General features: G+C 42.2%; 44 protein-coding genes and 1 pseudogene (1 of these 45 running past the window's edge). 22 read left to right on the forward strand and 23 right to left on the reverse strand.

Features of this window, described 5'->3' with window-relative positions; translation table 11 throughout:
• The 6 genes from RYH73_RS16140 to RYH73_RS16165 form a co-directional block, all read left to right on the forward strand.
• On the forward strand, positions 1-803 hold the 3' portion of the coding sequence (locus RYH73_RS16140; RefSeq protein WP_335314472.1) for a cytochrome-c peroxidase. It extends 271 nt beyond the left edge of the window; the window shows 803 of its 1,074 coding nt (coding positions 272-1,074); the start codon falls outside the window, past its left edge; its stop codon occupies positions 801-803.
• Positions 804-809: 6 nt separating this feature from the next.
• A complete protein-coding gene (locus RYH73_RS16145) occupies positions 810-1,745 on the forward strand; it encodes a transporter (RefSeq protein WP_335314473.1) in 936 nt (311 codons plus the stop codon).
• A gap of 313 nt (positions 1,746-2,058) precedes the next feature.
• Entirely contained in the window at positions 2,059-3,081 is a 1,023-nt protein-coding gene (locus RYH73_RS16150) for an LLM class flavin-dependent oxidoreductase (protein WP_335314474.1), read from the forward strand.
• Between the two features lie 12 nt (positions 3,082-3,093).
• On the forward strand, positions 3,094-4,236 hold the full coding sequence (locus tag RYH73_RS16155; RefSeq protein ID WP_335314475.1) for an NAD(P)-binding domain-containing protein: 1,143 nt from the start codon (positions 3,094-3,096) through the stop codon (positions 4,234-4,236).
• Between the two features lie 104 nt (positions 4,237-4,340).
• The gene (locus tag RYH73_RS16160) at positions 4,341-5,186 is read left to right on the forward strand and encodes a hypothetical protein (protein ID WP_335314476.1); all 846 of its coding nucleotides are present in this window, start codon (positions 4,341-4,343) and stop codon (positions 5,184-5,186) included.
• Positions 5,187-5,272: 86 nt separating this feature from the next.
• Complete coding sequence (locus RYH73_RS16165; protein ID WP_335314477.1) at positions 5,273-6,298, forward strand: fatty acid desaturase; 1,026 nt, start codon at positions 5,273-5,275, stop codon at positions 6,296-6,298.
• A 63-nt stretch (positions 6,299-6,361) separates the two neighbouring features.
• Here RYH73_RS16165 and RYH73_RS16170 read toward each other — a convergent pair whose 3' ends face one another.
• Positions 6,362-6,553 (reverse strand): cold-shock protein, encoded by a 192-nt coding sequence (locus RYH73_RS16170; protein WP_335314478.1) that lies wholly within the window; start codon positions 6,551-6,553, stop codon positions 6,362-6,364.
• Positions 6,554-6,807: 254 nt separating this feature from the next.
• Here RYH73_RS16170 and RYH73_RS16175 point away from each other — a divergent pair, with 254 nt between their 5' ends.
• From RYH73_RS16175 to RYH73_RS16195, 5 genes are all read left to right on the forward strand, one after another.
• Positions 6,808-7,209 carry an HYC_CC_PP family protein gene (locus RYH73_RS16175; RefSeq protein ID WP_442946102.1) on the forward strand — a complete coding sequence of 134 codons (402 nt, stop codon included), beginning with the start codon at positions 6,808-6,810 and terminating at the stop codon, positions 7,207-7,209.
• 98 nt (positions 7,210-7,307) lie between these two features.
• On the forward strand, positions 7,308-7,703 hold the full coding sequence (locus tag RYH73_RS16180) for a heavy-metal-associated domain-containing protein (RefSeq protein ID WP_335314480.1): 396 nt from the start codon (positions 7,308-7,310) through the stop codon (positions 7,701-7,703).
• Between the two features lie 7 nt (positions 7,704-7,710).
• Positions 7,711-8,337, forward strand: a complete 627-nt coding sequence (locus tag RYH73_RS16185; protein WP_335314481.1) for a DUF3347 domain-containing protein — start codon at positions 7,711-7,713, stop codon at positions 8,335-8,337.
• A gap of 139 nt (positions 8,338-8,476) precedes the next feature.
• A complete protein-coding gene (locus RYH73_RS16190) occupies positions 8,477-8,950 on the forward strand; it encodes a heme-binding domain-containing protein (protein ID WP_335314482.1) in 474 nt (157 codons plus the stop codon).
• A 26-nt stretch (positions 8,951-8,976) separates the two neighbouring features.
• Positions 8,977-11,250 (forward strand): multicopper oxidase domain-containing protein, encoded by a 2,274-nt coding sequence (locus tag RYH73_RS16195; protein WP_335314483.1) that lies wholly within the window; start codon positions 8,977-8,979, stop codon positions 11,248-11,250.
• A gap of 76 nt (positions 11,251-11,326) precedes the next feature.
• Here RYH73_RS16195 and RYH73_RS16200 read toward each other — a convergent pair whose 3' ends face one another.
• A complete protein-coding gene (locus tag RYH73_RS16200; RefSeq protein WP_335314484.1) occupies positions 11,327-12,229 on the reverse strand; it encodes an EamA family transporter in 903 nt (300 codons plus the stop codon).
• 411 nt (positions 12,230-12,640) lie between these two features.
• Here RYH73_RS16200 and RYH73_RS16205 point away from each other — a divergent pair, with 411 nt between their 5' ends.
• A complete protein-coding gene (locus tag RYH73_RS16205) occupies positions 12,641-14,587 on the forward strand; it encodes a glycoside hydrolase family 97 protein (RefSeq protein WP_335314485.1) in 1,947 nt (648 codons plus the stop codon).
• Positions 14,588-14,780: 193 nt separating this feature from the next.
• Entirely contained in the window at positions 14,781-15,038 is a 258-nt protein-coding gene (locus tag RYH73_RS16210) for a hypothetical protein (RefSeq protein ID WP_335314486.1), read from the forward strand.
• 61 nt (positions 15,039-15,099) lie between these two features.
• Here RYH73_RS16210 and RYH73_RS16215 read toward each other — a convergent pair whose 3' ends face one another.
• The 6 genes from RYH73_RS16215 to RYH73_RS16240 form a co-directional block, all read right to left on the reverse strand.
• Positions 15,100-15,996: an aminoglycoside 6-adenylyltransferase gene (locus tag RYH73_RS16215; RefSeq protein WP_335314487.1), complete on the reverse strand. Its 897-nt coding sequence runs from the start codon at positions 15,994-15,996 to the stop codon at positions 15,100-15,102.
• Positions 15,997-16,099: 103 nt separating this feature from the next.
• On the reverse strand, positions 16,100-16,792 hold the full coding sequence (locus tag RYH73_RS16220) for an aspartate/glutamate racemase family protein (RefSeq protein WP_335314488.1): 693 nt from the start codon (positions 16,790-16,792) through the stop codon (positions 16,100-16,102).
• Positions 16,793-16,934: 142 nt separating this feature from the next.
• On the reverse strand, positions 16,935-17,375 hold the full coding sequence (locus tag RYH73_RS16225; protein ID WP_335314489.1) for a BT0820 family HAD-type phosphatase: 441 nt from the start codon (positions 17,373-17,375) through the stop codon (positions 16,935-16,937).
• Between the two features lie 93 nt (positions 17,376-17,468).
• On the reverse strand, positions 17,469-18,086 hold the full coding sequence (locus RYH73_RS16230) for a 2,3-bisphosphoglycerate-dependent phosphoglycerate mutase (protein WP_335314490.1): 618 nt from the start codon (positions 18,084-18,086) through the stop codon (positions 17,469-17,471).
• A gap of 111 nt (positions 18,087-18,197) precedes the next feature.
• Positions 18,198-18,371, reverse strand: a complete 174-nt coding sequence (locus tag RYH73_RS16235) for a hypothetical protein (protein ID WP_335314491.1) — start codon at positions 18,369-18,371, stop codon at positions 18,198-18,200.
• Between the two features lie 186 nt (positions 18,372-18,557).
• On the reverse strand, positions 18,558-19,751 hold the full coding sequence (locus tag RYH73_RS16240; RefSeq protein ID WP_335314492.1) for a winged helix-turn-helix domain-containing protein: 1,194 nt from the start codon (positions 19,749-19,751) through the stop codon (positions 18,558-18,560).
• A 318-nt stretch (positions 19,752-20,069) separates the two neighbouring features.
• Here RYH73_RS16240 and RYH73_RS16245 point away from each other — a divergent pair, with 318 nt between their 5' ends.
• Positions 20,070-20,462 carry a hypothetical protein gene (locus RYH73_RS16245; protein WP_335314493.1) on the forward strand — a complete coding sequence of 131 codons (393 nt, stop codon included), beginning with the start codon at positions 20,070-20,072 and terminating at the stop codon, positions 20,460-20,462.
• Positions 20,463-20,509: 47 nt separating this feature from the next.
• Here RYH73_RS16245 and RYH73_RS16250 read toward each other — a convergent pair whose 3' ends face one another.
• From RYH73_RS16250 to RYH73_RS16270, 5 genes are all read right to left on the reverse strand, one after another.
• Complete coding sequence (locus RYH73_RS16250; RefSeq protein ID WP_335314494.1) at positions 20,510-21,085, reverse strand: dihydrofolate reductase family protein; 576 nt, start codon at positions 21,083-21,085, stop codon at positions 20,510-20,512.
• A gap of 288 nt (positions 21,086-21,373) precedes the next feature.
• On the reverse strand, positions 21,374-21,832 hold the full coding sequence (locus RYH73_RS16255; RefSeq protein ID WP_335314495.1) for a GNAT family N-acetyltransferase: 459 nt from the start codon (positions 21,830-21,832) through the stop codon (positions 21,374-21,376).
• Positions 21,833-22,033: 201 nt separating this feature from the next.
• Positions 22,034-22,474: a pyridoxamine 5'-phosphate oxidase family protein gene (locus RYH73_RS16260; RefSeq protein WP_335314496.1), complete on the reverse strand. Its 441-nt coding sequence runs from the start codon at positions 22,472-22,474 to the stop codon at positions 22,034-22,036.
• Positions 22,475-22,841: 367 nt separating this feature from the next.
• Positions 22,842-22,994, reverse strand: a complete 153-nt coding sequence (locus RYH73_RS16265) for a lmo0937 family membrane protein (protein WP_335314497.1) — start codon at positions 22,992-22,994, stop codon at positions 22,842-22,844.
• Between the two features lie 114 nt (positions 22,995-23,108).
• Positions 23,109-23,297, reverse strand: coding sequence for a hypothetical protein (locus tag RYH73_RS16270; RefSeq protein WP_335314498.1), 189 nt, complete (start codon positions 23,295-23,297; stop codon positions 23,109-23,111).
• A gap of 607 nt (positions 23,298-23,904) precedes the next feature.
• Here RYH73_RS16270 and RYH73_RS16275 point away from each other — a divergent pair.
• The 4 genes from RYH73_RS16275 to RYH73_RS16290 all read left to right on the forward strand — a co-directional run bounded on the left by RYH73_RS16275 (position 23,905) and on the right by RYH73_RS16290 (position 27,814).
• The gene (locus RYH73_RS16275; protein ID WP_335314499.1) at positions 23,905-24,255 is read left to right on the forward strand and encodes a nuclear transport factor 2 family protein; all 351 of its coding nucleotides are present in this window, start codon (positions 23,905-23,907) and stop codon (positions 24,253-24,255) included.
• A gap of 139 nt (positions 24,256-24,394) precedes the next feature.
• A complete protein-coding gene (locus RYH73_RS16280; protein WP_335314500.1) occupies positions 24,395-24,853 on the forward strand; it encodes a hypothetical protein in 459 nt (152 codons plus the stop codon).
• A gap of 208 nt (positions 24,854-25,061) precedes the next feature.
• Positions 25,062-25,616, forward strand: a complete 555-nt coding sequence (locus RYH73_RS16285) for a YciE/YciF ferroxidase family protein (RefSeq protein WP_335314501.1) — start codon at positions 25,062-25,064, stop codon at positions 25,614-25,616.
• Positions 25,617-25,627: 11 nt separating this feature from the next.
• Positions 25,628-27,814 carry a catalase gene (locus tag RYH73_RS16290; RefSeq protein WP_335314502.1) on the forward strand — a complete coding sequence of 729 codons (2,187 nt, stop codon included), beginning with the start codon at positions 25,628-25,630 and terminating at the stop codon, positions 27,812-27,814.
• 76 nt (positions 27,815-27,890) lie between these two features.
• Here RYH73_RS16290 and RYH73_RS16295 read toward each other — a convergent pair whose 3' ends face one another.
• The 5 genes and pseudogenes from RYH73_RS16295 to RYH73_RS26700 all read right to left on the reverse strand — a co-directional run.
• A complete protein-coding gene (locus RYH73_RS16295; protein WP_335314503.1) occupies positions 27,891-28,376 on the reverse strand; it encodes an ankyrin repeat domain-containing protein in 486 nt (161 codons plus the stop codon).
• A 300-nt stretch (positions 28,377-28,676) separates the two neighbouring features.
• The gene (locus RYH73_RS16300; protein WP_335314504.1) at positions 28,677-29,750 is read right to left on the reverse strand and encodes an SDR family oxidoreductase; all 1,074 of its coding nucleotides are present in this window, start codon (positions 29,748-29,750) and stop codon (positions 28,677-28,679) included.
• 176 nt (positions 29,751-29,926) lie between these two features.
• Positions 29,927-30,496: a Crp/Fnr family transcriptional regulator gene (locus tag RYH73_RS16305; RefSeq protein ID WP_335314505.1), complete on the reverse strand. Its 570-nt coding sequence runs from the start codon at positions 30,494-30,496 to the stop codon at positions 29,927-29,929.
• Between the two features lie 118 nt (positions 30,497-30,614).
• A complete protein-coding gene (locus RYH73_RS16310) occupies positions 30,615-31,214 on the reverse strand; it encodes an NADP-dependent oxidoreductase (protein ID WP_335314506.1) in 600 nt (199 codons plus the stop codon).
• A gap of 48 nt (positions 31,215-31,262) precedes the next feature.
• Positions 31,263-31,652, reverse strand: a pseudogene (locus tag RYH73_RS26700) (quinone oxidoreductase family protein); the annotation flags it as partial.
• 123 nt (positions 31,653-31,775) lie between these two features.
• Here RYH73_RS26700 and RYH73_RS16315 point away from each other — a divergent pair.
• The 4 genes from RYH73_RS16315 (at position 31,776) to RYH73_RS16330 (ending at position 36,031) form a co-directional block, all read left to right on the forward strand.
• On the forward strand, positions 31,776-32,123 hold the full coding sequence (locus RYH73_RS16315) for a winged helix-turn-helix transcriptional regulator (RefSeq protein ID WP_335314507.1): 348 nt from the start codon (positions 31,776-31,778) through the stop codon (positions 32,121-32,123).
• A gap of 369 nt (positions 32,124-32,492) precedes the next feature.
• The gene (locus tag RYH73_RS16320; RefSeq protein ID WP_335314508.1) at positions 32,493-34,607 is read left to right on the forward strand and encodes an outer membrane protein assembly factor BamB family protein; all 2,115 of its coding nucleotides are present in this window, start codon (positions 32,493-32,495) and stop codon (positions 34,605-34,607) included.
• A 177-nt stretch (positions 34,608-34,784) separates the two neighbouring features.
• Positions 34,785-35,186, forward strand: a complete 402-nt coding sequence (locus RYH73_RS16325) for a hypothetical protein (RefSeq protein WP_335314509.1) — start codon at positions 34,785-34,787, stop codon at positions 35,184-35,186.
• Between the two features lie 275 nt (positions 35,187-35,461).
• Positions 35,462-36,031, forward strand: coding sequence for a TlpA family protein disulfide reductase (locus RYH73_RS16330; protein ID WP_335314510.1), 570 nt, complete (start codon positions 35,462-35,464; stop codon positions 36,029-36,031).
• 197 nt (positions 36,032-36,228) lie between these two features.
• Here RYH73_RS16330 and RYH73_RS16335 read toward each other — a convergent pair whose 3' ends face one another.
• From RYH73_RS16335 to RYH73_RS16355, 5 genes are all read right to left on the reverse strand, one after another.
• A complete protein-coding gene (locus RYH73_RS16335) occupies positions 36,229-36,765 on the reverse strand; it encodes a zinc-binding dehydrogenase (RefSeq protein ID WP_335314511.1) in 537 nt (178 codons plus the stop codon).
• Positions 36,765-37,289, reverse strand: coding sequence for an alcohol dehydrogenase catalytic domain-containing protein (locus RYH73_RS16340; RefSeq protein WP_335314512.1), 525 nt, complete (start codon positions 37,287-37,289; stop codon positions 36,765-36,767). Before RYH73_RS16340 ends, RYH73_RS16335 begins: the two co-directional genes overlap by 1 nt.
• 177 nt (positions 37,290-37,466) lie before the next feature.
• Positions 37,467-37,952 (reverse strand): GNAT family N-acetyltransferase, encoded by a 486-nt coding sequence (locus tag RYH73_RS16345; protein ID WP_335314513.1) that lies wholly within the window; start codon positions 37,950-37,952, stop codon positions 37,467-37,469.
• Between the two features lie 307 nt (positions 37,953-38,259).
• Positions 38,260-41,490: an error-prone DNA polymerase gene (locus RYH73_RS16350; protein ID WP_335314514.1), complete on the reverse strand. Its 3,231-nt coding sequence runs from the start codon at positions 41,488-41,490 to the stop codon at positions 38,260-38,262.
• A gap of 6 nt (positions 41,491-41,496) precedes the next feature.
• Positions 41,497-41,769 carry a hypothetical protein gene (locus RYH73_RS16355; RefSeq protein WP_335314515.1) on the reverse strand — a complete coding sequence of 91 codons (273 nt, stop codon included), beginning with the start codon at positions 41,767-41,769 and terminating at the stop codon, positions 41,497-41,499.
• Between the last annotated feature and the right edge of the window lie 166 nt (positions 41,770-41,935).

Here is a 41,935-nt window from a genome sequence, read left to right on the forward strand (position 1 = left end):
GCCACGATGTTAGTCATGGCATTGACGACCGTTTGGGAACAAGAAATCCTATGCCGATTATGAACCTTGCATGGAATAAGTTTTTTTTCTGGGATGGTGGCGTATTTAACCTGGATCTACTGGCAGTAGTACCCATAGAAAATCCAGTAGAGATGGATGAAAAAGTACCCAATGTGATTGCCAAATTACAGGCACACCCTGATTACCCTACACTTTTTGAAAAAGCCTTCGGAAGTAGCGAGATCACTTCCGCAAAGATGTCAAAGGCCCTTTCGCAATTTATGCTAATGGCTGTAAGCGACAACAGTAAGTACGATCAGGTTATGCGTAAGGAAAAAGATGTTTCCTTCACCGAATCGGAGCAACGTGGCTACATTTTCTTTAAGAATAACTGTGCTCGCTGCCATACCGAACCCCTATTTACAGATGCCGATTTTCATGATAATGGATTAGGACCCAATCCTGCAGGAGATCAGGGGCGATACAATGTTACTCTGAACAATGCAGATAAATACAAATTCAAGGTACCCAGTTTGCGAAATCTCCGATGGTCGGCACCTTACATGCACGATGGAAGTATTTACACCCTGAGTGGCGTGCTTGACCATTATCGGAAATTCATGCAAAATACTCAAAACCTGGACAACGGTTTTCGGCGCAAAGATGAGGCCCCGGGAGTATCAATGACGGATATGGAAAAGGAAGATCTGCTCGATTTCCTAAACACATTGAACGACGAAATTTTTATAAAGGAACAATTGCTATCCGAACCTGAATTGGGGGATGGCTTTGTGGTTAATTAGAGACAAATGAGAAAGACATTGTTGTTAGTCGCTTTTATTATTTTCGGTTACGGATCTGCAATTGCTTGTGATATTTGTGGTTGCGGGGTCGGTAATTATTATTTAGGCATATTGCCGGATTTTAACAAGCGATTTATCGGTTTGCGCTATCAATACAATACTTTGCAAACCCACCTTGGCCCCGGAGGACTACGTACACCGCTTACTGCGGATGAAACCTATCAGATTGCTGAAATTTGGGGTGCTTATAATTTTGGGAAGAAGCTCAGAATCATGGCCTTTGTTCCTTTTAATTTCAACCAACGGCAAGTGCGTGCGATGGATGAATATGGAGAGAAGAATGGATTGGGTGATATTGCGGTGATGGCTTATTATCGCATTTTTGAAGGCGTTGTAACAACTACAAATTCAAAACTTTTCAATCATTCTTTATGGGCAGGTGTCGGGATAAAGGCACCAACCGGCAAATATGATAATTCAGAAAGAGAAAATGTCTCTTCAGATGCTCCGAATAATTTCCAGCTCGGTACAGGAAGTACGGATTTTACCTTCAACCTTAGCTACGACGCTCGGTTAATGGATCTTGGGTTCAACCTGAATTTACTGTATAAGTTGAATACCACAAATCGTTATGACTATCGATATGGAAATAAATTTACCGGTAATGCATTGGTTTATTACAAATTCCTAATTCATCAAAAGGTAAGGATTGCACCGAATGTTGGTATACGTTATGAAAAAGCAGCACAAGACGTGTCTTACAATCGCTTTTACGTCAGTCAATCAGGAGGAAACCTGACATCGGCCATTGTCGGTGCGGAAATGAATATTGGTCGATTGTCACTTGGTGCCAATCTTCAGATACCGATGACACAAATGTTAGCGGATAAACGGGTTCATGCCGGTAATCGGTTGATGACACATATATCCTATGCATTCTGAACCGCGCGTTGACATGAAGGAAGGCATTGCGTTAGCGAATCATTGAACACTTTTTGGGTTTCAAAAGATGATCGTAATGAGGACCGTCTCTCTTAAGAGGCGGTTCTTCTTAAAAATCGCCAACACTTATTTTTATCAATTAACTTGGTGTAGTAACGGAACTACTTGTTTCAATACGGTTTTCTTGAGTAAAAGATGTTGAGACAAATCTATTCTTGATATTTGAGTATATTTGGCAGTAATACCCTGCTAATTTTAGTATAACCCCTGCCTGCAATAGGCCGGGATTCATTGCTTACAACAATATATTCGAATGAAAAAAATAGGATTTTTATCCTTTGGACACTGGGCCGATCATCCCGCCTACAGTACCCGGACTGCAAGCGATACGTTACTCCAGTCTATTGATTTGGCTGTTGCTGCCGAAGAAATCGGTTTAGATGGCGCCTATTTCCGAGTCCATCATTTTGCCGCTCAGCTGGCATCGCCATTCCCCTTACTTTCAGCCATTGGCGCCAAAACAAACAAAATAGAGATTGGCACAGGTGTCATCGATATGCGCTATGAAAACCCACTGTATATGGTGGAAGATGCGGGTGCTGCCGATTTAATTTCAGGTGGTCGGTTGCAATTGGGAATCAGTCGAGGCTCACCCGAACAAGTGATTGATGGCTGGCGCTACTTTGGTTATGAACTGGGTGAAGGGGAGACCGATGCCGATATGGGGCGTCGTAAAGCTTTGGAGTTTTTAAATAGATTACAAGGCGTTGGATTTGCGCAGCCTAATCCCTATCCGATGTTTCCGAATCCACCCGGACTGTTACGTCTGGAACCCCATGCAGCAGGTCTAAGGGAGCGGATTTGGTGGGGGGCCGCTTCCAATGCGACCGCCGTTTGGGCAGCTGAAAATGGCATGTATTTGCAAAGCTCTACCTTGAAATACGACGAAGGTGGTAAGCCTTTTCATGTGCAGCAAGCGGAGCAGATCAGATTGTACAAAGAGGCGTGGAAAAAAGCCGGACACCAGCGAGAACCAAGGGTTTCAGTGAGCCGATCTATTTTTGCCCTGGTAAACGATGAAGATTGGTATTACTTTGGACAAGAAGCGGATCGGGCGGATAAGCTCGGTACAATCGAAAAGGACAAACGTGCTATTTTCGGGCGAAGTTATGCGGCCGAGCCAGATAAGCTTATCCAAGAATTGGCTAAAGATGAGGCCCTTCAGGAAGCGGATACAATCCTTTTAACGATACCCAATACATTGGGTGTCAATTACAATGTACATGTATTGTCCGCCATATTGGAACAGGTGGCACCTGGATTGGGATGGCGTTAAAGCTACTTTGCTATGGAAAAAAACTTGCGGTATAAAACGAAGATAGCGGTGATTGGGGCTGGTCAGGCAGGGCTTTCTACTGCCTACCATTTAAAAAAGTCAGGAATGAAAATTGGTCGCGATTTTATCATTCTGGACGAAGCACCTCAGCCAGGTGGTGCTTGGCAATTTCGTTGGCCGTCGTTAACACTGAGTACGGTCAACAAAATTCACGATTTGCCGGGGATGTCTTTTGAAGAAACATTAGCGATCGATGAAACGCTTGTGCGTGCAAACGAAGCTGTTCCGCATTATTTTGATTTATTTGAAAAGAAATTCGGCCTTCAAGTATATCGACCGCTAAAGGTCGAAAAAGTCTTCCTGCATGGAAACCGGTTTTACATTGACACCACGGGTACCTTATTTTCCGCTTTGGGTATCATCAACGCAACAGGTACCTGGGGCAATCCCTATATTCCAGAATATCCAGGGATGCAACTTTTTCAGGGTGAACAACTGCATACGAAAGATTTTAAGTCCGCCGCTTATTTTCAGGACAAGCATGTCATTGTGGTGGGGGGCGGTATTTCAGCTATTCAATTGCTGGATCAAATTTCGAAAGTAACTACGACCACCTGGGTTACACGTCGTCCCCCTGATTTTAGGGCAGGGCCTTTTGACGATGTTGCCGGACACGACGCAGTTGCCTTGGTAGAAGAGCGTGTGAGACAAGGGTTGCCACCGCTGTCGGTTGTTTCAGTAACGGGGCTGCCCGTGACACCGGCCGTGGAAGATATGAAAAAGCGCGGTGTGTTGAAGCGATTTCCTATGTTCAGCGAAATTACCGGCAATGGTGTAAAATGGGACGACGGACGGGAAGAAAAAGCAGATGTCATTCTATGGAACACAGGCTTCAGAAGCGCACTGGCACATTTAGAACCTATACTACCTCGGGAAGAAAATGGTGGAATCCGCATGACAGGGCGGTTAGCCACTATGGTTGCCAAAGAACCGAGAATCCATTTGGTAGGTTATGGTCCTTCTGCCTCCACTATCGGTGCCAATCGTGCCGGAGGAGCAGCCGCAAGAGAATTGATGAAAACGCTCGCCAATGGGACTATCTCGTTGGGAGAGGAAGGGCAATTGATTGATAAAGAGCGACTGAATAAGGAATAACCCGAAAGTGTATCCGTTGATATGCGTATTGGCTTATTCCGATGAAGCCAACCTAGAGAAGAGGGAAATAAAATCAGGAAAGCTTTCTTGCCGTTACTATTATTATGAAAGATCAGCTTAATTACAGCGCTTATTTAAATGAAAAGGATAAACACCTGATCGAAAGATTTAGTGCCCATCTTTTAAATAAGGAACAAAAGGACTGGTTTTTACATGAGAACCGTAAAGTTATTTATGCAGGGCAACTCAGCAATGTTCGATACCTAGAGCAGGATGCTTTCGAGTATATCATCGAAGGACGTTCCATAAAAGTCCTGTTCCCCTTAGACCAAACAGTACACTTTTCGAAAGAGCGTCTGGAGTTTCTTACAGGCGTTTCTGTAAAGTTGGAAGGGTTGCCGTTAAAAGAAGAAGACAGCATATTGCTCCTTCGAGTCTTATATCCAGCGCTTATTCACGAAGATAAGCTAGAAAAAGGCCATGTAATGGAAATGCCTGAGCCCACTAAAAATGGTATCATGTTGTTTAAAGAAGGTTTAAAATTCTGCTTTTTTATAGTTGCCATTCTTTTTTTGGGTCAACTTTTTGATGAAAATGATCCGCAGCGATATCGAATGGCAACCTATATTGCAGGCCTTTGCTTACTTGCTTTTATAGCAGGTTATTATTATATCAAAACAAAAAAAGACTCCTGGCTTCGACCCGTGCCGATTATGAATTTCAGCGGAAAGATCTGTCAGGTGTTGTATATTGTGGATAATACGGGGGATTCCTCAAGTGAGGAAGTGATCTACATCACCGGGAGCAGAACGTTCAAAACTTGGGAACGAGATGAAGATATTCATCCTGGTCAAGAGGTATCCATTGTCTTCAAACCATTTACAAAGATTGGATTTCAAAGAATCGATAAACCAAATGTGTTGGAAGTTAAAAAAGCTGATCACGAATAACCTTCTGCGTACGTCGAAATGTTAAGTTATGTTAAGTTCTATTGTTAGCGGAAAAAATAGAGTACCTTCCCGGAAATTAAAACATAATGTTATTAGACAAGGTATTAGATCCGCCATCGTATGGATGGTCCGATCAGCGGGGGAGATTAAGTCAACCTACTTCCAAACAGATTTTTCGGGAATTTTTTAAGCGCTTGAACATCTTTCAGTCGAAAAAGAACTGGTTACCTCTTTTCAGCTGGCTAAGGGTAATCATACTATTGCCTTTATTGTTTCTTTTCCTATTTAAATATTTTACAATCTGGTTGCTGATAATCGCTTTTATATATAGTATGGTCATTATGGGGACACATGGAACGATATGGCATCACCGCTACTGTACGCACAAGGCTTATCGTTTCAAGAATGGTTTTTGGAGGATACTCACACAAAATCTTACCATCAGTATGGTTCCTGAAGAGATATATGCCATATCACATCACGTTCATCATGCCAAATCGGATCAACCGGGAGATCCTTATAATGCAAAGGGAGGTTTTCTATATTGCTTTTTAGCAGACGTAAATCACCAGCCTATTGCCAAAGACTTAACACCCGAAGAATATAAACGGACGATACAGCTTATAGCTCATACCGGTATCGTTGCAAATAGCTACACGGCTTATCAGAAATGGGGTTCCATTATACATCCCGCACGGGCTTTATGGTTATGTTTATTGAATTGGACAGCTTGGTATACCATTGCCTATCTGATCGGTGGTCATGCACTGGCCTGTACTTTATTCGGTGCCGCCGCTTTTTGGGCTATCGGTGTACGGACATTTAACTATGAGGGGCATGGAAAGGGGGAGGATAAACGGAAACAGGGTTATGATCTCAATGAAAATGATATGTCCATTAATCAGGTATGGCCGGGTATAGTGGCTGGAGAATGGCATAATAATCATCATTTATATCCCAATAGCGCCCGGTCCGGTTTTTTAAAACACCAAATTGATTTTGCTTGGTACTATATTAAACTGCTCCATTTGATAGGCGGTATCACCTCTTACCATGATGCAAAACCCGCTTTCTTAAAGCGGTACCGGTATAGTAAAGATAATATATCATAGGTTTCAATAAAAAAGCCGTCTCTCTTCAGAGACGGCTGGCTACCACAATATATGGAAAATGATTTAGATCAACTTAACATTTACTGCATTGAGACCTTTTTGTCCCTGTTGTACCTCAAAAGATACATTATCATTTTCCCGAATACGGTCTTTCAGACCTGATGAGTGAACGAAAATCTCACGTCCACCATCTGTTGGGGTGATGAAGCCGAAACCTTTAGTTTCGTTGAAAAATTTTACTACGCCTTCTTGCATGGCATTTAAATTAAATAAAAAAATAAACTGTCGCTATAAAGGTATACATAAATATTTGTTATGCAAGTTTTTATGCGATAATAAAATAGAAGGGAGCGCAGATCAGAAAGTTGCTTTTGCCTATGTAATTGATCTTCCACAGCTTGATAAGAACTGTTCATTTGCCTTTTATTGAACGAATCCTGAAGATTCTATAAAATAATACTGGAATTATGTAATTTTTTGCACGAACTTTTTATTTAGTTTGTGCTGCAGTGAAAAAGATATTACTTATCATATTAACCTTTTTCTATCTCGGTACATCTACCGGTTTTACTATGCATTTACATTATTGCATGGAAAGGCTAGTAGAAACATCCCTATGGCACGGGCAAAATGATGTCTGTGAAATATGTGGTATGAGCGGAAAGACGAAAAAGAAAGATGATTGCTGTAAGGATAAACATAAACAGGTAAAACTGGATAAAGTTCATAAGAATTCTGAGAATACTTTTTTGGCATTTCAAAAAATTAGTTTTCTGTTACCGAAGACCCCGAACGATCTCTCGTATCGGCTGTTTATCCCAATGGTAGTAGAAGAGCATCCTGCAAATAATTCGCCTCCACTGGCAATCAGGACACGCTTATACCTTACCAACCAAATTTTCCGAATTTAATATAATTTCTCTTCATTCGTTGATCTCATCTGAGACTCGAACAGTATGACCTTACTATAGGTCCTCGGTTACGATTTTTAACATTTAATCTTCTTATTATGAAATCTTTCAGGTTAATGCCATTAGCTATTATGGCTATCATGGGGACCGCTGTGTACGGTCAAGAAAAAAGCACATCTTTTAAAGTTTACGGTAATTGCGAAATGTGCAAAAAACGTATTGAAAAAGCCGCTAATGTTGAAGGTGTAAAAAGTGCAAGTTGGAATGTGGAAACAAAAATGATGACGCTGGCATTCAATGCCGATAAAGTCTCTGCGGCGGATGTGCAGAAGCAAATTGCGAGGGCAGGGCACGATACACGGGATGTCGCTGCGCCGGATAAGATATATAACGAATTGCCCGAATGTTGCCAATATGTTCGTAAAGATGCTATTCGGGATGAACACGAAGCTCATCAACAAAAACAACAAGATAATCACTCACAGATAAATTAATTGAAAAATGAAAAAGTTAATTTTCAGTTTGATGATCATGACGTTCATCATTTTCACAGCATGTAATTCAAAGCCGGAAAAGAAGGGTGTTGATCATCAAAGTACGGAAATCATCGAAGACGAAGAGTCCCAAGCAGCTACGAAAACTGCAACCATCACGGAAATCAAGGCCAGCTTTACCGGTGTTGATCCAAAAACGAGTTCGACCATCAAGCAAATCGTTGATCATTATATCCATGTAAAAACGGCGCTATCTAATGATGATGATAAAGAAGCAGCAAGTGGGGGTGAAGCAATGGTGGCCACTATGGGCCAGGTAGATAAATCTAGGCTGACTGCCGAGCAAGCGGCTTTGTATGATGAAAATGAAGCTGACCTCAGAGAGCATGCAGAACACATTGGAGAAAATGTCGGCAACATTAAACATCAACGCGAGCACTTCATAATGATGAGCGAGGATGTATATGCTCTTGTTAAAGGCTTCGGAGCAGGTAGAACACTTTACCATGCTCATTGCCCAATGGCAAAAGACAATGAGGGTGCTATGTGGCTAACTGAAACCAATGAAATAAGAAACCCGTATTTCGGAAGCAAAATGCTTAAATGCGGGTCTGTAAAGGAAGTGATTGATTAGTTTAAGATCAATTATCGTCTGAAAATTTATGAATCCCGATCCAAGTCAATAGCAATGGGGTAATTGGATAAAATTTGATCTGTTTAAACCAGGTTAGCGCGAGTCTTGTCAGAAAGAGGTTGCACTTTTTTGAGTAAATATGGTAGATATAAAGAGAAAATGGGCGGTAGTAGGAGGTGTTTTATTAACAGGAATAGCATTCCAGTTTATTCTCCGAACTGCGCGCACTAATTCCGTTGGAGATACCGGGGCTCTGACAAAGATATATGATGTGCCAAAAGAGGTAAACGCGGTATTGCGAGCGACCTGTTTTGATTGTCACAGTAATCATACTGATTATCCCTGGTATAGTAATATACAACCTTTTGCTAAATTTATGGAAGGTCATATCTTGCAAGGGAAAGAGGCGCTTAATTTTGATGAATTCGGTTCATACTCAGTTAAAAAGCAATATAACAAGTTGCGGTCAGTGGAAAATCAATTAAAGGATGGTACTATGCCACTACGATCATATGCATTCATCCATCGCGATGCTCGATTGACCAAAGAGGAAATTAACCTTTTAATTAACTGGTCGAAAGATTTGAGAAACAAGATTGCTAATAAACTGTAGAATATAAATCCAATAGACACTTTATTATGGAACTTGAACATCTTCGCGCTACCATGATAGCCTTGTTAGCTTTCCTATTTGTGTTTGCTCCAGTGGCTTTGGCACAGCATATACATCCTAACAAAAATGAAGTTGATCATTCGCTATCTCCAAAAATGGATAGATCTCGAGATCAAGGAAAAACGGTGACCTATCATCTTTACGTGAGCGATACAATTGTCAATTACGCAAACGATAAGAAAGTATCGGCAATTGCAGTAAACGGGCAGATTCCGGCACCAACGCTTGAGTTTATCGAGGGTGATACTGCTGTTATTTATGTTCATAACCTGCTGCATCATCACGAAACCTCTACACATTGGCATGGACTGTTACTGCCCAATATCGAAGACGGCGTTCCTTATCTTACCACTCCCCCCATAAAACCAGGAGCTGTTCGGAAATTCGTCTTCCCTTTAAAGCAGAGCGGTACTTACTGGTATCACTCTCATACAATGTTACAGGAACAGCGTGGGTTGTACGGTTCTATTTTAATACATCCCAAAAAGGAGACACATCCGGTTGATCACGACGTGGTTCTACTATTGTCAGACTGGACGAACGAAAACCCTTCCGAAGTTCACCGTACTCTTCGACGTAATGATCCTGCAAGTGAATGGTATACCATAAAAAAGGGTTATGCTCAAAGTCTTGATAAATTAATTTCGCATGGTTCTTATCTGCAAAGAGTAAAAAGTGCTTGGACAAGAATGCCTGCGATGGATCTATCCGATGTCTATTACGATGCTTTCCTGGTTAATGGTAAGCGCTCCATTGATCTATCGCAATATAAGCCGGGTGAACGCCTGAGGTTACGGGTAATCAATGGCTCCTCTTCTACTTATTTTTATCTGAATTATGCCGGAGGAAAAATGCAGCTCGTAGCGGCAGACGGTCTCGATGTTAGACCTATTTCGATTGATAGGATATTGATCGGAACGGCAGAAACCTACGATTTCCTCGTTACCGTACCCGCTAATAGTTCTTATGAATTACGAGCTACTCCTCAGGATGTTTCGGGTTCCACTTCCGTTTTTATCGGTTCTGGTGAGAAGTTAATGACAAGTGATGTTTCCAAACCTGATGTATGGAATATGGACAAAATGATGAGGGACATGACTGTAAACTTTCCAGGACGAATGAAGATGAAGAGGATGGATCATGGGGCAATGGAAAACGGGAACGTGGAAGGAATGGATAAAGGAAGCATGGTTGACAATCCGCATTCGGGTCACGATATGAAGATGGATGATGAAATGGAAAAGGACGCTTCACAAAAACACAAAGTCTTATTCAATTACGACATGCTGAAGGCCTTGGAGAAGACTACTTTTGATCCCTCGAGACCAAAAAAGAATTATCATCTTACACTCACAGGTAATATGTATCGCTATGTGTGGTCGATCAATAAAAAGGTGTTATCGGAAGCCGATATGATTAAGGTAAAAAAGGGGGAAGTGGTTCGGTTTACCTTGGAGAATACCACGATGATGAATCATCCAATGCATTTACATGGACATTTCTTCAGAGTTCTGAATAAGCATGGCGACTATTCTCCTCTTAAACACACCTTAGATGTACCGCCGATGACTAGTGTAACCATTGAGTTTGCTGCAGATGAGGATAAAGATTGGTTCTTCCATTGTCATATTTTATACCACATGATGAGCGGAATGGCGCGTATTGTCCACTATGAAGGAAGTGAACGCGATACGGCACTGGTTGCTGCCCCTTTGAAGAATCTCTTTAAGGAAGATCGACAGTGGTTTTTTTACGGAAGTCTTGCCGCTAAAAGTCATATGAGCGAACTGCAGGTAAACTATTTCAATTCCCGAAATGCTTTTCGTCTAGAAGGGAATGCAAATTATGATGGTCAGTATGAGGCAGAAGTGTCATATGAACGGTATCTGAGCGATTGGTTAAGACCTTATATCGGATTCCGAGGCTTACAACAAAAATATTATAATGTATTTAACGGGAGGCAAACTTTTGAACAAGATTATGAGTTGCCTGTACTTGGGTTCAGGTATACACTGCCATTTTTTATTGAAGCAGACATAAGTGTGAACATGAAAGGGCGAGTTAGAGCTGAGCTAGAAGGTGAACAATGGCTACTTCCACGGATGTTCTTTAACTGGCGTGCTAATACAGATAAAGAATACCATTTGGATCTTGAATATATGCTTGCAAAAAAAATTTCTATCTCGGCCGGTTATGATTCCAGGTACCGTTGGGGCGGAGGCTTATTGGTAAGGTTTTGAGTGTCTACGAAAACAGCATAGCCCTTTTTCTGCCGTACGGGCCTACATTCTGTGTAAGTAGTTTGTTTGATTTCGCTTATATAGCACATGATTGTTTCGTTTTTTTTAATTTGTAATAGTTCATACTTGCTATCGCAGCAAGCATAATCCATATTCCTGTTAGCTGAATTGCGTCTAACTGTTCGTGTAGAACAATATTTGCACACAAGGCAGCAACAGGAAGTTCGATAGTCATCAGAATCGCACTGACACCTGCCCCAATTTTCGGGATACCTGCTGCAAAAAGTGCGGTTGGAATGGTGGTTCCTATTACGGCAAGAAAAACGGCCATGAGTAGAAACTCTGGACCGAAATAATCACCTGTCGATATGCTTTTTGCATTGATGATGAAAATGGTCATTGCAGAACCCGCCATGATCAGCGTGCTTTTTGGTAGCCAGCTGACCTGTTCACCGATCCTGCTATTCGCTACAATATAGATTGCATAGGTCAAGGAAGAACAAAGGGCGAATGCTATTCCGATCCAAGAGAATGAACGCGTTTTCCAGCCAAGAAGATTCCCGGCCATGACCGTGCCTATGAGAATCAAAACCGCGGTTAGAAATTCCGGTTTGTTCGGTTTTTTCGAAAACAAAGCCCATTCCAACAATAGACTGAACCAGGTAAATTGCATGAGTAATACAATGGCTAGGGATGCGGAAATATAGCTTATCGATTGATAGTACAAAAAATTGGTGAGGCCAATTGTTCCACCTGTTGCCAACAGGGGAATAATTTCACTTCCTGATAGATTAACTCGGCCCCTTCGGCGAGAAAGCAATAAGATAATCCCCAAGAATATTGCTGCTAAGAGTGCCTGTGAAAAAGATAGTTCGGCGGCATGATACCCCCGTAAATAGAATAGTTTGACGAACGAGGACATCGTACCGTATAGGGTTCCGCCTATTAGAACCATTAGGATATATTTAAAATTTCTCATTTCAAGATGGTTAACAATTATTGAATTAATAGTCAATTAATGGCTCAACAACCTTGAATGATCACCTGAAGATATAAAAAGATTCACCTTCACGGAAACGTGAGGTATGACAAAAATCCGGTTGTTTAGCCTTAGGCTACCGGCGGGGGAGTATTTGAAGCGAATGGCTTATACATAGCATAAATTTTCCAGTGCGGTAAAGATAATAAAAATTCCGAGGTATTCTTTTTGCAAATGGTATGAAAGATTCTCCACTATTCATGTTGGAAGCGCTTAAAGCTAAGTGATGATCATAAATTTCTCCAAACTCATTTTTTCCACTTATTTGACCAAAATCTACTCCATCTGAACGCCTGTTGTTGTGGATATTTGGAGCGATTTAATTATAAACTAAAACCAACAATACCTAATATGATGAGAATTTACATGATCACCTTCCTGCTCCTTATCTTGTTTCATATGTGTTTCAGTCAAAAGAGGGAATGGAAATTGGATTCGCCTAATGGACGGATATCGGTAAAGTTATTCAGTGGTCAAAAGCAAGTAAAGGGAGGTACTAGCTTGTTGTATGCTGTGTATCTAGATGAAAAAGAGATCTTACAACCTTCACCATTAGGAATTGATCGCGAGGATCAACAATTCACTACAGGGTTAACTCCCGTTTCGAGTACAGATCCTATTGTTATCGATGAGCAATATCTGCTGAAATCAGGAAAACGGCTAATGTGTCGTAACCATGCAAACGAACAAATCCTAACATTCCGTAATGAGAATGGTAAAGAAGTACAGCTTATTTGGCGGGCTTATGATGATGGAATAGCCTTCCGGTATAAATTTTCTGAAACAGATAATAGATTATATAAAGTATTACGAGAACATACAGGGTTTAAATTATCCCCTAAGGGAAGGGCCTGGATACATCCCTATGATTGGAATAGCCGTCTAAAACCCAGTTATGAACAATATTGTCAACGTAATATTTCGATCGGTACCGATGCGCCTAACCCGAAAGGCTGGGCATATCCCATGCTCATGCAAATTGACCATGCCTGGGTAATGATAACGGAGGCCGTTTTGGATGGAACATACGGTGCTACACATCTGCAAAGTACCAAAGAAGGGCTTTATAGCATCCGTTTTCCTGAAAAAGAAGAGGTTGTTCTTTCAGATAATGTCGAACCTACCGCCACATTACCATGGGCAACACCTTGGCGTGTTATTGTTATAGGAAGTGCCTTATCGGATATTGTAGAGACAAACCTGGTGCAGCACTTGAATCTTAAAAGTTCCATAGCAAACGAATCATGGATACAGCCGGGACGTTCAAGTTGGAGTTGGTGGTCAAACGGGGCCTCTCCGAAAGATTTCACTATACAAAAGCAATACGTCGATTTTTCGGCGGAGATGGGTTGGGAATATACGCTTATTGATGCAGGGTGGCAACTTATGCAAGGAGGAACCATGGAAGAGCTTGTTCGATACGCTACATCAAAAAATGTGGGGGTTTGGCTTTGGTATCATTCAGGTTCAGGTCAGTCTACAGATACCATCAACTATCGGAATCTAATGAGTGACAGACCGGCACGGAGAGCCGAGCTCGCCCGCCTGCAACGTATTGGTGTTCGCGGCATTAAAGTTGATTTTTTCGATTCGGATAAGCAGGGAGTTGTAAAACGTTATAAAGAAATATTGGAAGATGCTGCTCAGTACCGAATTATGGTAAACTTTCATGGTGCTACCTTGCCTCGTGGACTTGAACGTACATATCCCAACTTGATGACAACCGAAGCGATAAAAGGGGCGGAGGGTTTTGGTAGGCAAGAAAGTTGTGACCAAGCACCTACTCATAATGCTACAATCCCTTTTACGCGTAATGTGGTAGGCTCTATGGATTACACACCTGTTACCTTTTCGAATAAAATTCGGCAAGGCGTAGAAGCATTCAATAGAACCAGCTTTGCCCATCAACTTGCCTTAGCGGTCATTTTTGAATCAGGTGTGCAGAATTTTGCTGATAAACAGGAGGTTTATGACGCATTGCCAAGCGGGCCAAAGAATTTTTTGAAAAGGGTTCCTACTGCATGGGAAGAAACAAAGCTTGTTGATGGTTTCCCGGGTGATTTTGTGATTATGGCTAGACGAAAAGGAAATACATGGTATATTGGGGGGATTAATGGTAAAAAGGAAAAGCGATCCTTTTCTTTTGCATTACCATTCATTACAGGCAATAAGTCTATTAAATTTTTAATGGACGGTAACGATAGACAGTCCTTTACCGAAATAGAACAACGGCTCGGCGAACTGCTAAAGGTCAATGTACTGCCTTATGGGGGATTCGTGGCAGTGGTGGAACTGTAGTTCTTAAGTATACGATAGGTTAATTCAGGTTGCCTACGCTTAATTAAACTGATAGATCAAAACTATCTTTTGATCCAGCTTAGCGTTGAAGTTAGAGGTGTTATTTATTCTTTTTTGATTACAAGGTGTTGATTCATAAATAATTAGGTTAAGAAGGATTTCTCTATTTTATTTTTTTGTATATTCGTGTGCTATGAAACTAGCAAACATAACAAAAGAGGGACTTAGAGAGGCTCAAAATAAAGGCCATACCGTATTGGTGACTCAATATGACTCGGATCCCCTGGAACCCATTTGGATTTTTGAAAAAGTTGAAGAGGCGCAAATTCCCGCATATGCAGAAGAACTTCATAAAACGTACCAATTGTGTTATGCTATTTCCGAAGCTGTTGAAACCATTGATGCCTATCCTTTTATCGGAAAAGTGTATTTATCGGGCAAAGATCTATAAAGAAAAAGCAGGCATGTGGCTGGGTGTATTTTTATATAACGCTGCGGGCCGCCGATGTAAATTATATCTCCGTATAAATTCTTTCCGCGCTCTTTGGTAACTGCTGCACATGTAATATATACTCGGTCACATTTTTATCCCACGCTGCATTGTACGTGTAGCCTAATTGGGTTGATACATAAATGGCCGAATCCCTAAATAATTCAATGCTTACATAGACCGCTTGCCAGGTGCTTTTCATTGTTGCATCAGAATAAGTGGTCAGAAATCTCTCATAGGTTTCAGGTTCCAGATATCGCTGGTAGAACTTTCCAAATTTACCCGGGTTTACCGCAAATTCATGACGACAGCCGATATACCAATCCATCATTTGCATTAAGGCTCCATGAATCACCTGATTAAATAGTTCTTTGACCAATATGAGTTCCCCGCGCCACAAACCCTTTGCTAGACCGGCAGCGGTATACCAAAATTCATTGCAGCAATCTTGGAACGAACGTGCGGAAGGTTTCTTCACAATGTAACTGGCATCGCTGGCCGGTGGTAGCGGCTGGTGTCTAAATAGATGGCCTTTATCCCATATCACTTTGCAAAGACTATCACTGGTGAAATGATCCAATATTTTCAGGGGTACCATCATCAGATCAATTCGGTTTCCATCCTTCAATTGCAGTAAATAAGAAAATGCACCGGCTAATTCCGGTGAAGGAGGATACAGTTCCATATCCTCTGGCATTTGTGATATCATTAGTTCACCAAATACATCTACCCAATCGGGATTTTCAAGGAAAGGTTCAAGATCTTCAACTACGTAAATAATATCGTAATCTTGAAATATATCTTTCGTAACATTGGGGTTGGATCGCGATCCATCTTGCAATACCGCTAATATCCGCGAATCTTTTTCTGCTACTTCCAGAATTAATTTCATCATCTGTGCTTCCGTTCTGCTATGCATGTTATTGTCAATTTACTGCGCGCTAACCCTGTATATTGAAGGCAATCCGTGATTTGCTGTTTTTTGCCTTAGTTCTTGTTTAGATTGGGCATGAACGGGAGATTTAATCCGATAATGCGAAATTCACTGCCGCCTTTGCGTGTATAACAGAAGTGTCGAATACAGGTAGACTGCTTTCTTCCGCTTTAATTAGCAATGCCAATTCCGTACATCCGAAAATAACAGCTTCAGCGCCCTCTGTTTTCAGCTTGTCGATGATTTTAAGGTATTCATCTTTCGTATCTTTCAGGAAAACACCGGTGGTAAGCTCCTCAAATATGGATTGATGAATGAAATCCCTGTCTTTTGTCTCCGGAATAATGGTTCCGATGCCGAACTGGCTTAATCGCTCTTTAAAAAAGTCGTTTTCCATCGTAAACCTTGTTCCAAGAAGGGCAACTTGCGAAATGTTGTGATTGATAATCTCTTTGGCTGTTTCTTCCGCTATATGTAGGAACGGAATTCGGATTTTCTTCCGAATGGAATCGGCTACAAGGTGTGGAGTATTGGTAGCCATCATGATAAAGTCTGCGCTTGCATTTTCCAGCTTGATTGCTATATCGGAAAGCAAGTTTTCAATTGCCGTCCAATCGTCTTTCTCCTGAAGCAACTTAAAATCATGGAAGTCAATTGAATAAAGTAATATCCTGGCTGAGTGTGACTCTCCCAGCAGCTGATGCGTATACTCATTAATGGTGGAATAATATACCGAAGTCGAAAACCAACTTAATCCTCCTATAATACCTATTGTTTTCATTTACTAGATTTTAGTGTTACGCTAATATAATCCTAATCCCTCATACACCAAGTCTTTGATTGCGACTTTTACAATTCTCTGAAAGCTGCGGGTTGGATTACTTCCTGACAACCCTCCCTCATCAGATGACCGGTATTCTTTGCTACCAGAACAAAAACCTTTTCTTTTTATGGACTTGGTTTTGGTGCATTGCAGGATTTTTTAGCTGATGATCGTATGCTCCCCCTTCCGGATGCAAGAGCTGCCAAATGTTTTCCCATCCAAGAAATCCACCTATGTTACGATCGTCGATGAAGATGTCGGCATTTATTTTGCGACTGAATTTGCCATCACTCTTTGGTTCATCTGGAAAGTTTTCGTTCACCGCGTAAAATATGAGATCGTTCTTTTTGCAGAAAAGAATGGCTTCCTCCAGCAAAACACCTCTCCTGTACGTCCAGAGAATTAAACGATGTCCTTTTTGTTGGAGTGCTCTTAAGGTGGCAAAGGCAAACAGCATTTCTTTTCCGATTCTTGGATAAGCATGTTCAACAATGGTTCCGTCAAAATCAACGGCAATGATTTTCCCTTGGAGATGATTCATATTAACTGTTTTTTAGAAAGGCACTTATTTTATTGAGAGGAACAACACGGTGAGCTATTCTGTGTGTTAGTCTCTTGTCTATAAACGTCGTTTCTATGGTTTAGCTGGGCTTAAACGCAGAGGATAATTTCTGAAGCTGTTTTGGTCCAACTCATAGAATAAAGGAACACAGGTGCCTATTTCGCGCTGGAGTATTTCATTCGGGCTAAGTCCTTCCAGATACATCACTAAAGCCCTTAAACTATTGCCATGAGCTACAATCAATACATTTTTTTCCAATTGTAGTTGGGGAAGAATAAAGGACTGAAAATAAGGTATGACTCGATTATAGGTGTCTTTCAGGCTTTCTCCTCCCGGAGGAGCAATATCATAAGACCGTCGCCATAAATGAACTTGTTCTTCGCCGAATCTTTGCGCTGTTTCGGCTTTATTTAACCCTTCAAGATTCCCGTAGACTCGTTCGTTTAATGCCTGATCCATGATAACTGGTATATCTTGCCATCCACACACTTGCTGTATGATCTGCAATGTATGCTGAGCCCGAATCAATTTTGAAGTGAAAGCAATCGCTATATGTTCTCCCTTAATCTGCAAAGCGGCATTATAGGCTTCTTTCTTTCCGGTTTCGGTAATATCCACATCCTTCCATCCTGTAAATTTGTTTTCCAAGTTCCATTGAGATTGACCATGACGAATGAGTATTAATTTCATAGCGATTCATTAATTATTGATATCAATTAACGGACCGTTCGGTTCCGTGTATTTTTATCAGAGGATATTTCCAGAATCAACATTGTTCATGTTAATAACAATGCTATTGATTTAATCGGAGCCACGGGCCTTCGCCCGAAGCACTTTGATAGCTCTTTTCAATTCGCTGATATTTTTGAAATATTGGGTTGCTTGCTTCATGTTTTTGTGCATTAGGTCTCCCTGCCGTATATCGACTTCCAGCTCTTTCTTTTCCCTTTCCAATAATTGAATGACGTAATCCATACCCTATTGTTTCTGTATTAACTTTTTATTTTATCCGGTATTGCTTCGATATTTCCAATGGCCGGTAATTTTTAGTTTAACAAAAATAAGGAAGTTGATTTTGAAAAACAACAGTTAGTCTAACTATTTAGTTAGATTTATCTAACTATTGTCAAAATGCCATTCCTAATCCTTATTTTGCCGTATCTAATCAGCGAATTCATGACGAATCGCCTCCAAATAAGTTTCGTTATTTGTTCTTTTAAAGGTAATGTCATGACACTGATTAAAAAGGACAAAGGATTTCAATGCTTCAATGAATTTTGCAAGAGTATGTTGCGTTAAAGCAACTGGTTCAAAATGGATATTATGAACAATGAGTAGTTTTCGTTTACGGTCTGCTTTGGCATCCATTCTCGCAATAAAGGTTTCTCCGGCCAGTATGGGTAATGAAAAGTAACCGTAAAGACGTTTAGGTGCGGGCACAAAGCACTCGATTTGATATTCGAAGTCAAAAAAGTCTTTTAAGCGATGGCGAAATACGTTGAGAATATCAAAAGGGGATAAGATGAAAACCTCGTCCGCAATTTTGATGTCGATATCTTGACCCCGAAGCATATACATTGGATTTTTCACAGCTTCAACTTTGATCTGTTTTACCTCGCCGGTAAGAATCATTGCATGCAGTGTTTTTTTTACCAGGTTGTCTTTTACCCGTCGACTACGCCATGCCATTTCTTTAGCAGACGCGATACCAAGCGCTCCTAAAGTACGTTCAATTACATAGCGTGCGTATTCTTCATCCGTGGGCATCGTCAGATCTATTTCATCAGGTATCAGGTTTAGCGGTAAGTCATACATTTTTTGAAAGGTTCGAGTACGCTTAACCATCAAGTCACCGTTAAAATAAAGCCGTTCTAGTGCAACTTTAGCTGGCCGCCAATCCCACCAGCCACTGCTGGCTTCCATCCGATCGTTCCCAAAATCACTAACCCGAACAGGGCCATCCCGTTCAACACGATCCATCATCTCTCTCATCAAATTAATCGAAGCTTGATTAGGTGGTTCATGTCGGGTTTTAAAAGCATGTTTCACGGGTAATGAATAACGGAAGTCGCGCATGGGAAGGTAACCTGCATCCGAAATGAAGTATTCAAACAATCGACCATCCTCGCAAAGTTCACCCAACCACTCCATTTGATAATCCGGAACCCGCGTAGCGATCACATGGTGATGGGCGCGTTCGACAACATAATTCGTATCCAACTGTACAAAGCCCAAATGATCGATAAATCGGTATACGGCTTCGATCCCTGTTCCAAACGGTGCTTTTTGGGTAAGGCAGGCAGCATCGAGAATAATCTTACGAGCCTGTGTTCTGGTAATGTCAACGGTATCCATGAAGGAAAGTTAGTAAATATTCTGTAAATGGGTATTTAGGCTGTTGCAATCCGATCTCACATGGCCTTATAGGAACCTACTTAAAAGTCCGGTGATGTGGTATTTTACTGCCGTCTGCCGATAAACACTTTGGATAGGCTAAATACCATTGGTTCTTAATCTTTCAGTCGAAAAATTTGCGTAGAATTTTTTATAAATTTGAACAAATAAGACTGGGAAGTATAGTCGACGCATATCATGGTTATCAAAACGTTACGGGCAAACTATAAAAGTATTCTTCGGGCAAAGCTATATTTCTTTTTCAGAAAGAGTTTATGGATGTACTTATTGGGAATGTTGTTACTGGCTTATGTTATTCCCATTGATAATTACGGGGTTATCCTTTCCACAGTAATCTACTTCTTCCTATTTATATTGGTTGTATTGGTACCCCTTTATTATTTTAGTACTAAAAGATTGGCGAAGAACAGGGATTTGGATATGGTTATTGAATTCGATGAGCAGGAAATAACTATCAGGCATGAAAAAACACAACGCGTAGAAACAAAAGGATGGGACTGGGTCCGACGAATTGAGCTTACTCCGCGCGAGTTGTTACTTGTAGTCCATTTCCGTGGCCGCTATCTGATCGCCTTTCCAAAAGATAAACTGAATGAAAGTGAGATGCAATTTTTCTTGGATAAGATGGATAGCCGAAAAGATATTCCATAAGCACAGATTGTTTTGCCGTGAAATCGACCGTACTTATAACAGGTACACTAATTTACTTTTTTCAAGGATCCGAGATACTTGTATGTGTTGATGAACAAACCCGTAGGGGTAGACTTTGAGTTAACAAAAGCAAGCTCCCGAGCGTCAATAGTCTCTGACAATAAGCGTTTGCCCCGACCAAGTAAAACCGGGTAGGTGATGAGTACAAGCTCGTCAGCCAACCCCTGGTCAAGCAATAGAGAGGTTAGCGTCGAACTTCCCACCACAATCAGGTCAGGACCATCCGTTGATTTGAGATTACGAATCGCCTCCACGATATCCTCGCTTAAGCCCGTTACCGGCCCCCATTCCAAGCTGTCGAGCCTGTGAGTTACAATGTATTTCGTTGCAGCGTTTATCGCATTTGCCATTGGGAAATCTCCGGCCTTAGGCCAAAAGCCACTAAATATATCGTATGTACGGCGGGCAAGCAAGAGGTCAAAATTTGGCCCGTATGCGTCAAAGAGGATGGCGGCTCCGGCCGGACTCCGGTAGGGGGTGGTCCATGCACCATAGACATAATCTCCGTCATGTTCTATCACGCCATCCAGCGAGATATGTTCAAAAATCCTGATTTTTCTCATGTGATCTTCATATAGTTAATAATAAGCCAAATTTAAAGTGGATGAGGCACACGTGTAAGGTGTTATTCCGACAATATGCGTGTGTTTTTAGTCATACGAGTGACGATTCAGATCATTTATCCGTTAAAAGAAAGGGATTCGAAAGAACCCGTTGCTAAGTCATTGCTGATTACAAACGATAGTATGAACCGGAAAAAATTAGGGATAGATCAACAAAATTTGGGATAAACATGCGTTAAGGATGAAATGAGAGACCAACGGGGGCTAAAGACGATGTTTTAATGGATTTTATGTGTTTAATGAATAGCTGAAATGAAAAACGTCACCTTCTTCTGAAGGTTTTGTTTTTCGATAGAAATTGATCGCATGCTTATCAATTTTATGCGCTTGAACGAATAGCTCTTCATAACCATTTTCTCGAAAGTAAGATTTTGTTCGCGCTATCAGCCTGCTTCCCACCTCTTTTCGTTGCCAATGTCTGGAAACAGCTAAATCAAAAATATAAGCCAAGGGTTTTATACCATAATATGGCTCCAACGTGTAAGCGGTTAAACCTCCTATTACCGTATCTGCATATAGCGCAACAAATACATGGAAGCGTTCTTGGGTAAGTAATTTGCTTAAATATTCGTTCTTCGGCACAGACAATTTGTTCATTTCAAAAACCTCCTCAAACAGTTTAATGAGGGCTTTAAAATAAGCTAGGTCTTTGGAACCAAGCTTTTCAATGCGTAAGACTTCTTTCATGATTTATTCCAAGTATGATAAGTACGTTATAAAGATGGCATCGCAATTGGAGACGGTGTATTAACCTTGTATTCCGATACTTAAATAATGTCTCCAAAATTTGAACGAATGAGTTACCACTAGGGCTGGGACACGCTTAATAAATTAAGCACGCGCAAATGCAGAATGATGGATGATGTTCCAAAATGGAGCGGACCATAACTATCCTTCATGAGATTCGAAACGACCGGTTCCTTCTTCTATATTGATCCGATAAACGATCAAGGTGTCTCGAAGTTCCGGACTTATTCCATGAGAAGGGTCTCGTCCAGGGTCGTTGGTGTTGGGCATGATGCGCAAAATTAAGCCTTGCATAACCTGTTGACGCTCCGTGCCTTCCAATTCTTCAAAGGTTCCCCAAAGAATGACGCTCTTCCATTTGAACATGCTTTTAACTTCATCAACCTGAAAGCATACCCGTGGATTTCCTCGTAGCATCTCTATTTTCTTACCTTCGCCCGAGTGAGCATATATTGCATCATTTTGGTATACATAATTGATAGGCACTACATAAGTTTCGCCGTTTAAATGGCATCCTAGGCGGCCAATAAACTGGCTTTTCAATAAATCTACTATTTCTCTTTTATTTAATTCTCCAAGCATGGTATCATTGAATTTCTTTCATTAAAAGTACTTAAAATCATTGATTTTAAAAACAACCGATTTCCAGATGATAGATTATCCGGACCGATATTCCTTGAAAGCGATCAATGTAATCGGATTTAGCAATGATCAACTTCTGTCAGTCCGTCTTCCGATTTGAACCGGGATATTGTAGCTGCTCTATGAATACCAAAGGGGGCAATGTGGTTTCTAGTTTTGGGATTTCTGGAGGATACGCGCTTAACGAACGCCTATGATTTTTGTCCTTCGCAGGATTATAGGCGACTGTAATGATATATAAATGAAATAGGTTTAATGGTTAGAATAAAGAGCCCGAATCCTATAATTCGAGCTCTTTCGGGCTCTATCAGGCTGCACCCCTTATTACCCTTAATAGTATAGCAATGATGGCTATAACCAAAAGCGCGTGGATAATACCCCCTTGTGCATATCCACCAAAAAAGCTGATAGCCCAAATGATAACTAATACAACTGCGATGATATAAAGTAAATTTCCCATAGATGTTTGATTTTATTCATTAATACAGAAATGCCCTCATTTGTTTGTGCTCATTTAAAAAAAATCGTGTAAATCCGGTGCATGTTAGCGTAATAAGGTCGTTAATGATCACCGCTAAGCAAATAAAAAGTATGCAATAGCGAGCACAATTATTGCAACAATAATCGACCAATGGATGGTAAAACCCACCTTTTTGTCATCTTTTTCCTCAAGAGCCGGTTTTGGTATTCCCGGATTCTCTTCATGTTTCCCGTAATCAGTCTCTATTTGAGTTTTCGAACTATTCGTTTTCTCTGCTTCCATTTTATCCTACATTTGTTTCTTTTTAATTAACGGTTCAAACCTCTAGGTGTTTGTAATAAATTAAAAAGATGTAGATAATGGAATCTATCACATCCGTCCAAAACGTTAAATAATAATTAGGAAATATGGGAGCTCCGTTGGTCGGTTTTACTTCATTATTTTCAAAGGTGTTCATGGATTCCCTACGGTCGGCTCTTTGCTTCTTTATTTCGCGGACCTTCCCTTAGGGAAAGCTTGAATGCCTTAAAAAACGAAAACTTAATGAAAAGAAAGAAGTTTAAACAATTCATCTATGTGTTAAATCGATCCCTGTTTTAGGTCAGAAAGCCGATAGTCCTATTAAATTTATACCAACACCCAGGGATACTTTTGCTTTCCCAATAAAAATAGCGCCTCTTATAGCCGAGAACCTCCTCTTTTTTGCCCTCAAATTTATTTTGGACCGGTGTGGGAATCTATAATACTAGGCTTGCATGGGTAGTGCTGGCGCTCTTAATACGTTAAATTAGAGACGTCGGATTGACGAAAGGCAGGGACGAAAACATAGTGTTTACCTAATTGTTGAATAAGAGATCGTTCGCGCTAAACGTGAAATTAAGAATACGAAATGAATAATAAAGTGATACTGGAGAAGGCCAATGCCGCTATTACGGCTGGCGACTATGAGGGCTTTTTGTCTTTTTGTACCAGCGATACAGAATGGACATTTGTAGGTGACAAGATTTTGAGAGGAAAGAAGGCGGTCCGAGCGTACATGGCCGAGGCCTATGTAGAGCCTCCGAAATTTATCGTAGAAACACTGATTGCCGAAGGTGAATTTGTCACAGCACTCGGTACCATCAGTCTGAAAGACGAAAAGGGAAAAGTACACGATTATTCCTACTGTGACGTTTGGCGGTTTCGCAATGGCAAGATGGCCGAGCTAAGGGCTTTTGTAATTGAAGAAGTGTCAAAATGATCATTATCCAAAAACTGTTGGAAAAAAGAACGATCGGTTATTCGGCAAGCCATCGCTTCCTACGAAAAAGATTTTAAGGAAGAACAAATGGCATGTTTTTGTTAATATATTATGTGTTGAAAATAAATGCCCACATGTTATGGAAAGAGATCATCCCATTATTTCAGGTACCATCGGGACAACGTTAATGACTTTATTTAGCTATACAATAGCGGCATCAAAAGGCGAGAAGTTTGAGGAACCGGCTCTTTTGGCAGAGATGGTAGAAAAAGTAATCAAAGAAGAAAAATTGGCTCGTCTAAGTGGTTGGGCCATGCATTACGCCATGGGCTGTAGCATGGCTTTCATCTTCCAACAAATATGGAAACAGGAAAAAATTAATCCAGGTATAAAGCAAAGTTTATTTGCGGGTTTTTTGAGTGGTTTATCAGGAATAGTAATTTGGAAAGCAGTGTTTAAGTTTCACCCGCATCCACCTAAGATTCCGTTTACTCGGTATTACGGACATTTGCTTTTGGCGCATTTGGTTTTCAGTATAGGTGTAGCATTAAGCGGCAAGAATTACCGAAATAGAAAGGTTCAGCAAAGTATCGGATAGTTTTCTTTCCTATAGTCTCGGGAGAACCTCTCTTGCAAAGCCCGGCCTTTAATTACCGAAGGTGCCTCACCCTAAATCCTTTATGACATCACAACTAAATCACCGGAATTTCCGCCCTATTAATTGTTACAAACAATTTTGATTATGACCAGTTGTATTAATATTCTCTGATGCTAACTCGCTATACGATAGCTAAAAATAAACTACTATGAAAAAAGACGGTACGGGCACAGCGCCCAAATTCAGAACAAAAACGTCCTTGACAGCAGAGCCGGCCTTGAAAACATTATTTCTGGACGGTATCATGGACATTTATTGGGCGGAAAATCACTTGGTAAAAAACCTTCCTAAGATGATGAAAGAGTCCACTTCACCAAAACTTGAAACTGCATTTCAAAACCATTTAAAGGAAACGATTGAGCATGTGGCTCGACTCGAGCAGATTTTTACGTTACTTGATGAAAAGGCAATTGCCAAAAAATGTGACGCCATGGAAGGACTCACAAAAGAAGCAGAAAGTATAATTAACAGTACGGAAGCTCAAACAGCTACACGGGACGTCGGAATTATTTTAGCTGCGCAAAAGGTGGAGCATTATGAAATAGCTACATATGGCGGGCTTTACCAATTGGCTACAACCTTGGGATTAGACGAAGTTGCCAATATTTTGGAGCAAACCTTAATAGAAGAAAAAAAGGCAGATCAATTGTTGACCGATGTAGCGGAAAACGATATAAACTATCAGGCTGCTGATGAAGCGTAAAAAACAGAACAATGGCTAAGCAAAATATAAACAAAAAGAACGATAAAATCGATAATAAAAAGATCGAGAACCTGGAACCTGATATGGAGCAAAGTGCGGGGGAATTAATGACAACTAATCAGGGAGTAAAAGTTAACGATGATCAGAATTCACTCCGGGGCGGAGAGCGCGGTGCCACATTATTGGAAGACTTTATATTGCGCGAGAAGATAACGCACTTCGATCATGAACGTATCCCCGAACGTATCGTGCATGCACGCGGTTCCGGCGCACACGGCGTGTTTAAATTATATAAACCCTTGAAAGAATTCACTAAAGCTCATTTCTTAAACGACACCCATATTGAAACACCTGTTTTTGTTCGCTTTTCAACAGTTGCAGGGTCAAGAGGGTCGACAGATTTGGCAAGGGATGTCAGAGGATTTGCTGTTAAATTTTATACACAAGAAGGTAACTTCGACTTGGTGGGTAATAATATGCCTGTATTTTTTATTCAGGACGCTATCAAGTTTCCCGATTTAGTACATGCCGTCAAGCCCGAACCTGATAATGAAATACCGCAAGCAGCTTCGGCACACGATACCTTCTGGGATTTTATCTCCCTCATGCCGGAGTCAGCTCATATGATTATGTGGCTCATGAGCGATCGTGCCATTCCGCGCAGCTATCGTATGATGGAAGGCTTTGGTGTGCACACTTTTCGCTTTATCAATGAAAAAGGCAAGGCCCATTTTGTTAAGTTCCACTGGAAACCCCTATTAGGCGTACATTCCGTAGCATGGGATGAAGCGCAGAACATCTCAGGTAAAGACCCTGATTTTCATCGTCGTGATCTTTGGGAAGCAATCGAAAGCGGTGCATTTCCAGAGTGGGAGTTAGGTGTCCAAATTGTCCCCGAGGAAGATGAGTTTAAATTCGATTTCGATCTTTTAGACGCAACCAAAATAATTCCGGAAGAACTGGTGCCGGTAAGACGCATAGGTAAGATGACCTTAAACCGTAATCCGGATAACTTTTTTGCTGAAACGGAACAAGCAGCCTTTCATATCGGACATGTTGTCCCCGGGATAGATTTTACCAATGATCCGCTACTTCAAGGGAGGCTTTTTTCTTATACCGATACGCAATTGATCCGCTTGGGAGGGCCAAATTTTCACGAAATTCCGATTAATAGACCGATCGTGCCTATACATAATAACCAGCGTGATGGTTTTATGCGTCAACAGATAAACAAAGGCAAATCCAGCTACAACCCTAATTCATTGAGAAATGGAGATCCTTCCCAGGCCAAAGTTGCCGAGGGTGGTTTTACAAGTTACCAGGAACGCATAGATGCAAAAAAGGTTCGAGCCAGAAGCAAGAGCTTCTTCGATCATTTTAGTCAGGCCCGTTTATTTTTTAACAGTCAATCCGACCCGGAAAAAAACCATTTGATCGATGCTTTTTCTTTCGAGCTTGGTAAGGTCAAAACTGTTGCGATACGGGAAAGGATGATTAGTATTCTTTCGCTTATTGACAAAGGGCTGGCCTCGGAAGTTGCCTATGCACTTGGTTTGAAGGTACCAAAGAAGCCTGCACAACCGGTTAATCACAGTATACCTGCGGATGGTGACCCTACCCAATATCAACCCATACAAGTTGAGTCTTCGTTAGCATATTCAGAAGCGCTGAGTATGAAAAATACGGTCAAAGATCGTATCGTGTCAAGGAAAATCGCTTTTTTGGTTGCCGATGGGGTCGATGAACAATCCGTGACGACAGTGAAAGAATTTTTAGTGTCCAAAGGAGCCGTAGTACATATTATAGCACCGAGGCTTAATGCGGTTATTGGAAAAAGCGGAAAAGAAGTTGCCGTTGATGAAAGCTTTTTAACAGCTGCGTCTGTTTTATACGATGCCGTTTACGTTCCGCGAGGTACTAACAGCGTTGCCACATTGGAGGCTGAAGCGAATGCTGTTCATTTTCTCAATGAAGCATTTAAACACTGTAAAGCCATTGCGGCAGATGAACAGGCTTTGCAAGTTTTAGAAGCTACCTATTTTGCTAACAAGCTCCCCTCAACATTTACCGAGGAAACGGTATTGACAGAAGGACTTGTGGTTAACGCAGATCTAAAAAAGTTATCAAAACAATTTGTGACAGCAATTGCGTTGCATCGGTTTTGGGATCGCGAAAAACCGCGCCAAGTGCCAGCGTAGCGAATTTACGTTAGGGGTAGGGTCTCGATGGAAAATAAGAGACCCTATTTTGAAAAATTATTTTCACTATCTTGGACTAATCGGGGAGGTATCTTTCGATCATAGCAATTGCTTCTTCGTTACCTTGCTGGGCTGCTAAATCAAGTACCGTTAATCCGCGCGCTTCCCGAACGCTTATATCCGCTCCACGTTCCAGTAATAGCGCAACCATGTTGTTTCTTCCAAACATGGCCGCAAACATAATGGCCGTACCACCGTTTCCGTGCTGCATATTTAAGTCGGCTCCGTAATTAACGAGCAATTCCGCAATATCAGTATGGCCTTTAAAAGCCACCCCCATCAGTGCGGTATTACCGCCGTTGTCCTGCGCATTTACATCGGCACCCGCATCAAGTAGTAGTTTTGCCCCTTCGTATTGATTATTATAGCAAGCTATAATGAGTGGTGTATAACCCTTTTCGTCGCGTACATTCAGATTGACGTCGTTGTCGATGAACACGCGTAGTTGCGGTATATTTCCGGTTCGTGCTGCATTATTAAGACTGCTAATCAAGTTGTTCATGGCTAGTAGTTTTTGTCTTCAAACTTTTGTGCTTTGTTAACCCGGTCGCGCACTAAATTCTAATGCATAGGGATATTTCGGATAACGCTTGCTTCGTCGGAATGTTTGCGGTGTCTACTAAAAGTATAATGTAAAGGTGTATCAGTAAGTTCAGGATTACTGTTTAAATTCGACAGTAGCAGTTCCTTAAAAAATGAAAAGCCTATAGCCATATTCTTCTATATTAAGGCATGGCTATAGGATACTGCGTTAGAGTTCATGATTTTGAGCTGAGGCAGCTAATTCTTCGCTCAAAAGATTTTAGATTTTAGGAATGATCTTTTCTGATTGGAGCAACTTAAATAGATTTAGAAACGAATCTTCAGTTGATTGAAACGCTGAGAAACCATTTTTCCTGCTGTTTTTCATATCTGTCATGACCTCTATTGGTCGCGCCAAATCAAGATCCGTATGCCATGGTGATGCGACGGCATCAAGGTCCTCACTCACAAGGTCGTGGTCTTTTGAAATTTTGTTCCAGAGCGCATGATCATTTTGCATTTCGCGTTCTAATGGACGGATCTTCTCGGAATATCCTTCATATTCCACACCAAACCATTCCGCGATTCTTGGCCATAACCAATTCCACCTAAACACATCGCCATTGACAATGTTGTACGCCGTATTTGTCGCATTTGGTGTTGTACTTGCCCAAATTAAGTGTTTAGCTAAAATCGTCGCATCCGTTACGTCTGATAGGCCATTCCACTGGGCTTCCGAACCGGGCCATATAAATTTCCTTCCGGTTACCTTACATATAGTGGCGTAAACGGCCAGTGTAGTGCCCAGATTCATTAGATTACCCACTGCCTTGCCTATTACCGTATGTGGTCTGTGCACGCTCCACGAAAACCCGTCTCGTTTTGCAGCTTCGTAAACTTCATCTTCCTGCGCATAATAGAAATTGGCTATATCAAGCCGTCCTTGTTCCTCTCTCAAAGGGGTTTCGGGTAACGCTCCCTCTTTTGCGTAGGCTTCGAAAGGCCCAAGATAATGTTTAAGGCCTGTAACCAAAGCGACATGTCTAACGCTTTTCTGCTTAGAAAGTGCTTTCAGTACATTTCTTACCATGGTTCCGTTATCTCTGACGTTTTCAGCTTCCGTATCGCGACGCACCCATGTATTTATAAATACATGAGTGGGGTAGATAGCTCTAATAGCATGATCAAGCGTTTCAATAGCTAATAAATCGGCCTTAATTGGATCCACTCCTTCGGGTAGATTCTCCGGATTCCTTGCCAATCCATATGTTTTCCATTTTTGAGATACGAGCTCTTGTGCTAAATTGCTACCTGTGATGCCGGTAGCCCCAATCACCAATGCAATATTTTTCATCTTTTTAATTTTTTTAGGTGATGAAACGGTCATGATTCCACGATGTGTTTTTGAAAATCATAACGATTTCATATTCCATCCGTTTTATGTGACTTCAAAGCTAGCGGTATCATTTTTCAATAATCTTGATCACGATCAGAAAATTCTATTGATCTAGATCAAGAATCGGTTTGCAATTAGCGCTTGTTCTTAATCCGACTAATCGTTTCCGGTGCTAGTCCAAGATAAGATGCGATCAGATTCTGCGGTACCCGTTGTAAGATATTCGGCATGGATTCAACGAGTCTTAAATATTTACTTTCTGCAGAATCGCTATTAGAACTGATGAGTCGTTGATCCTTTGTCACCAAGCTGTTCTGATAGAGGATACGAAAATATCGTTCCATTAAAGGGATCTCGATTAGAAGCTTTTCGTAATTATCCCGACTGATTTGTAAAAGCTCTGAATCTTCAATAGCCTCAATACTTAACACAGCGGGTACTTGATGAATAAAACTGTTGAAGTCCGAGATCCACCAACCTTCCCACGCGAATAAAGATATGTGTTCATTACCCTTTTCATCCATATTGGCAGACTTTAATAATCCGCGTTCTACAAACGTCAAAAAATTACACACATCGCCCTCCATGAGTATGTACCCTCTGCGTTTGATTTTTTTCGTGCGGAAATAGCTCGTAATTTTTGCTTTTTCAGCGTCCGATAATTGAACTTTCTCTTCGATATGGGAGAAAAGGACTTGAAACATATGCATATTTTATGGGTGAATGTGTTGAGCTACCTAAAAGTATGATGATGTAAAATACTTCTTCAAAAGTAACTGAAAAAAAGAAATAAAGCTTTCTACTTCGAAGCGTTTTAAAGGCCTAGTGTACCGTGAGTACAATCTTACCCTGAATGTTTCCCCGAGCAGCCCGTTGATGTGCTTTTTGTGCATCTGAAAGTGAAAAAGTACTATCTATAGCCGTGCGAAGCGTTCCTTTATCGAACAGTTTGCCAATTTCTGCCAATTGCCTACCATTTGACCGTACCTGAGTCGTAGAGAATACGATGCCCAGCTTTTCGGCCTCCTCGCGGCCTGTAGCACCCAGTCCAAAGACCGGGAAAAGTGCACCGCCCGGCTTGAGTGTGCGTAAAAAACGTCTGGTTGTTGGCCCACCAATCGAGTCGATGACAAGATCTAAGCCATGAACTACTTCCTCGGGAATAGTCTTTGTGTAGTCGATGAATTTATCCACGCCAAGGTCACCTAGAAATCGCTCATGCTTACCCGATGCTACGGCGATCACATACGCCCCTTTCCACTTTGCTAACTGTACGGCAAAATGCCCCACGCCACCTGCGGCGCCATTAACAAGTACCCTCTTACCTTCGAGTGGTACCGGCTGGTGTTGATTTGGCTGAAGCGGGTTCGGCACATCGTGGCCCTGATCGATCATGAACTGCCATGCCGTGAGTAGCGACATCGGTGCCGCAGCGGCCTGCACATGATCAATGCTCATCGGCTTGTGTGCAACTTGCGACGCGGGCACGCTAACATATTCAGCATAAGCCCTGCTTTCTCCGAAAACACCTTCAGGAAAACGGACCATGGAGTAAACCGCGTCTCCAACGACGAAATCCTTAACGTTATCGGCAACTGATTCTACAATGCCCGACACGTCTGTTCCCAAAATGATCGGGAAATTTTCCTGTGGACGCCATTCAGGAGGAAGCGACTTAAATCCATCGCGCAGATACCAGTCGGGAGGATTAAGGCCTATTGCATGAACACGGATGCGAACCTCACCTGGTTTTAGCAAGGGAATTGGGGCGTCCTCGTAACGGAGTACTTCAGGGCCGCCGAACTCGTATTGGCGAACAGCTTTCATGATTGCTGCCTGATCGTTTGATTTTGATTCCATTTTTTTAATTTAATTATGCAAAATTAAATTGAATGTATACTTTTGACAAGTATGTACTTATTTGTATGTTACATACCAAAAAGTTTCTATTGCTGATTTTCAATTATTTATGTGGAAATAAAAATGAAAAATAAGGAAGGAATTCCGGAGTGTATACAAAAGTGCGGTGTTGAATATGCTTTTAAGCGCATAGGTGGAAAATATAAGGGCCGTATCCTGTGGCACTTGGGCTTAAAAACCGTATTACGCTATGGAGAATTAAAGCGGACTTTACCTGACATTACTACTAAGATGCTCACCCAAACCTTAAGGGAATTAGAAGACGATAAATTGATTATCCGGAAAATGTATCATGAAGTACCGCCCAAAGTAGAGTATTCATTAAGCAACACCGGGCTCGAATTGATTCCGTTTATAGAGCATTTACACAACTGGGGCAAGAAGCAGTTGGAAACTGAATCTGCAGATTAGTAATTACATAGCGTCGCCTGAGAATTTCTCTCAAACCCGAAAAAAAGATTGAAAATGGGCGAATATTACCAGTGAACATCTTGAGCTGTTCTTCATGCGAAGATTTATTTTTATATAAGCTGACTAGCAGTTTACGTATTTCTGCCAGTGTAAAACTAACCACTTTAGCTTCAACAATAAGGCCGAGTCGTTGTACAATACGCTCATCATAATTTTTGTAGTTGATTTAGCCCTACAGTAAAGTTACGATAGGGTTTTACTTTTATTTTTGAATAGAGTATATTTAGCTACCGGATTCATTGCATTCAAGAGGTACCTGTTCAGGAGAGAAGAGGTTCGAATGAATACTTATAAACCTGCATAGCTTACATGAAGATTCCAAAAGCACCCATTCTTTTTTTCACGTTGATCTCTGTTCTAATGGTAATTCTTTTACTTCAAGGATGTGCTGAAAACTGCTCGAATAAAGCTGAGTGGACATCCTATTTAGGCGGGCAGGATCGCAATCATTATTCCTCTCTTCGGCAGATCGACTCATCAAATGTGAATATATTGCACCAGGCGTGGGTTTACCATACACGCGACTCAGGGGAAATGCAGTGCAACCCGCTCATGATTGACGGGAAATTATATGGAATTACAGCCGCCAATCACCTGTTTGCCATTGATGCCGCTACCGGTAAAGAAATATGGACCAATAGGGAACTTTCAGAAGCGCCGCAGGTCAACCGCGGTATAGCTTATTGGTCTAATGGAAATGAAGGTCGGTTACTCTTTACTGCGCAATCCTTTTTGTATGCAGTGGACATCAAAACCGGTAAATGTATACCCTCTTTTGGAACTGCGGGGCGGGTAAGTCTCCGGTCGGGATTAAACCAACGTGCGACTGACAAATTTGTTGTATCGACCACGCCGGGAACAATTTTTCAGGATCTCATCATTATGCCCATACGGGTAGGGGAAGGTGTTCTGGCAGCCCCAGGCTACATACAGGCATTCAATGTGGTTACCGGAAAGTTGGCCTGGGTATTCAGGACTATACCATATCCTGGTGAATTGGGGTATGAAACATGGCCTAAAGAGGCATATAAAAATCCATCGATCGGCGGGGCGAACAATTGGGCAGGTATGGCGCTTGACGAAAAAAGAGGAATCGTATATGTGCCGACAGGTTCAGCTGCATTTGACTTCTATGGTGGAAACCGGAAAGGTCAGAATCTATTTGCGAATTCATTGCTGGCATTGGATGCAAAGACCGGTAAATATATCTGGCATTTTCAGGCTGTACACCATGATGTCTGGGATCGGGATTTTCCTGCGCCGCCAAATCTTACTACAATCACGAGAAACGGTCGAAAAATTGAAGTTGTTGCACAGGTAAGTAAAAGTGGGCATATTTTTGTTTTAGACAGAGAAAACGGACAACCGATTTTTCCAATGGATGAAGTACCTGTTCCAACAGGGGGTGTCCCCGGAGAGGAACTCTGGAAGACACAGCCAGTTCCACGGCTACCTCTTCCTTTTTCCAGACAGACCCTTACCGAGTCGGATATTACCGGGCTTTCGAATAAAAGGGACTCGCTTGTAGATATATTTAAAAAATCCAACAAAGGTAATTTTCATCCACTTGGGTTCACACCTACAATACTTTTTCCAGGTGCAGATGGCGGTGCGGAATGGGGTGGCGCGGCAGTAGATAAACAGGGTGTGCTTTATGTAAATTCAAATGAAATGGCTTGGCTATTCAGTTTAAGTTCAATAAAAAATAAACAGCAGAGCAGTAAACCGATTTCTTCCGGAAGGAGTCTTTATCTCAGCAATTGCGTTGCCTGTCATAAAGCTGATCTTTCGGGAAATCCGCAGAGTGGTTATCCGGCACTGACAGGTCTCAAGCAAAAAATGTCAAGAGATTCAATAAATAATCTTATCGCGTTTGGAAGAGGAATGATGCCTGGTTTGACCCATATCAGTGAGAAGGAGCGACAATCGATCATGAACTACCTCTTTGGTGAAGAAAAAGAAGAAGCGGTCGATAAACAGGAGGAAAATGTTGCCGATGTGCCCTACGTTTTTAATGGTTATAATAAATTCTTGGATGAACAAGGTTACCCTGCTATCACACCACCTTGGGGAACACTTACGGCTGTTAATTTAAATACCGGCAAACACCTATGGCAAATTCCACTGGGAGAATTAAAAGAACTGTCTGCACGCGGTATTCCCATTACCGGTACTGAAAATTATGGAGGTCCGGTTGTAACTGCCGGGGGATTATTATTTATCGCTGCAACGAAAGACAGTAAAATCCGCGCTTTTGCCAAGGCGTCTGGAAAATTGTTATGGGAACACGATCTTCCGGCTTCAGGTTTTGCAACACCGGTCACTTATGAAGTTGACGGTAAACAATTCGTTGTCATTGCCTGTGGTGGAACAAAACTTGGCACATCCCGGGGAGATAGTTATGTCGCTTTTGCTCTTCCTTAGGTAAATAGCCGAATGAAGATCTAGATTATCCTCCATCTTCCAAGTCCTCAAAATTTAGTAGGTTATTCCTGGTAAGATTTGTAGTTGTACTGATTTTCCTGTTCCATATGTTAAAAAATCATAAAAAGAATACCATTTCTTGTGCACCTAGTCAAATAAGGTTAAATTCACAGATTGATGAACGGGACCCTATTAAATAACACACAGAATGACAAGCGATACGTCTTCGCATTGATTGTAACGGTGATGGTGCTGCTTACGTCCTGTCCGATAAAAAGTGGTATCAAAAGCCTTATGGGTATTCCGGTTAGTACCGAGCAGGGGGCAACCACAAGCAATACAAATTTTTTAATTAATGGAGGAGAGCGGTGTGTCAACAGTGAAACAGACCAGACAAAAACATCGTCAACTGTTTCCACTCGGGCAAATGATATATTGCCTACGGTTATTCTTACTTCGATTTTCCTTTTCCTGATCGGGTATACACTTAAGAGGAAACATGTACATCCTCTTTATGGAAACTTAAAAATTCCCGATACATTACCTATCTTTCTCCGATACAGGAAACTCATCATATAATACTATTTTCTAATTACTTCACTTTCCGTTGATAGCTATCTTTCAACGGATGTTAACCCTATTGATTTCACTTTAGAATCTCTGGTCACGTTTTGCGACCGGTCAAAATTAACGAGTATGATAAAACAGGTTATGGTAACCACAATCATGTGGCTAACTGTCGTTGCGATGTCTCCATTACATGCGCAACCAAAAAAAGCCCCCAGCAATAACCAATACAAAAGTAGGGATTAAGAATCATCAATAGTATAGTACATAATTAAAAATAACTTATTATGAATAAGCAATTTAAAAATCTGACAATACGGTCGGTAATTTTCATAATGGCAGCAATTTCTTTTGCTGCTTGTGGAAATACTGATAAGAATAAACAAAATAAGGCAACAGACGAGGCAACGGCACCAGAGAAATCAACGGAGGCAGAAACTGAGGAAACACCCGATATGCTATTTAAGAACAAAGATGGTCAGGTCATATCTTTAAAATCATTAAAAGGCAAAGTTGTATTTATCAATTTTTGGGCGACCTGGTGTCCGCCATGTATCCAAGAAATGCCATCTATCAATAAACTCAAACAAACATTTAAAGGAAATGATAATATCGAATTTATAATGGTGGACGTGGACAATAAGATAGAACAATCAACCGCATTCATGGAGGAAAATAAATACGATCTGCCCGTTTATACACCCGCAAGCAACATTCCGCCGGATTATTTAGGCGAAGCTATACCAACCACTGTTGTGTTGGATAAAAATGGTGATATGGTTGGACGTATGGAAGGTGGCAGGGATTATAGCGATGAGGGTATTATAAAGGGATTGACTGAGCTTCTCGAAAAGTGAATGTCGACAGTTATTGCACCCAATAGACTTTGCAAATTACATGTCCTGAAAAAATTGCCAAACGGGCCGGAGAATCAAAAAAAATCGAACCTGTGGTTTGATAAAACAGAAAGAGATGTTTTAAACATCTCTTTTTGCCTACGCATAGAAGCTGTTTGCTCAATCCGATCTGTATGAATTTAGTAACCGCTTGATTTTTAAGAACGAACGCGGATAATTGTCTTTCCTTTTGCTCGGTCGGTTTTGTTGAAAACAGCTACGGCGTCATCCAGCGTGGCCACCTCACCAATATTTGTACGTATTTTTCCTTCCCGTACCTTTTGGACAATCTCGATCAATTGTGGGCGATCGGGTACAACAATAAAATCAATCGTCTTTCCGTCTATGGGGTGTGCCTCAGTCGGACCTGCGATAGTCACCATCGTTCCTCCTGGGCGAACCAATCGTGCAGACCGTTCCGCAACCTCACCACCGAGGACATCGAAAACTAAATCCACGGCATCGACATCTTCAAGCGAGTCGTTTTCGAGATCTATAAACTCCTGCGCTCCAAAATCCAATGCCGTCCGACGGCCGGAAGCACGTCCAGTACCAATCACATATGCTCCGGCCTCGCGTGCCAGTTGAACGGCCATCGAACCAACTACACCTGCAGCACCGTGAATCAGGACACGCTGTCCTGACTGAAGTTTGCCATGATCAAATAGACCCTGCCATGCCGTCAGGCCAGGCATTACAACAGCTGCTCCGACAGCAAAGNACCAACTACACCTGCAGCACCGTGAATCAGGACACGCTGTCCTGACTGAAGTTTGCCATGATCAAATAGACCCTGCCATGCCGTCAGGCCAGGCATTACAACAGCTGCTCCGACAGCAAAGTCAACATCCGCCGGTAAGGGGGCTAGGTTGCGTGCTTCAACAGCTACATATTCTGCTAACGTACCGTCGCGAGTCCAGTCCGTGAGACCAAATACCCGCTGTCCAACCGAAATTCCGGCCGTTCCATAATTAAGGGCTATTACCACACCGGCCAGTTCGTGCCCGGGAATCGAAGGCGTTCGGTCACGGCCGAGACGATCAACCCAAGTTGATGGCCACGACAGTTCATCCCCTGTGAAACCCGATGCATAAACTTGCACAACTACATCACCGTAGTTAGCACCTGATTGACTACCGAGGCCCTGAGGTTCAGGGCACTCCATTAATTTCATTCCAGCCGTCCCTGCAGTTTGGTCTGTAACTATTATCGCTTTCATAACTTTTTCCTTTCTTAATCTTTAAATTAATACTGGTTTTCAAATGGTTAAAGCTATCGCTTAATCCGGTAACCAGTATGGTCCAATTTAAAAATATAGAGGGGTCCAATGATGATGAGAAAAATCCGTTGAATATATGGAAGACAGGCAGATACGTGTCTCAGTTACGGATATCCATTAGTCCAGCCTGTAAATGAACTCTTCTATCTCCATTTGTCGGGCGTCGGCATAGCCGTTGTCCGTACCGATTTTTACAAAGCCACATTTCTCCAAAACTTTCTGAGAACCAAAATTATCAAATGCAATCCGTGCGAAAATTGGTCTATTATCTTCAATTTCAAGAAAGTGCTTTAAAGCATAAGATGCAATGCCTTTTCCCCAATACTTCTTATCTATCCAATAGGTGATTTCGGAATTTCCTTCCATAACAAATTTCGCTATACTGCCAACTATGGTTCCGTGCATAACAATGGTAAAGTTATTTACGGTAGGGGTCTGGAGGAGTTTGGTATATTTTTCAAGGTAAGCGGTTTTATCTGCCCAGTTTTTAGGGGTGAACGCAGCCATATAGCGTGCTTCTTCGTTAAGCTGGAATTGAAAGAGATATTCTAAATCAGCTACTTCCGTTTGCTTGAGGATTATTTCAGATCTATTTTCAGTCATTTTTATCTTATTGTTTGTTGTATCAGGTTTATGTACTCAGTAGCCGAAAACTATATCTTCTATTTCCGGTACCTTATAGTTCTATCGTTTTTTGTCATGTCGCGCGAAGATAGATTCCGAGCCTAATGACGCTATCCATTGTCCCACCCAATTCAGAGATACCATTCGGCAATTGCCTATATCAATAGTTGCTGCGTGGGAATATCCTTTGGACCCAACAACGGATGAAGGATTGTCAAACTACAATACAGGTATCATTTTGTGAAAAGCAATGTACTAAAATAAAATTACCTAAAATTACCTAAAATTACCTAAAATTCCGTCCCTTGCCAAAAAGATCCAATTGCGCGTCATGAAGCGCCTGTGTCCGCTTTTTCTTAGCTGAGTGTAGCTTACGCTCATCTTCTTCTGTCGGCGAAAGTGTCCTGAGGTTGACCTGTTTTCTTTCCTGCGGTCCCAACAGGGTCAATAAGTCCGAGAGATTGTAAAACCGCTTGGCGATTATGTGCGTTACCTGTCCTTCGCGTTGAAGTTTTCCTTCCACCATCAACAATTGTGAATAGAGAATCTCTTTTCGATAGCGATCAAAGAACTTGGCAAAAGCTACCAGATTAGCTTCGCCTGTTTCATCTTCAATGGTAATAAAACAGATACCGCTTGCAGTACCGGGCCGCTGCCGTACCAATACCAGTCCAGCCACTCTTACCAGTGTACCATCGGGCCAGCGATCCAGCTCCTTTGTTGACAAAATCCCACGCTCATACAATTGTCGTCGTATAAAATGTACCGGGTGCGCCTTCAACGATAGTGACAGCGACCCGTAATCCTGCACCACATGCTCAGACAATGACATTCTTGGTAATCGCACTTTCTCCTCCAGCACACTGGCAGTAGGCCCCCCCTCAAAGATTCCAAAGGGGCGATCGTGCAAGGCCGATACCTCCCATAAAGCCTGTCGGCGGTCCATTCCCATCGAGCGAAAGGCATCGGCATCTGCCAGCCGCTCCAATGAGGCGATGGAAACACCCACATCCAAGAGGAAATGGATATGGGTATAGCGCTTTTTTCGGCCTGCAACCAATGCATCCATCTCTTCTTGTTTCATGCCTTTGATCTGCCTAAAACCCAAGCGCATGGCGCAATGGCTGCCCATTTTCTCTTCCAGTGTATTGTCCCAAGAGGAAAAATTTACATCCACCGGCCTCACCATCACCCCATGTTCGCGCGCATCGCGTACAAGCTGTGCCGGTGCATAAAAACCCATCGGCTGGCTATTCAGCAATGCTGCGGCAAACACGTCCGGGTAGTGGTATTTCAGCCAGCAGGAAACATAGACCAACAGCGCAAAACTGGCCGCATGGCTTTCAGGGAAACCATAGCTGCCGAAACCTTCCAGTTGGTGGAATACCCTTTCGGCGAATTCTCTTTTATAATTCCGCGCTACCATACCGTCAATCAGCTTCCGTTCAAATTGGCTCACCTGTCCTTTAGACTTAAATGTAGCCATACTGCGCCGCAGCTCATCCGCTTCGGCGGGTGTAAAACCTGCCGCTACAATGGCAATCTTCATCGCCTGTTCCTGAAAAAGGGGTACTCCCAAGGTTTTTTTCAGGATCTGTTCCAGCTCGGGCGAAGGGTAATCTACTTTTTCTTCACCCTTTCGCCTGCGCAGATAGGGGTGTACCATGTCGCCTTGAATCGGCCCCGGACGTACAATGGCCACCTCAATCACCAGGTCGTAGAAGTTTTGCGGTCGCAGACGCGGTAACATGGATTGCTGTGCGCGACTTTCGATCTGAAATACGCCGATGGTATCCGCCGCACTGATCATATTATAAACCTCCGGGTCATCCTGTGGAACAGTGGCCAGCGTCAGTTCCCGATCATGATGAGCGCGTACCAGATCAAAGGCTTTGCGAATGCAAGTCAGCATACCGAGAGCCAGCACATCGATCTTGAGAAAGCCCAGCGCATCGATATCGTCCTTGTTCCATTCAATGTTAGTGCGATCCTCCATCCGTGCATTGATCACCGGACACAGATCCGTCAGTTTTCCATCCGTGATCACAAAACCGCCCGTATGCTGGCCCAGCTGGCGCGGGAAACCCATAAACATACGTGTCAGTTCCAATACCTTTATCAGGTGCGGATCCTGTGGGTTGAAGCCATGCTCCGAGATGCGTTCGCCCCGAGACCATTCATCCGTAAATTCCCAGATAGACTTGGAGAGTCGGTTGATGACATCTACCGACATGCCCATGGCCTTGGCCACATCCCGCACCGCACCTTTCTCATGGAGCTGTGTCACCGTAGCCACAATACCGGCACGCTCGCGGCCATATTTATCATAGATATATTGAATGATTTCCTCTCGACGTTCATGTTCAAAATCCACATCGATATCGGGTGGTTCGTTGCGTGCCGAAGAGATGAAACGCTCAAAGAGCAAGTCGAATTTCGTAGGATTCACTGCGGTAATGCCCAAACAGAAACAGATCGTGGAGTTGGCGGCTGAGCCACGGCCTTGGCAGAGAATACCGCGTGATCGGGCCTCGCGTACAATGTCGTATACCGTCAGGAAGTAAGGGGCGTAATCCATCTCTGCAATGAATTTCAGTTCGTGTACAATAGCTGTTGAAACCTTTTCCGGCAGTGGATCTCCGAAGTGATCATGGGCACCCTCCCATGCCAGTCGCGTCAACTCCTCCAGCGGCGTACGTCCGTCGGGCATGATCTCTTTCGGATACACATATTTCAGGTTGTCAAGGTTGAAGCGACAAGCCGCTGCAATCCACTGGCTATTTGCAATGGCCTGCGGATATTTTCTGAAAAGGCGTTCCATTTCCGAGGCTGGTTTCAGATAGCGTTCCGCATTCCCGTAAAGCAGATAACCAGCGTTATAAATTGTTTTCTTCTCGCGCACACAGGTAACGATATCCTGTAACTGCCGCCTTTCGGGGCTGTGGAAATGTACATCATTGGTAGCCACCATCGGTACACCGAAGGTCTTCTCCAGTTCCGCTATCCGATAAAGCCTTTTGGCATCGCTTCCCCTGTACAGCCAAGAGGCTGCCAGATAGAGCTGATCACCGAGGGCCTCTTTATATTCCAACAGTTCCCTTTTAAAGTCATCCTCAAAATCAAAATCATTGTTCAGGTCCATCGGAGGCAGTAAAATAAAAATCATACCCTCAGTATAACGGTATACATCGGCCTTGTACAATTCACATTTTCCTTTTTCCGTCCGTCGATTACCTTCCGTCAACAGCGCCGATAAACCTGCGTAAGCTTTTTTATCGGTCGGGTAGGCAAGGAGAGAGGGGCCGTTCACCAAATTAAGGCGTGCGGCGGGAATGATGCGCAGACCATGCTTTTTTGATGCGCTGTGCGCACGTACAATCCCCGCCAACGTATTATGATCGGTTATAGCCATGCTTTCATAGCCGAGGGTTACAGCCTGTTCTACCAGTTCTTCCGGATGGGAGGCGCCCCGCAGAAAGCTGAAATTCGAAGTGATCTGTAATTCCGTATAGTTCATATAGTATTAGGCAAAAAATCCATGTATAAACCATTCAGGCTCCCGCTCATCCTCATAATGACCCGAGCGGAAAAGCCAATAACGCGCTCCCTCTTCATCCTCCACCCGGTAATAATCACGCTGAAGACCCGTTTCAATCCACCATTCTCTTTCGATCCGTTCGGGCCCGTCAGCTTTTTTTACCACATGCCTTTTTTCTTTGTATATAAATACCATCGGCGGATAATCCGGTACAGGTGCCGTTACCTGGATCCGTTCGGGTTCAGGAAGCAAGTACATCGGGCGTGGCTCACCGGTAGGCCAGGGGATGGCTGGTTGTTCATCATATGGAGTTGCTACCTTTAAAGCGAGACAGATTTAGATAGTAATTTTAAATTTGTAGAAATGCATAGAAAATTTGATGATTCGTTTAAGACCATGGCGGTCGATTTGAGCGTTGTTAAGG

The sequence above is a fragment of the Olivibacter sp. CPCC 100613 genome (genome assembly GCF_036959255.1).
Taxonomy (GTDB): Bacteria; Bacteroidota; Bacteroidia; order Sphingobacteriales; family Sphingobacteriaceae; genus Olivibacter.

Bases quoted from the DNA above. Each gene is read 5' to 3' on its own strand.
- RYH73_RS16145 (WP_335314473.1), top strand. From the start codon at position 810: ATGAGAAAGACATTGTTGTTAGTCGCTTTTATTATTTTCGGTTACGGA.
- RYH73_RS16150 (WP_335314474.1), top strand. From the start codon at position 2,059: ATGAAAAAAATAGGATTTTTATCCTTTGGACACTGGGCCGATCATCCC.
- RYH73_RS16155 (WP_335314475.1), top strand. From the start codon at position 3,094: ATGGAAAAAAACTTGCGGTATAAAACGAAGATAGCGGTGATTGGGGCT.
- RYH73_RS16160 (WP_335314476.1), top strand. From the start codon at position 4,341: ATGAAAGATCAGCTTAATTACAGCGCTTATTTAAATGAAAAGGATAAA.
- RYH73_RS16165 (WP_335314477.1), top strand. From the start codon at position 5,273: ATGTTATTAGACAAGGTATTAGATCCGCCATCGTATGGATGGTCCGAT.
- RYH73_RS16170 (WP_335314478.1), bottom strand. From the start codon at position 6,553: ATGCAAGAAGGCGTAGTAAAATTTTTCAACGAAACTAAAGGTTTCGGC.
- RYH73_RS16180 (WP_335314480.1), top strand. From the start codon at position 7,308: ATGAAATCTTTCAGGTTAATGCCATTAGCTATTATGGCTATCATGGGG.
- RYH73_RS16185 (WP_335314481.1), top strand. From the start codon at position 7,711: ATGAAAAAGTTAATTTTCAGTTTGATGATCATGACGTTCATCATTTTC.
- RYH73_RS16190 (WP_335314482.1), top strand. From the start codon at position 8,477: ATGGTAGATATAAAGAGAAAATGGGCGGTAGTAGGAGGTGTTTTATTA.
- RYH73_RS16195 (WP_335314483.1), top strand. From the start codon at position 8,977: ATGGAACTTGAACATCTTCGCGCTACCATGATAGCCTTGTTAGCTTTC.
- RYH73_RS16200 (WP_335314484.1), bottom strand. From the start codon at position 12,229: ATGAGAAATTTTAAATATATCCTAATGGTTCTAATAGGCGGAACCCTA.
- RYH73_RS16205 (WP_335314485.1), top strand. From the start codon at position 12,641: ATGATGAGAATTTACATGATCACCTTCCTGCTCCTTATCTTGTTTCAT.
- RYH73_RS16210 (WP_335314486.1), top strand. From the start codon at position 14,781: ATGAAACTAGCAAACATAACAAAAGAGGGACTTAGAGAGGCTCAAAAT.
- RYH73_RS16215 (WP_335314487.1), bottom strand. From the start codon at position 15,996: ATGCATAGCAGAACGGAAGCACAGATGATGAAATTAATTCTGGAAGTA.
- RYH73_RS16220 (WP_335314488.1), bottom strand. From the start codon at position 16,792: ATGAAAACAATAGGTATTATAGGAGGATTAAGTTGGTTTTCGACTTCG.
- RYH73_RS16225 (WP_335314489.1), bottom strand. From the start codon at position 17,375: ATGAATCATCTCCAAGGGAAAATCATTGCCGTTGATTTTGACGGAACC.
- RYH73_RS16230 (WP_335314490.1), bottom strand. From the start codon at position 18,086: ATGAAATTAATACTCATTCGTCATGGTCAATCTCAATGGAACTTGGAA.
- RYH73_RS16235 (WP_335314491.1), bottom strand. From the start codon at position 18,371: ATGGATTACGTCATTCAATTATTGGAAAGGGAAAAGAAAGAGCTGGAA.
- RYH73_RS16240 (WP_335314492.1), bottom strand. From the start codon at position 19,751: ATGGATACCGTTGACATTACCAGAACACAGGCTCGTAAGATTATTCTC.
- RYH73_RS16245 (WP_335314493.1), top strand. From the start codon at position 20,070: ATGTACTTATTGGGAATGTTGTTACTGGCTTATGTTATTCCCATTGAT.
- RYH73_RS16250 (WP_335314494.1), bottom strand. From the start codon at position 21,085: ATGAGAAAAATCAGGATTTTTGAACATATCTCGCTGGATGGCGTGATA.
- RYH73_RS16255 (WP_335314495.1), bottom strand. From the start codon at position 21,832: ATGAAAGAAGTCTTACGCATTGAAAAGCTTGGTTCCAAAGACCTAGCT.
- RYH73_RS16260 (WP_335314496.1), bottom strand. From the start codon at position 22,474: ATGCTTGGAGAATTAAATAAAAGAGAAATAGTAGATTTATTGAAAAGC.
- RYH73_RS16265 (WP_335314497.1), bottom strand. From the start codon at position 22,994: ATGGGAAATTTACTTTATATCATCGCAGTTGTATTAGTTATCATTTGG.
- RYH73_RS16270 (WP_335314498.1), bottom strand. From the start codon at position 23,297: ATGGAAGCAGAGAAAACGAATAGTTCGAAAACTCAAATAGAGACTGAT.
- RYH73_RS16275 (WP_335314499.1), top strand. From the start codon at position 23,905: ATGAATAATAAAGTGATACTGGAGAAGGCCAATGCCGCTATTACGGCT.
- RYH73_RS16280 (WP_335314500.1), top strand. From the start codon at position 24,395: ATGGAAAGAGATCATCCCATTATTTCAGGTACCATCGGGACAACGTTA.
- RYH73_RS16285 (WP_335314501.1), top strand. From the start codon at position 25,062: ATGAAAAAAGACGGTACGGGCACAGCGCCCAAATTCAGAACAAAAACG.
- RYH73_RS16290 (WP_335314502.1), top strand. From the start codon at position 25,628: ATGGCTAAGCAAAATATAAACAAAAAGAACGATAAAATCGATAATAAA.
- RYH73_RS16295 (WP_335314503.1), bottom strand. From the start codon at position 28,376: ATGAACAACTTGATTAGCAGTCTTAATAATGCAGCACGAACCGGAAAT.
- RYH73_RS16300 (WP_335314504.1), bottom strand. From the start codon at position 29,750: ATGAAAAATATTGCATTGGTGATTGGGGCTACCGGCATCACAGGTAGC.
- RYH73_RS16305 (WP_335314505.1), bottom strand. From the start codon at position 30,496: ATGTTTCAAGTCCTTTTCTCCCATATCGAAGAGAAAGTTCAATTATCG.
- RYH73_RS16310 (WP_335314506.1), bottom strand. From the start codon at position 31,214: ATGTCGCTACTCACGGCATGGCAGTTCATGATCGATCAGGGCCACGAT.
- RYH73_RS16315 (WP_335314507.1), top strand. From the start codon at position 31,776: ATGAAAAATAAGGAAGGAATTCCGGAGTGTATACAAAAGTGCGGTGTT.
- RYH73_RS16320 (WP_335314508.1), top strand. From the start codon at position 32,493: ATGAAGATTCCAAAAGCACCCATTCTTTTTTTCACGTTGATCTCTGTT.
- RYH73_RS16325 (WP_335314509.1), top strand. From the start codon at position 34,785: ATGAACGGGACCCTATTAAATAACACACAGAATGACAAGCGATACGTC.
- RYH73_RS16330 (WP_335314510.1), top strand. From the start codon at position 35,462: ATGAATAAGCAATTTAAAAATCTGACAATACGGTCGGTAATTTTCATA.
- RYH73_RS16335 (WP_335314511.1), bottom strand. From the start codon at position 36,765: ATGCCTGGCCTGACGGCATGGCAGGGTCTATTTGATCATGGCAAACTT.
- RYH73_RS16345 (WP_335314513.1), bottom strand. From the start codon at position 37,952: ATGACTGAAAATAGATCTGAAATAATCCTCAAGCAAACGGAAGTAGCT.
- RYH73_RS16350 (WP_335314514.1), bottom strand. From the start codon at position 41,490: ATGAACTATACGGAATTACAGATCACTTCGAATTTCAGCTTTCTGCGG.
- RYH73_RS16355 (WP_335314515.1), bottom strand. From the start codon at position 41,769: ATGTACTTGCTTCCTGAACCCGAACGGATCCAGGTAACGGCACCTGTA.